This is a genomic window from Snodgrassella sp. W8132 (assembly GCF_016100865.1).
Lineage (GTDB): Bacteria > Pseudomonadota > Gammaproteobacteria > Burkholderiales > Neisseriaceae > Snodgrassella > Snodgrassella alvi.
This window is the reverse complement of record NZ_JACFRQ010000001.1, coordinates 831,086-888,756: the sequence shown is the minus strand read 5'-3', so window position 1 is coordinate 888,756 and position 57,671 is coordinate 831,086. Positions and strand designations below refer to the sequence as shown.

The window sequence follows — 57,671 nt, the reverse complement described above, 5'->3', positions numbered from 1 at the left end:
ATTTGGATTATCTCAGTTTGCTGTTAGGCTGAGAGGTAAATGATATGGATAAAGTTAGCACTGGTTTAAGTATTATTTTGCCGGTATATAATGATGCAGCAGCTATAAATCGCTTTTTGCCTGAACTGTTTGTTTTTACCAGTCAGCAACAACAGAACTGTGAAATTATTTTAGTAGATGATGGTAGTAAAGATCATCTGACCACACTATTTGAAACATTTCGACAGCAATTACCAAGTAATACAGCATTGAGGCTGATACAATTTTCGCGTAATTTTGGTAAGGAAGCTGCACTTACAGCCGGATTAGCGCAATCTCAGGGTGAACTGGTTACCATGATGGATGCTGACGGACAGCATCCGGTTTCAGTGCTGGAACAAATGCTTGAATTAATTCAGACCAATAATGTGGATGTGGTGGCTGCCGTACAAGCTTCACGTGAACATGAAGGCTTATTAACCCGGATATTGAAAAATGGCTTTTACCATTTTATGCAGGATACTCACCGGTATGAGCTGACACCTAATGCCGGTGATTTCAGACTGATGAAACGTTGTGTTGTTGAAGCTTTACTCAAGTTACCTGAGCGGCAGCGTTTTATGAAAGGGTTGTACGCATGGGTAGGATTTTCTACCATCTATATACCTTTTCAAGCCTCTGAACGGCAGGCAGGCAAGAGTAAATTTAATTATTTCAGCCTGTTTGAGCTGGCTTTAATAGGTATTACTTCGTTTTCTCAGCGTCCATTACGCTGGATTTCCAGAATGGGAATGATTATTTCATTTCTGTCGATTGTCTATGGATTATATATCGTTGCTGATACGCTGTTTTTTGGCAAAGACCTTGCTGGCTGGCCGACACTGGCAGCCGGAATTATGTTTTCGGCCGGGATTCAGCTCGTTTGTCTTGGTGTAATTGGCGAATATATCGGTCGTATTTATGAAGAAGTAAAACAGCGACCGCTTTATCTGGTAGACAAAGTGTGGGACAGTCGCGAAAAATAATGAAATCTGTATCTGCACAGGGCATATGGTTTACTCTGGTAGGAGGAGCAGCTGCTGCTATGCATTTTTTATGTTTGGTGGTGTTAGTTCAATATGCTCACTTTTTACCGGTTTGGGCCAATCCTCTGGCTTTTCTTTGTGCTTTTGTTATCAGTTTTACCGGTCATTATTACCTTACATTCAGTCTGACGCGACATACATGGTTTCAGGCTCTCTGGCGATGGTTATTCAGCTCTATAGCCGGTTTTATGATAAACCAGATTTTATTTATGGCAGGTATACACTACTTTGGAAATCAAGCCTATTGGTGGTTATGGTTTATTGTTACGCTGATAGTGACAGTTTTATCTTTTATACTGGGTAAATTCTGGGCATTTAATGAAAAGGCACACAATGAAACCAGTAATGATTAATGTAGATGATCTGGGTTTATCTGCAGCTGTAAATGAAGCTGTACTTCGTCTATCTGAGACGGGACGCATACAGGCAAGTAGCTTTATGAGTCTGGGCACCATTGCTTCAGATGAAGTTGCAGAATTGAAAAAGCACCATACTGATATTGGTTTGCATCTGGATTTCACCGGATTTGCCGGGTTGGGAACCCTGGAACAGGTACTAATTAAATCTTACTTGCATGCATGGCCGGAAAAAATTTTGCAGGATATTATTAATCGCCAGCTGGATGCTTTTGAAGATAAAATTGGTGATATACCTGTTTTTATCGATGGCCATCAGCATGTACATCAGCTCCCTCAGATACGTTCTGTACTACTAAATATAATATTGCAGCGTTATGGAAATACAATAGCAGTACGTAGTACAAAAACTTCTCAGAAAGATATCAAGGCAAAATTAATTCATACTCTTGGCGGTCATGCTCTCGACAGCGCTTTAGATGCGGCTAATATTACGCACAATCATTTATTTGCAGGTATCTATAACTTTAATGCCGATTTAAAAATTTTACAGCATAAATGGAATAACTGGCTTAGCATGCCTGCTGAACATTCATTGTTAATAATGTGCCATCCGGCAGTATCTTCAGAGCACTGGAATGATGAAATTAAAAATGCGCGCGAATACGAATGGCAATGGTTACAAAGTGAAGCATTTGCGCAATGCTGGCAGCAACATCATTGTTATGGCGTTAACTGGCATAATTTTGAACAATAGCTTTATTTTATACCCTAAAAAAGAGTAATACATAATAATGAACTTAATCACCAAGATTTACAGTATACTTGCATTTTTTAGCCGTAGTCATTAGAAAATCAGTCAGCACGTTTACGATTTATCAAGTACACTATCTGTATTGCATTACATCTGGATCATTGGAAATCAGATCGCAGCGAGTATTTAAGGATCGTTATGATCATATTTGAAAATATAAAAAAAACTTATATCAAAAATAAACAACAGGTTCATGCCTTGAATGATATTAACCTTACAGTTGATACAGGTGATATCTATGGGCTGATTGGGTGGAGTGGCGCAGGTAAAAGCAGTTTAATTCGTCTGGTTAACCAGCTGGAAAAACCTACATCTGGTACGGTTACTGTTGACGGTGTAGATTTAAACAAACTGGATACCAAGGCTCAGCGTGAGCATAAGAAAAAAATCGGCATGATTTTTCAGCATTTTAATTTACTGGAATCTAAAACGGTTGCTCAGAATATTGCAATTCCATTAGTTTTACAGGGATTAAAACGTGATGAAATAGACCGCAGAGTCGATGCTATGTTGTCGTATGTTGATCTGGCAGGTAAAAAGCAAAGTTATCCCAGCCAGTTATCCGGTGGTCAAAAACAGCGTGTCGGGATTGCCCGTGCTCTGATTACAGAACCAACAATATTATTATGTGATGAGGCTACTTCCGCATTAGACCCTCAGACTACTTTATCTATTCTGAAACTATTAAAACAAATTAACAGCGAACGCAATATCACTATTTTACTGGTCACTCATGAAATGGAAGTGATTAGCTCCATTTGTAATAAAGTAGCGGTGATGGAAAAGGGGCAGGTAATTGAGAAAGGAACTGTACTTGATATTTTTTCCGCCCCTCAGCAAGAGACAACGAAAAAATTTGTCAGCACAGTAATCAATGCAAAAATACCCGAAGCAGTGTTGGATAGTCTGGTTGAACAGGAAAATATATTCAGGTTGGAATTTTTAGGTAATTCAGCCAGAGAACCAGTGGTTAATGAGCTTATTTTAAAACAACTAGTGGAAATTAACATACTTTTTGCCAATATGCGTGAAATAGGTGGAGTAGTGCTGGGAAGTATGTTTATCCAGATGAATGGTATTGAGACAGATGTAGAAAAAGCGTTGGCATTTTTGCAGGACAGAGGCGTTCGAGTGGAAAGAGGTGGTGTATGAATCAGTGGTTTGATACCTCATTAACTGCTGACCAGTTTGGTACGGCAATATTGCAAACTTTCAATATGGTCAGTATCTCATTTGTTCTGGGATCGATACTGGGAACAGCCTTAGGTGTACTGTTATTGCTTACCCGTCAGGAAGGAGTATGGCCAAAGCCAATACTATATAATTTACTAAATATAATTATTAATATTATTCGCTCATTACCTTTTATCATTTTGCTGATTTGTGTGTTACCGATAGCCAGTCTTGCTATCCATACATCTATTGGTACCAAGGCGATGATCATTCCGTTGATTATTTTTGTTTCGCCTTATATTGCCCGGTTAATTGAAAATTCCTTATTAAGCGTACCGGCAGGTATTATCGAAGCAGCTCAGTCAATGGGAGCGACTAATTTTCAGATTATTCGCTATTTTATTTTACCTGAAGCCATGCCCTCTATTTTGCTGGCCTTAACCACAGCTCTTATCGGATTAATTGATGCTACAGCTATGTCTGGTACAGTTGGTGGCGGAGGCATCGGTGATTTAGCTGTTAATTACGGATATCAGCGATTTGATTATGTAATTATGATTGTTACAGTTGTCGTTCTGGTATTAATTGTTCAAATTATTCAGACCTTGGGTAACTGGCTCGCAGCTAAGGCCAAAAAAAATTAACTTTCTATTTATTAAAAACGGCTTATTTTAAGCCGTTTTTAATGTCTGCATGTATATAAATTTCTTATCTTTGGTTATAAGCAGTCAGTCTTTTAATATTCATATGCAATGATTAGACTACTCGGCTATATTATATTTTTTCCATAAGCCAATTAATTTTTAATTCACATAAATAAAACGTACTTGCTGTTATGTGAATTAAAAATATGAAATTGACTATCATCGGAGCCAATAGCATGAAGTTTTTTAAGCAAATTATTATTTTAATTACTGCCTGTCTGGTACTGGGAGCCTGTCAGCAGGATAAAACCAGTAATAAACAGATTATTGTCGGCACTTCACCCGGCCCCTATAGCCAGCTTTTTCTTGATGCAGTAAAACCTATTCTGGAAAAACAGGGATATCAAATTAAACAAATTGATTTTTCTGATTTAATGCAAGCTGATATCGCTTTACAACAAGGTAATATTGATGTAAATGTTGATCAGCATACTGCCTATATGGATGCATTTAATCAGAATAAAAAAGCCAATCTGATTGCTTTAACTCATATTCCTACTGTACCGACAGCAATTTATTCTAAACGTCATACAAACTTGCAGGCAATGAAAAAGGGAAGTGCTATTGCAGTACCAAACGATCCGGCAAATGCTGCACGAGCCTATCGTCTGCTGGCAAAAGCTGGCTGGATTACCCTTAAGCCTTCAACCAATCCGGGAATGATCTCTAAAAATGATATCAAGACAAATCCTTATGAATTGAATATCACAGAGCTGGATCCGGGTAATATTCCGCGTACTTTATCAGATTTTGATTATTCAGTTATACCGGGAAGCAGGGCATACGCAGCCAAAATTAACCCTGATCTCGCCCTGTTACAGGAAGATATTATTCCTTCATTTGAGTTAGTTGTAGCGGTAAGAGCCGATAATGCACCAAAAGCATGGGCACAGGCTGTGAAATCAGCTTATAGCTCAGCTGAATTCAAACAGTATATGCAAACACACAATACTAAAAATTACTGGTATGTGCCGAAAGAAAATAACTGAAACAGATGTACAGTTATAAAAAAACTGCCTTTAAACAAAAGGCAGTTTTAATTATGTGCCGTGAATTATAGCTTATGCTGCAAAGCGTTTTTCTACTTCATTCCAGTTAACGATTTCCCAGAAATTACTTAAGTAATTCGGACGGCTGTTGCGATAGTCAATATAATATGCATGTTCCCAGACATCGCATGTCAGTAAAGGAGTGTTGTCAGTGGTCAGTGGTGTGGCTGCATTACTTGTAGAAACCAGATCAAGATTACCGTCTGGTGTTTTTACCAGCCAGGCCCAGCCTGAACCGAAAGTACCAGCAGCAACTTTATCGAATGCTTCTTTGAATGCATTAAAATTACCCCATTTCGCATTGATAGCGTTTGCCAGAGCACCATTTTCAGTTAATGCCGCACCTTTAGGTGTAAAGCCAAACCAGTAAAATGTATGATTCCAGGTTTGAGCTGCATTATTAAATAACCCGCCCGAAGATTTTTTGACAATTTCTTCCAAAGGCATATTCTCAAACTCTGTTCCCTTAATTTGGTTATTCATATTGGTGATATAGGTCTGATGATGTTTGCCATAATGATATTCCATTGTTTCTTTTGAAATATGTGGTGCCAGAGCATCAAGGGAGTATGGTAGTACTGGTAATTTATGTTCCATGATTGCGATTCCTTCTGATAGAGTGAGTATTGCGTTTTTTGCAGTGAGCTCGATGTAGAGTTATATAAGATATATTTGCAAATATATAGAACATTTAACTCACTTTAAACCATTATATGGTTCGTTAATATTGTAATACACAGCCCTTATTACCCGCAAATAAGCAGTCACTTAATGGTAAAATTAAAAAAGTTGTTAAAAAAGTCAGAAGACATGGAAGAAAACGATATCAGTGCAGAAGAAACAAATCAGTTAGCTATGCCGCCGCATTCAATGGAAGCAGAACAGTCGGTTTTAGGCGGGCTGATGCTCGAAAACAGTGCATGGGACAGAATTGCAGATTTAATTGATGAAGACGACTTCTATCGTCATGAGCATCGCCTTATATTCAGAGCAATTAAAGCATTAGTAGAGCTCTCACGTCCGGCGGATGTGATAACAGTACAGGAAGAGCTGCAAAAGAGAGAAGAGCTTGAAACGGCCGGTGGTCTGGAATATTTAATAACACTGGCACAAAACACCCCTTCAGCAGCAAATATACGGCGTTATGGAGAAATCGTTCGTGAACGTTCCATAATGCGCCAGCTGGCTCAAGTAGGAACGCAAATTGCCCGTTCGGCTTATAGTCCTCAGGGAAAAGATGCAGCACAAATGCTGGATGAAGCTGAAAACAGCGTTTTTCAGATTGCTGAATCAACTGCACGATCAAAACAGGGTTTCCTGACAATGCCGGTACTGCTAAAAGAAGTTGTGGCACGAATTGACTACTTGTACTCGCGTGATAACAAAAACGATGTAACTGGTGTTTCAACCGGTTTTATTGATCTTGATAAAAAGACATCAGGTCTGCAACAGGGAGATCTGATTATTGTTGCAGGCCGCCCGTCTATGGGTAAAACGGCTTTTTCACTAAATATTGCAGAGCATGTCGCTATTGCAGAAAAATTACCGGTAGCTGTTTTTTCAATGGAAATGGGTGGTGCTCAACTGGTATTGCGAATGCTTGGTTCAGTAGGCCGTGTCGATCAAAGTGTTCTGAAAACCGGACAATTGCAGGATGAGCATTGGGGTAAACTCAATGATGCAGTAGTCAAGCTCACAGAAGCCCCAATGTTTATTGATGAAACTCCCGGATTAACAGCATTGGAAGTTCGTGCCCGCGCTCGCAGACTGGCACGTCAGCAAGGCGGTAAACTGGGATTAATTGTACTGGATTATCTGCAATTAATGTCTGGTTCTGGCCGCTCAGATAATCGGGCTTCAGAGCTGGGTGAGATTTCACGATCTTTAAAATCATTGGCTAAAGAACTTCAGGTTCCTATAATTGCTTTGTCACAACTATCCCGTACGGTGGAGCAACGTACCGATAAACGACCTATGATGTCAGATTTACGTGAATCCGGAGCTATCGAACAGGATGCTGATCTTATTATGTTTATGTATCGTGATGAATACTATCATCCAGACAGTCAGTTTAAAGGATTGGCAGAATGTATTATTGGTAAACACCGTAATGGTCCAACCGGAAAAGTTCATCTGACCTTTCAGGGGCAGTTTACTAAATTTGATAATGCAGCCATGCCTGATGGTTATTTTGATGAATAAAAGTCACTTATTTATTATATTAGTAGTCTAAATCATATGTTTTGATGTAAAATTAATTTAAAATAAGTGTATATTTAACTTGTGTCCGGCTTATTAGAATTAAGGTTAGAAAATGGCTTCACCTAAACCAACAAATGCTGGTTTTACTTTAATTGAACTGTTAATTGTCATTGCTATTACTGCCATATTGGCTGCAATAGCATTACCGGCTATGAACAGATTGGTTGCATCACACAGGACAAATAACCGTGCAGATCAGATGCTTGCAATGTTTCAATTTGCAAGAGCTGAAGCTATTCGTACCAATAAACCTGTATTAATTTGTCCTACTGTAATCAAAAAAGGTACAGGTACAAATAATATTTGCAAAATATTTAAAGAATATTCCGGTGGGAAGGGATGGGAAGGCTTTCTTGCATTTAATGATAACGATTTAGATGGAACATTTACAAGCACTGATACACCTGTGCGAACTGTTGCGATAAATCAGAACACGGATAGAATCAAAGTAAAACTTAACTGGGGAGTATGTAAAAATAATACAAATAATTGTACAGATAAAATTACAGATCCAAGCATGCTGGCATTTATGCCGAATGGGCAATTCGGTCTAGGTTATAGTACTGATTCTACTAAATGGACAATAGGGACTTCCAATGTAGCTATAGAAATATTTGATGCCGATTATGAAGATATTAAACGTCGCATTGTTATATTACCTAGCGGCAGACCTGTATCATGTTATGGTAATTCTAAAAATGGTTCTGTTTCTGCTTCTACACTTTGTAGTGCAAGCCTAAATTAGAGTATATCAAGGAATTATATGGATAAGTATATGTACCGGTATATTTCAGTCAGGATATTATATTCACCAAATAGATTTCAGCGTCAGAATGGATCTACAATCATTGAGGCTATTGTGGCCATGTTTGTTTTATCATTTGGTGTACTTGCATTAATGCTGGCTCAGATCACTGCAGTTCATACATCAGTAAATGCAGCGAATCAGGGAGAGGTAACCAGAGCGGTACAAAATTACATTGAACTGATGAATTCTCAACCAAAAATTTCTTTAGAAGTAACAGAAGATAAACAAAAAAATAAGATATATACTTTAAAAAAGGATTTTTCAGATTTTAACAATAAAAATTGTTCAGCTCGTCTTAATATCAATTTAACAAATGCTAAAGTAAAAAGCTGTGTAATTAAAGATGGTCAGATTACTGTAACCTGGTGGGGGCAGATTCTTAATAAGAATGATGATAACAATGATGATAATAATTTAAAAGATAAAAATCTATTTTCGTATTCCCTGACAGCAGGACAGTGATGAACACAACAGACAAAAATACACAGATTGATCCAATAATGAAAATAGTTAAAATCACTAATTTAAAACAAATTCCACGCCGGCAGCAAGGATTCAGTCTGGTCGAACTGATGGTGGCATCTGCAATCAGCATAATTGTTTTAATGGCTGCCAGCTCTACATTTTTAACAACGTATAAATTAAAAGAACAGGTTAAAACACGTATCAGCTATGAACAAGATGTGCGAAATGCAGCAAATGTAATTCGTAGCGATATGCGGCAGTTGGCTGATTTTAGTTGTATGAATCCCCCTTCGACATCCCAATTAAACTCTATATTCGAAAATGCTTTTAGTGTGAAAAATAAACAGTTTTTATCAACTGAGTTACCAACCGCATCTTCTAGTATTGCTGTAAAACCGGTAACAGGCAGTAAGCCTTTAGTGTTAACTTATGTAAGTGATAAATTAGTCAATAGTATTTTGTCTTCGAAATGTCAAACTAATATAGATGATGAAGACATAAGTGCTGCGGTTTATGTAGTTGGAACTACAAATTTGGATCCAGATCCGGGATTTTATCGAGTAAATTATTCTAATAAAACATTTAGCTCCCCACAACTGATAGTAAGAAATGTCACTGCTGTAAATTATCATTTTGATTATGATAATCATACTGCAAATGATTGCCCCAGTGCTGCCAGTGCTGCCAGCAGCAAACCCCCTCCGCCTTTGAAAGCCAATGTAACACGTACAACTGATCTTAATTTCAAGTATGAAAAGCCACCTGTTTTAATTGGAGTAACCCTGACAGTAAGACCTAATGGAACAAATGATAATACAACTATCAATTATGAAATTAATGCCTCTGTACGACAAGGTGAAGTTTGTGTAAGTAGCAAAATTTAATTTTATAGACCAATTACTCTGGAAATCGTTGCAGACATGAAAATTAAAAATAAAACCTTACAATCCAGTCAGTCTGGTTTTGCATTATTTTTAGTGCTGATTATGATGATAGTTATTGCTTTTCTTGTAGTAGTAACTATGCAAAGTACATCGATGGATACGCGAACCAGTGCTAATGATAGCGATCATCAGCTTGCATTTCAAAACGCACAGCTTGGTTTGGCTGATGCTGAAAAGAAAATTAGTGAGTGGCCTGGTTTAAAGACAGCACAGCAATTTAACTGTGATTGTAAAGCAGGATTATGTGCAGCAAAAGGAATAGATCCGGCAAAAGTAAACAGCAAAATAGCTAAAGTTGAACCCTGTACTGATTTAAAGGAAGTTTGGAAACGGTCTGGAGTATTTACAGATATAAAAGATAGTGATCCATCATTCAAATATCCAGATAAGCAAGATGAGAAGGCCGAGTACCGTTATGTAATTGAATATTTAGGGCCTGATACTAAAGCGGGAGTAGGGTATTATATATTCCGAATTACTGCAAAAGGCTGGGGACAAAATGCTTCAACTTCAAGTATTATTGAAGAAACTATTCAAGCCGCTTTATATGATTATTAATATAAAGATTTACATCTGGAAAAATGCATGAAAAAATATCAAAATGGTTTCTCTTTGATTGAGCTAATGGTGGTAGTTGCAATTATGGGGATTTTGACTGCCTTAGCTATACCGGTTTATAGTAGCTATATTGAGAAAGCAGATTTAACAGATGCTACTACTACACTAGCCAATATCAATCAGGATATAGCACAAACAAAACTAAAACTATTTAATAGAAATTTACTAAAAAATGATCTCGATTTATCAATTAAGAATCAACTGACCAAAAATGGTAATGTAGACAAAAAATATGAAATTGGAGGTACATGTAGTACAACTGATGATTGCACAAAATTTCGTTTATATGCAGAACCCAAAAATGGTGTCCATTTAAAAAAATCAGTTTGGATGAGTAATGACTCTAGTACTTACATTTGTAATACAAAATCTGTAAAAAGTATTACAGATCCATCTCAAAATTCTTTGTGTAGCAGGCAATAAGCATTTATATATCGTATTAATATACTTTATTTTATGAAACACTATTAAGTTAAATCTGAATTCATATAATTGATTTATTTAAAATAATATTTAATTCAAATAGTTTTTCTATTCAGTACAAATTGATAGTTTTAACGTAAACAATTATTAATCCAGTTCTGTCTTTGCTGCTGATTTAAAACTTGCAAAAACTCATATTGTACTTTTAATTCATCTATATCTTGTTGTATACGAGGCATATAATAGTTCAACACATAGCGTTTTGCTTCAGTTTCATCAAATTTTGGTTTCATCAGAATCTGTGTTAATTGCTCACTTTTACGTTTATTGTTTGCGGTATGCTGCAAATTAGTGTCCTGATTTCGTTTGTACTGCATTCTGATAAGCCTAAGCCTTGTTTTTTGCATTTGAGTTAATTCAAGCTTGCGTAAGTCACAATTAATCTGACCCGAGGCAAAAGTAGAAAAAGTAAATGTTAATAAAACAAAACCGGCACAATAGCGGGCTATTTTTTGCCAGTATGAAAATATCATTTTGTTCTCCCTTTGATTTCTTTCAGTTATTATGAGTATACTTCAATAGCAGTCAAACACATATAATGGTAGTAAACTTGCGTAAATAATATAATTTATTATAGATAATATTTTAATATGAATAAGTTAACGAAACCGGATTTTTATATTGCTCCTAGTATTTTATCAGCAGATCTTGCCTGTTTGGGCAATGAAATTGCTTCCGTAATTAACAGTGGAGCAGACTGGATTCACTTTGATGTTATGGATAATCATTATGTGCCAAATCTTACGTTTGGTCCTATGGTTTGTCAGGCAATAAAACCATATGCTTCTGTTCCCATCGATGTACATTTAATGGTAGAACCAGTTGATGAGATGATTAATGCTTTTGCAAAAGCCGGTGCGGATATTATTACTTTTCATCCCGAAGCAAGTAAGCATGTAGATAGAAGTTTAAATCTAATAAAAACAGCCGGGTGTCAAGCAGGGGTAGTATTAAATCCGGCTACGCCAATAAGCGTATTGGAAGAAATATTAAATAAAGTAGATATCATATTACTGATGTCGGTTAATCCTGGTTTTGGCGGGCAAAGTTTTATTCCTTCCATATTAAAAAAAATACGTAAGGTTAGGGCTGTAATTGATGAATATACTCGTGAAAGTAAAAGATCTATCCGATTAGAAGTAGATGGCGGAATAAAAATTGATAATATTGCTCAGATAGCAGCAGCAGGAGCAGACACATTTGTTGCAGGCTCTGCAATTTTTGGCCATAGCGATTATTCCAGGCAGATTTCTGCTATGCGTGCACAATTAGCTGAAATAAAATAAGTTAGTTATTTAGCATTTAATTAATATGTTAATATTTTGATATATTCTGCCATAAAAATATAGTTTTTATTGTTAATTTTTAAAAAGGTAGCCTGATAAATTTCAGACTACCTTTTATTATTAATCCTGGTATTTCAAATAGAGTATTCCATTAATGAGCCTCATCCCAATTATGCCCATATCCGACATCAGCAATTAATGGAACTTTTAATTTAGCCACATTTGCCATTAATTGAGGCAAATGTGTTTGTACAGATGGCAACTCATATTCAGGTACCTGTAATACTAGCTCATCATGTACCTGCATAATCAGTTTGGTTTGCATTTTTTCCTGATTAAGCCATTTATATACAGCAATCATGGCTCGTTTAATTAAATCAGATGCCGTCCCTTGCATCGGAGCATTTATCGCAGCTCTGAATGCTCCAGCGCGTTCGTTAGCATTTGTGCTTTTTAAACCAGGCAGATAAAGACGACGTCCGAATAAGGTTTCTACATACCCATGCTGTAATGCTTGTTCTTTAGTTTTTTCCATATATTCGTGTACACCCGGATATCGGTTAAAGTAACGTGATATAAAGTGTTGCGCAGCCTGCAATTCAATTCCTAATGATTTGGCCAGGCCATATTCACTCATACCATAGATTAAACCAAAGTTAATGGTTTTAGCATAACGACGTTGTTCTGCGGTTATTTGTTCCTGATTTGTCGCAAAAATTTCTGCTGCTGTACGCTTATGAATGTCCTCATCATGCTGAAAGGCATCAATTAAGGTAAAATCATTAGAAAGATGAGCCATAATCCTTAGCTCAATCTGAGAGTAATCCGCAGAAACAATAAACTGGTCGGGTGGGGCGATAAAACTTTTACGAATACGCCGTCCTTCTTCAGTACGTACCGGAATATTCTGTAAATTTGGATTATTACTGGCCAGACGACCTGTAATAGCGACAGCCTGAGCATAGGTAGTATGTACACGACCGGTATTCGGATTAATTAGTTGCGGTAATTTATCTGTATAAGTGGATTTTAATTTAGCCAGACTACGTGTTTGTAAAATAAGCTTGGGTAGGGGATAATCTGCTGCAAGCTTTTCCAGCACGGTTTCATTGGTAGAAATACCTCCGGATGAAGTTTTTTTCAGGCCGGAAGTAGGGATTCCCATTTTTTCAAACAGAATAGACTGAAGCTGTTTGGGTGAGTTTAAATTAAAAGGCTGTCCTGCCAGTTGATATGCCTGTTCTTCGAGTCGAACCAATTCAGTACCAAGCTCATGGCTTTGCTGAGCCAGTTCCTGACGATCTATTAGCACTCCGGTGCGCTCCATGTTATAAAGTATGTTCTCTACAGGGATTTCGAGATTACGATATAACTCAAGTTGCGCTGTATCCATCTGTTTTCTTAGTAAAATTTCAAGGCGAAAACAAACATCCGCATCTTCTGCTGCGTAATTAACGGCATCTTCAAGCGCGACATCAGCAAAACTGATTTGTTTTGCTCCTTTGCCACATAAATCTTCATAATGAATAGTTTGCCAGTTCAGATGACGAAGTGCCAATTCATCAAGACCATGGCCTAAATGGCTTTCAATTATATAAGAAGCCAGCATTGAGTCACCGGTAATTCCCTGTAAATTAATCTTATAGTTAGCCAGAACATGTTGATCATATTTAATATTTTGACCAATTTTTTCGGGTATATCTGCTTCCAGATAAGGTTTCAGGGTAGCAAGCACAGTTTCAATAGGTAAATGCTCACTAATTACTGCCGGGCTGTGTCCGACAGGTATATAAAATGCTGTTCCTGGCTCTAGAGCGATACTGATACCGACAAGATGCGCATTCATCGCATCCAGGCTATCTGTTTCTGTATCCAGAGCAATAACTTTAGCGTTGTCTAATTGTTGTTGTAATTTATTTAATTGTTCAATTGTGGTAATAGCTGAATAGTTTTTGGGTATATTTCTGATTTGTTCAGTTTCTGCTGTATTTTCTATAATTTTAGTATCAGTACTATTATCATCGGTTTCAAAATCACTAAACAGATCATTAGCAGGCTGAGAAGTTTCGTTCGTATTCTCGTGACAATGATTTTGTGCTTCTTTTAACCAGCTTTTGAAACCAAGTTGCTTGAATTGTGAAATTAATTCTGTCCAATTCGGAGTTTTTCGCTGTAAATCTTCAATTCCGTGCGGTAACTCATGACGTAAATCTACATCAGTTTTAATAGTAATTAATTGATAGGACAGAGGCAATTTTGATGATGCAATTCTGAGATTTTCACCAACTTTACCTTTAATTTCATTAGTATGTTCAATTATATTTTGTAATGAACCATATTCCTGCAGCCATTTAACCGCTGTTTTAGGACCGCATTTTTCTACACCGGGTACATTATCAACTTTATCACCAATCAGACTAAGATAGTCTATTATCTGGTGCGGTTTTACGCCAAATTTATTAATTACACCTTCTATATCAAGCTTTTCATTGTTCATGGTATTGACAAGCGTAATTTGGCTGTTAACCAGCTGAGCCATGTCTTTATCACCAGTAGAAATAATAACCTGATAACCGGCTTGTTCTGCAGAATGAGCTAAGGTACCAATTACATCATCTGCCTCAACACCTTTGACAGATAAGACCGGCCAGCCCATTAATTTCACTAATTCTGGTAACGCTTCAGCTTGTGGTCTAAGTTCTTCTGGCATCGGCGGACGATTAGCTTTATATTCAGGATAAAGCTGATGGCGAAAATTTTCGCCTTTAGCATCAAATATACAACAAGCATAATCATGTGGTGTATCTAAGCGCAAACGCCGTAACATATTTAGTACGCCATATAAAGCGCCTGTTGGCATACCTGTTGGACTGGTTAATGGCGCAAGAGCATGAAATGCCCGATATAAATAAGATGAACCATCTACCAGTAATAGTTTTTTTTGCATAATTATTCCAGAAATATCAATTCTTACTTACACATTCATTATTAGAAGCAAGAAACAGATGTTAGATATAAAGCCTCAATTAATATGTATTTTACGATAAAAATATCATCAGTAATTTAAAACTGTGATTGAATTAGCCAAGTATTATCGAACGAAGCTTTAAACAGATTTAATTTCGCATAATATATATTATGTTAAATTTTAGTATTATATTTAGCTAGTAATAAATATCAATAACAACCTGACTGCCCTAATATATTAAACTTAATATCGTTGACTTGTTTTAGCATTCTGTTTGCAATGAGCACTGCTTCCTGCATCTATCCTTGCATTTCTATCATCTTTATAAGCCTTTGCTATACAAATACTGGACGCATGCCCTATTGCGATCTGTTTACATTTTATTGTCTGTTAACTTGTAGCATTTATCCACTAGTAATCTTCTTTAAAGAAATTAAGTTATTGTATTTAAAATTTTGCTGCGATATCTGAATATACCAAACTTCAAATTTCGCAGCACTCTAATATATTATGGTTACATAAATTGTATGTTTAAATTATTTTTGTTTCCAGCGTTGCTGAGATTCACGAATAACACTTTTTGCCTCTTCTATATCGCCCCAATGTGTTACTTGAGTTGTACCGGCCTTTTTTAAATCTTTATAATGGTTAAAATGAAATTCAATTTGTTTTATTAATTGTGCTGGTAAGTCGGCCAGTGTTTGAATTGCATTACCATTATTGCGATCGTCGGCCGGTACAACAACAATTTTGTCATCAACTTCGCCATCATCAACAAATTTCATAACGCCAATAATTCTGGCTTCCAGATAAATACCAGTAGTCAATGGCTGATCGGTAATGATTAATGCATCCAGTTCATCACCATCTTCATCCAGTGTTTGCGGTATGAACCCATAGTTGGTTGGTTTAGCAAAAATCACAGGTTCAACGCGATCCAGTTTCATGGTAGCCAGTTTTCTGTCCCATTCTATTTTATGGTTTGATCCGGCCGGAATTTCAACTACTACATTAATAATACCGCCGTCTACATTACCAGCATCCAGAATCTGATTAAAATCTGCCATAATTAAATGTCCTGCTTTAAAGTTTAAGTAGGCGTATTGTAAACAATGGTTTTTTGTTTGCCCATATTTTATTTAAATTTTTACCGGGTAAAAACAATTCATAGCTATTCGTATTCGAAAGTTTTTACTAAAAGGCAAACTATGATTAAGTTTGCCTTTTGGATTAAAACTAGATTTTATAGCCGTTCAGCTCTTTGATTTTGCTTTCAGATTTTTTAATGACACAATTATCATAATTTATTTGAGTTTCAGTTAGATTCTGGGCTGTTGGTCTGGAAAGGCAATATTGATTTACCTCATCAGACCACTGTTCAAATGTCTGATTCAGGTTCTGTTGTATATCTTCCGGAATTGTTGACCAGGTTAAATTCACTCTTTTTAATGCGTCAGTTGCCATTTTATCCATTTGAGCAGTTTTTTCCTGTTTAATATCAGCCAGAGAGGATGTCTGTTCATCCAGTAAACTTTGTGCCCGGCTATTTAGCATCATGGTTTCGCAATACTGATTAGCTACCTGTTGTGCTAATGGTGTGCTGTAACCTGATAAAGAACAGTTAGCTGCTAATGCAGTGCTATCCCAATCTTTCTGTTCTTGCTGTACTGTAGCTTTGAAATCAGGATCAAGACCAGCCCATACAGAGCGTAAATTAGCTACCGCATTAGCACGCTCTTGCTGAAATTTAATCAATAGTTTATTGAGTTCTTCTGGCGTTTTTTTATTAAGATTCAAACCTGTTTCATCTGTGTCTGCTTCCGAGGTTGTATCACTGGGTTGCTGGGCATTCACTGTGATAACACTACTGGCCATACTGGCTGAAAGAGTACTCCGGTCATTAACAGAGGGGGTATTTGCTCTATTGCTGAAGAAAATAAAAAACATTGCTACAAGTATAATTATTCCAATCATGATAATTAAAATAATCTTGACACTGTTACTGTGAGATTGCTGATTTTGAATTTGAGCAGGCTGTTCTATAAATACTGGGATTGATTCATCCTGAGATTCTACAGATTCTGGGAAGGATGTATTTGTATTTATAGGCTGTTGTTCTTGATTTGATAAGAGTAAAGCTTTTTGAGCTTCATACTCTTCTTTAGTAATCGCTCCTTTTTCAAGCAAATCGAATAATGCTTCCAATTCTTCAGTTACAGAAGATTTATCCATACCCTAACCCTTTAATGTAGACTGTTAATATATAAAGGTTATAACATAAATTAAAGATTTATTTATAGCAAATTTTTATTTGTTTCTGGTATCCGGGTTTTAGTTTTACGATGATTTCTATCAAAAATAATATTATAACCAAACTATTTAAAGGTATTTAAATACTAATTTAATCAGTACAATAGTGCCTTTATTTTAAGGTAATAATATGAATGGCTTAAATGAACGCTTAAAAAAAGCGCGGTTAGAAAAAGGAATAAGTCAAAAGGAATTAGCAACCAGAATTGGCAGATCCCAGTCGGCAATTGCAGCCCTTGAATCAGGACGCAATAAAGAAAGTACAAATATTGCAACAATTGCACAGGTACTTGGTGTCGACCCTGTATGGTTGGAAACTGGTAATGGACAAATGAAAAATGCTTATAAATCAGATGAAATGATTTATGAGAATCAAGCACGAAACGGATTTATTCAATTCAAGAAGATTGACTTATTCGCAGACTCTGAAAACGAAATAAGATTGGTTGAAATTTCAGAAGAATGGGTCAGGAAAAACATAGGTAATGATTTTAAAAATACTTTTATAATTACTGCTCCAGATGATTCTATGTATCCAACTTTTTCTAATGGGGATTTGTTATTTGTAAATATTGCAATTAAATGTCATCGTGGCGATGGTGTATATCTGATTGCTACACCGAAGAGTCTGCTTGTTAAGCGTATACAAGCAACGATTTGCGGTGATTTAAAAATAATAAGTGATAACAAAAATTATGCCCAAGAAATCATTTCACCTGCAAAGCTGAAATCTATACATATTTATGGAAAGATTGAAGCTGCTTTTGCATTCAAAACTTTGTAATAGAACTTTATTAACACAAAAGCCTTGATTTAAGGCATAAATAGGCAAGCTAGCTGATGCAGAATAGAGTCTCGATGTATGAGCTAAAAGCAATGGTAGGATTGCAATTACTGGAAATGTTGCAGAAGTACGCTCATCTGGACAATGATCATTTACACGCACACGCAGCTAAGATTGACAGCCTCATGCAAATTGCATGTCAAAAAAATGGCAAAAACAGAAATTCAATGGACTATTCATTAACACTTAAACAGTCCTGTAACCTATTGAATATAATGGGTTAGTTTGTGGTGGGTCGTCAGGGGATCGAACCCTGGACAAATGGATTAAGAGTCCACTGCTCTACCAACTGAGCTAACGACCCAATAGGATTGCTGATTATACGCGTCTTTACACTGAAGGGCAATATTTAATACGGTGGTGTATAAATATTGCCCTTAGTAAAATTTTGATAAATTAAGATTCAATAAATCGTTGATATTTATGCGCGTAATACGCTCAATCCACCGAGATAAGGCTGTAAAGCCTCTGGAATATTAATGCTTCCATCCTCATTCTGATGATTTTCCAGTAATGCTACCAAAGCTCTGCCAACTGCCAGGCCTGAACCATTTAATGTATGTACCAGCTGATTTTTGCCGTCATTATCTTTAAATCTTGCTTGCATACGCCGTGCCTGGAAATCTTCGCAGTTTGAGCAGCTGGAAATTTCCCGATAAGTGTTTTGTGCAGGTACCCATACCTCCAGATCATAGGTTTTAGCGGCGCTAAATCCCATATCACCTGTACAGAGAACAATTACCCGATATGGTAATTCCAAAAGCTGAAGAATTTTTTCGGCGTGACCAACCATTTCTTCCAGAGCAGCATAAGAATTTTCCGGTCGCTGAATCTGCACCATTTCTACTTTGTCAAACTGATGCTGCCGAATCAGTCCGCGTGTATCTTTACCGTAGGAACCGGCCTCAGAACGGAAACATGGTGAGTGTGCTGTGAGTTTTTTAGGTAATTCATCTTTGCTCAGAATACGTTCACGCACGGTATTAGTCAGGGTAATTTCTGCGGTTGATATCAGATATTGCTCCTGTGTATTTTCTTCGCCTCCGCAGCTTACTTTATACATATCTTCAGCAAACTTAGGTAATTGTCCGGTACCTAACAGAATTTCAGGATTAACAATATAAGGGGTGTAATGTTCTGTATAACCATGCTGCTGAGTATGGGTATCAAGCATAAATTGTGCCAGTGCACGATGCAGGCGAGCTATCGGACCTCGCATTAATGAGAATCTTGCTCCGGATAGCTCTGAGCCGGTTTTGAAATCTAAGCCTAACGGTTCACCTAAATCAACATGATCCTTAATTTCAAAATTAAATTGTCTTGGCGTACCGAATCGGCGGATTTCGATGTTGTCATTCTCATCTTTGCCCACAGGAACGTCACTATGCGGTAGATTCGGAATTGTCAGGATCAAATTATTAATTTGATTTTGTATGGTTTGGTAGTCCTGATCAACCTTTTCCAGTTCGGTCTTGATTTGGGCAACTTCAACCATTGTCTGGTTAGCTTCATCATGTTTGCCCTGACCTTTTAGTGCACCAATCTGCTTGGAAAGATTATTGCGTTTAGATTGCAACTCTTCTGTGCGTATTTGTAATTGTTTACGCTGTTGTTCCAGTCGGGTGAAAGTTTCGGTATCCAGATTAAAACCACGAGTCTGTAATTTTTCCGCAATACTGTTGATATCCTGACGGAGTAATTGAATGTCTAGCATAATAATATAGTGTGTTTAGTGACAGATTATAGCCATTATTGTAAACGATTCATTGCTAAAATGAATGCATACAAATTTTATTTAGCTTATAAGCTGGGTTTATTTAATGTTAGCTATTTGACAGGTTAGCCAATTGTTGTGTTTTTTGGATAAATTCTGTTTGTTTCGCTTTTGCCTTACCAGAATCTATGGCGGTAATGGCTAAATCAACACCCTCTTCTAATGAAGAAGTTATGTCTGCCGCATAGATTGCAGCAGCTGCATTGAGCACGACTATATCACGGCAAGGTCCTTTTTCTCCGTTTAATACGCTATTCATGATATGCAGCGATTCTTCACTATTGGCCACTTTTAAAGGTTTTAAGTCTTCAATTACCGGCATGTCAAACTGAGCCGGATGGATATCGTATTCCATGATAGTGCCATTTTTTAATTCAGCTATGCGGGTTGTGCCGGTAAGTGTAATTTCATCCAGTCCGTCACTTCCATGAACAACTAAAACATGTTTGCTGCCAAGCTGTTTCAGCACACGAGATAAAATCCCGACCAGATCAATATGGAATACCCCTAAAACCTGCTTGGATGCTGTTGCCGGATTGGTTAATGGTCCTAGTATATTAAAGACTGTACGTACGCCTAATGCCCGACGTACGGGAGCTACATAACGCATGCTGTTATGATGATTTGGCGCATACATAAATCCGACACCAAGCTGATCGATACACTCTCCTACTTGTTCAGGAGCTAATTCCAGTGCAGCACCCATGGCTTCAATGATGTCAGCAGAGCCACTTGAAGAAGATACGGAACGTCCTCCATGTTTGGCTACTTTTGCTCCTGCTGCTGCAACTACAAACATGCTGGTTGTAGATATGTTGAATGTATGTGCGTTGTCTCCACCCGTCCCAACGATATCGACTAGATGTTCACGCTGCTGTACAGGTACCTTAGTTGAGAATTCGCGCATAACGGTTGCCGCAGCCGCGATTTCCGATACGCTTTCTACTTTAATACGTAATCCGATTAAAATAGCAGCTATGACTTCAGGCGCCACTTCTCCGTTCATTATCTGGCGCATTAAATCTGTCATTTCATCATAGAATAATTCATTGTTGTCCAGTAAACGATTAAGTGCCTGTTGCGGCGTTATCATGATAATTCTTTCTAAAATATAACTATTTTTAAAAATTTTACTTTATTAGTTATGCTGTTGCAGAAAATTGTGCAACATTGCATAACCATTTTCGGTAAGCAACCCTTCAGGATGAAACTGAACACCTTCGACAGGCAGAGTTTTATGTCTGATACCCATAATTTCGTTGTCATCAGTCCAAGCAGTTATTTCGAGACAATCGGGTAAAGTTTCCTTTTCTATAACCAGACTATGGTATCGGGTACAATTCACCGGATTAGGCAGGTTATTGAAGAGGGAGTTATTGTAATGGTAGACGGGTGAAATTTTACCATGCATAATTTTTTTGGCACGTACTATATTTCCGCCAAAAGCATAAGCTATACTCTGATGTCCCAGACAAATACCCAGTATCGGTATTGTGTGTGCAAAATGTTTAATGGTATCAACAGAAATACCAGCTTCTCTGGGTGTGCATGGACCCGGACCGATGACAATTTTATCCGGAGCCAGTCTGCTAATATCTTGCAGTGTAATTTCATCATTATGCTTAACAATTACGTTTTCGCCCAGTTCGCCAAGGTATTGCACTATGTTAAAGGTAAAACTATCGTAATTATCTATAAACAAAAGCATTGGCAATACCTTTTAAAAGAAATATCAAGTTGTGAACAAATGAGAGATGGCTAAAACTGGTTAAAGTAAACTTTCCAGTGGGAGTAAGGAGAGCATTTTTACCCAGACACGCTGCCAAAAAGTAGTATCCGGTTCATGATGATAAACCTTTGTTTGATTTTTGTCGTTGGTTTCTGTCCATTCCAGCTTGCCTTGTGGTGTTAGTTTTACCTGATAAGTAACATATGGCAATGCTTCATTAATCGCTTGATTCATAAATTGTGCCATTTCCGGAGACTGTATTACGACACCCATTTCTGTATTGAGTCGTGCCGAACGTGGATCAAAGTTTAATGAACCGATATATAGCTGTTGTCCATCGATGGTAAAAGTTTTAGCATGCAAGCTTGATTCGGAATTACCTGTAAAAGCACGGTCACGTGGTCCTTTTAAAAAGCCCTGATTTTTGAGTTCATAAATTTCTACACCTTCTTTTAACAGAGGTGTTCTATAGTGAGAATAACCAGAATGTACTGCTGCCACATCGGTTGCTGCTAAGGAGTTTGTGAGAATACGTATCTTCACACCCTCTTCTCGTAATTTTTGCAGATACTCAAGACCTGTTTGTGTGGGTACAAAATACGGAGTGATAACCAGTAAATCTTTTTGAGGTTCAACAACAGATGCGGCAAGTGCGTTCAGAGTCAGACTGGCTTTCTGGTATTTAATTACCGGTGGTTGTTCTGTATCCGGCTCAATTAAAAGATTATTGTCAGACTGGGTGGCATTTACTTTTCGCTTGTTTTTAGGCAGAGCTTTATCAGGATTATCACTTACCAGTATCAGGTGTGCCCATTGATAATCCAGTGATCCGTCTAATAACCGGTTGGCAAAATTGTCACGATTATAGGCATTATCATAACTATTGGCACGTAGATGATTGAAACTGCGATGTTTGAATATAGGCATGCTTGCCTGTAATTTAATATGGCGGGGATGAACTATACCGTTTAAAGGATATGACGAAGCACTGTTCCAGTAGCGGTCAAAATTGTTTGAAACCTGATTAACAATAGGGCCTATGGCGAGAATATCTAAATCTACAAAAAGTGTGCCTTTACCCATATCAAAATATTCATCACCAATATTCCGTCCGCCCAGAATAGTGGCCTGATTATCAGCCGTGATAGATTTATTATGCATACGCCGGTTCAGGCGGGCAAAATCTGTCATGTAGCTTAAAGCGCGCCAGTGCCGGTGCATAAAAGGGTTAAATAATCTGATTTCTATGTTGGGTTCTTGATTAACTGCTTTTAATATATTATCAAGGCCGACAGTATTATTGTCATCAAGCAGTAAGCGAACGTGTACACCACGCTGTGCAGCTAAAACTAATTCATGAAAAAGTAGCTGACCAGACGTATCGTTACGCCAGATATAGTACTGCACATCCAGACTGTGTTCTGCGGCGCGAACCAGAGCTATCCGCGCGGCGAATGCTTCATGTCCGTCATCAAGCGGATAAAGACCGGATAAACCTTTATGTTCGGATACAAGTGAAGCATTAGCATAGGCAAGAGAGGACGGAGTGTCGGCAGTAATATGTGTTTCAATACTACGCCCCTGTTGAGAAGGCAAGTTTTGGCAGGCCGCCAGAATAGAGACAAGACCCAGTTTCAGGCACCATGTACAGATACGATTTATATATTTACTTCCCATGTTTATGCCGTATATGCTGTTAAACTTAAACTTGTAAATTTATAGTGACTGAAAATTGTTATAAACCTAAATCTTGCCATATGGCATCAACTTTAGCTATGGTTGCCGGATTCTTGTGTATTACTTTACCCCATTCACGGTTTGTTTCTCCGGGCCATTTATTGGTTGCATCCAGACCCATTTTCCCGCCAAGTCCGCTAATCGGGCTAGCAAAATCCAGATAATCAATCGGTGTATGATCGATTAGTGTTGTATCCCGCACCGGATCCATACGTGTGGTAATTGCCCAGATTACTTCTTTCCAGTCTCTTATATTAATGTCATTATCTACTATAATAATATATTTTGTATACATAAACTGACGCAGGTAGCTCCAGCACCCCATCATTATTCTTTTGGCATGACCTGCATATTGTTTCTTTATGCTGACAACGGCCATGCGATATGAACAACCTTCCGGAGGCAGATAGAAATCAATAATTTCCGGAAATTGTTTTTGTAATAACGGGATAAACACTTCATTCAGAGCAACCCCCAGAATTGCCGGTTCATCGGGCGGCTTACCAGTATAAGTACTGTGATAAATGGCATTTTCGCGCATAGTAATGCGTTCTACGGTAAACACCGGGAAGTTATCCTGTTCATTATAATAACCGGTATGGTCTCCGTAAGGACCTTCCAGTGCTGTCTCATCCGGGTAAATAACTCCCTCAAGAATGATTTCTGCCCGGGCCGGAACATGCAAATCATTCCCGATGCATTTAACTAGCTCAGTACGCGATCCTCTTAATAAGCCGGCAAACTGATATTCACTGAGACTGTCTGGTACCGGGGTGACTGCTCCGAGGATGGTAGCAGGATCACAACCCAGTATGACTGATACAGGGTAAGGTTTGTTTGGATATTTTTGTTTAAAAGCCTGAAAATCCAGAGCACCGCCACGATGAGCAAGCCAGCGCATAATTAGTTTGTTTTTTTTCAGTAGTTGCTGTCGGTAAATGCCTAGATTCTGGCGTTTTTTTTCTGGGCCGCGTGTAACTGTTAAGCCCCAGGTAATTAGCGGAGCTGCATCTTCCGGCCAGCATTTTTGAATTGGCAATTGTGTTAAATCTACTTTATCACCTTCTAGAATAATTTCTTGACAAGGTGCTTTTTTGACGATATGCGGAGCCATGCTCCATAAATCTTTGAGTAAAGGTAATTTAGAAAAAGCATCTTTGAATCCTTTAGGAGGATCCGGCTCTTTCAGGTAAGCCAGTGTTTTACCTATTTCACGTAATTGACTGGTATCATCTGCCCCCATTCCCATGGCAACACGTTCTGGAGTACCAAAAAGATTAGCCAGAACAGGAAACTGGTATGTTGTTCCTGTCTGATTTATAGTATTTTCAAATAATAATGCCGGTCCCTGCTTTTGTAATACCCGGTCAGCAATTTCTGTTATTTCCAGATGAGGGGAAACTGATGTTTGAATTCGCTTTAATAATTGCTGCTGCTCAAGAACAGCAATGAATTCCCGCAAGTCACGATATTTCATAACACGATCTTTCAAATTTTACTTGCTGTGTAATTGTTGCTGCGCCCTGCCGAATTCTCCTTTTAGCAGCAGAGGTATAGCATTCAGAGATTTATGCAAAGCTTCGTCTATCAAAACTTTTTCTTCAGCCAATGGTTTATGCAATACATAATGAACAACAAGATTACGATCACCCGGATGACCAATACCTAGTCGTAGCCGGTAAAAATCTGCGGTGCCCAGCCAGGCCTGTATATCTTTTAGTCCGTTATGACCACCACTTCCTCCCCCTTTTTTAAACCTGATCTGGCCGCAGGGAATATCCAACTCATCATGAATTACCAGTATTTCCTCAGGTGATATTTTGAAGAATTTGGCTATAGATTGCACGGATGTGCCTGATTTGTTCATGTATGTGGAAGGCTTAAGCAGCCAGATTTCGTTTTCGGGTAAGTTAACTTTTGCTACTTGTCCAAAAAATTTTTTTTCTTCTTTTAAGCTGATTTTCCATAACCTGGCAAGTTCATCAACAAAATCAAAACCTATATTATGCCGTGTATGTTCATATTCTGTGCCCGGATTGCCCAAGCCAACTATTAGCCTGATATGAGACATGTATATTCCTCGGGAATTACAAACTGTTTAAAAGTTAACTAGAAAACGATTCTTTTTGCTTTGCACGCCGTCGCCGGTTTTCTTTCGGATCAATCAGTAACGGTCGGTAAACTTCAATTCGATCCCAATTGGATAATATATAATCATCATTAACTTTTTTACCGAATATACCAATGGGTGCTACATAGAAATCAGTTTGTGGAAATTTTTCTGGTAAATCTGACTGTAATAATGCCTGACGTGCACTGGTTCCTGCCGGAACTTTTCCCTGCCAGAGATGCTGATAATCAGTGGTGGCATATACTGCTTCAACAACAATTTCAGTCATCATAGCGTCTGTCTGCTTCCTTAATAAAAGCATCAACCAATGTTGTAGCGATAATGTTAAAGACCGGACCTATTAGTGCTGAAAGTACTGCATTGGAGAATTCATATTCCAGACGAAAATCGATTTTACAGCCCAGATCATCGATAGGAGTAAATTGCCAGATACCTTCCAGTTTACGAAAAGGACCATTAAGTAAACTCATCTGGATTTTATTTGGTCTTTGATTGATATTTCTGGTAGCAAATGACTGACGTATTTTCATATAATCCATGTACAATACTGCTTCCAGAGATTGTTCATCCCGTTTCAGAATATCCGTACGATTACACCAGGGTAAAAATTTAGGATAATCTTCAACTGTGTTGACCAGGTCAAATATGTGTTCAGCACTGTGTAGTACTAAAACGCTTTTTTCAACTGTTTTCATCATTATTGGATCAATAGTTTAACGGTGAGTTACCAGAATAATGTTCAGATGGTCATAGACAGAAAAAGGTGTTTGATTTCTGCCCATGCATTACCTTCTTCTGCACCTTTAATTTGTCGGTCGATATACGCACATATCTGTAAAGCTTCAAGAAGACGTCTGATGCCGATACGTCTGGCAGCCTGTGGTGCTAAAGTCTGTTTTTCACCCCATAAACGCAGACTCTGACGCATTTCACTGATTGATTTGCCTTGCTTTAATGCTGCAAGTAAGCGTATGAGAGTACGAATATCCTCACTGATAACCCATAATAATAGTACCGGTTCATTTCCCTCCGATGCAAGACCTTCCAGTAAACGTAATACGCGCTCTGAGTTTCCGCTCATCCATGCTGCTGACAATTGAAAGATATCAAAACGTGCTACGTTGGCTACTGCTGTCTGTGCTTCCTCCAGAGTGACAGTATGTCCGGCCGGATTAATTAGAGCCAGTTTATCGATTTCCTGCTTTGCGGCTAAAAGATTGCCTTCCACTTTCTCTGCAAACAGGGCAAGTGCATCATTATCGATATTCAGATTCTGAGCCGCCAGCCGATTTTTTATCCACTGGGGTAATGCATTTTGATTAATTGCTTTTGCCTCAAATATCTGAGCATTTTTTGCCCAGCTTGAAAACCATTTACTCTGTGTTTGTAATCGTTCCAGTTTAGGAAGTATTAAAAGCAGGCAGGTACTTTCCGGCAATTGTTCAGCCAATTGTTGTAATACTGCAGTTCCTTCTTTGCTGGGTTTACCAGAGGGAATATGAATTTCCAGTAATTTTTTATCAGCAAATAATCCAACGGAATGGACTGAGGACAGAAGTGATGTCCAGTCGAAACCGGTTTCTATGGTGATAACTTCGCGTTCATTATATTGCTGAATGCGTGCAGCTGAACGGATAGTGTCTAGAGCCTCTATTCGCAATAATTCTTCTTCACCGTGAATCAGATATGCTGCAGACAGAGGCTGGACTGATAAATTACTCATTCCTTACTGATTACAGGCAGAAAAGCCAGGCGGCGTACAATCTGTTCAGCAGCATCTGTGCGCATATCATGCCAAATCATACGTTGTTCGTCTTCTTTTGCCAGTACCTCGTGATCAGAATAATTCATATAACGGTGTACGATAACCTGAATCGGATCCCCTAAAGGCTGATTGTTACGATAGGCTTGTACATTCACATTCAGTGTGAGCAGGTATTCGCTGGTTCCACCGGATAAATCTACGGCTGAAGTAGCTGAATTTTGTGTTGCTGAAATGACTTTTACCACTACATCCGGATATTCATTATCTACGATAACATCAGGCTGACGCCGTAGTACACCCTCCAGAGCCCGCTGCATATTACCGCCTTCAATCTTCCAGCTATGATATGGCATGGGCGTATCGAATCCAGAAGTTCCTTTCAGATGGAATCCGCAGCCTGTTAATACGAACAGAGTAGTCAATAGCAGCCATTTTTTCATATTTGAACCTTATCTTGCTTATGCCAGTTTGCTATGAAGTAAAGACTGAACTTGCTGAGGGTTGGCTTTACCTCGAGAAGCCTTCATTACCTGCCCTACTAGAGCATTAAAAGCTTTTTCCTTGCCGGATTTGAATTCTTCTACAGATTTTTGATTATTGACGAGTACTTCATCAATAATTTTTTCAAGGGCACCTGTATCCGTCATCTGTTTCAAACCATCACGTTCGATAATGGCATCAGCAGTAAGATCACTGTTCCACATGGTTTCAAATACCTGTTTAGCCAGTTTATTGCTTAAGGTATTATCCGCAATTCTATTTGTTAAACCGGCAAGACGTTCTGCACTAATCGGGCTTTCAGAAATATCTATTCCGGCCTTATTCAGAGCAGCTGCAAGTTCTCCAAGCATCCAGTTAGCAACCAGTTTGCCGTGACCATGAAGTTTTGCGGCCTGTTCAAACCAGTTTGCCTGTATATGATTGCTAGTTAATAATCGTGCATCATAATCAGAAATACCATATTGATCGATAAAACGGTCGGCCATCTCTTTAGGTAGTTCAGGCATGCCTGCCTTAGCTGCATCAAGCATGGCATCGGTAATGATCACTGGTAATAAATCAGGGTCAGGAAAATAACGGTAATCATGAGCATCTTCTTTACTGCGCATGGCGCGAGTTTCACCCTTGTTCGGATCAAACAAACGTGTTTGCTGAATGACTTTACCGCCGTCTTCAATTAATTCAATTTGTCGTTCCACTTCATAATTAATGGCTTGTTCCAGAAAGCGGAATGAGTTCAGATTTTTAATTTCACAACGGGTGCCAAATTCAGTCTGTCCTTTCGGACGTACTGAAACATTGGCATCAATACGGAAAGAACCTTCTGCCATATTACCGTCACATATGCCTAACCAGGTTACCAGGCTATGCATTGTTTTAGCATAAGCAACAGCATCTGCTGCTGAGCGCATTTCCGGTTCTGACACGACTTCCAGTAACGGAGTACCAGCCCGGTTTAAATCTATTCCGGTATAGTGTTCAAATTCATCATGGATGGATTTACCGGCATCTTCTTCCATATGAGCTCTGGTAACATTAATGGTTTTAACTTCATTGCCAACCACGATTTCAAGTTTTCCGTGCTCAACTATCGGCAAATCAAGCTGACTAATCTGATAACCTTTAGGTAAGTCCGGATAAAAGTAGTTTTTCCGGTCAAAAACATTTTTCCGGTTAATATTCGCACCTAAAGCCAATCCAAGTTTAATGGCCTTGTTTACTACATCACGATTCATTACTGGTAAGGCACCAGGCAGCGCGCAATCCACAACATTGGCCTGAGCATTGGGTGCTGCGCCAAATGCAGTAGATGATCCACTAAAAATTTTGGAACGCGTGTTTAACTGAACGTGGATTTCCAGACCGATTACTGTTTCCCAATTCATTCTATCTTCTTTCAATTCGTATACTGGCAATTATTGTACAAATGGAGTTCTGGTATGCCAGTCACTATGTTGCTGAATCTGGTGTGCAATACCTAGCAGACGGCTTTCTGCGAAATAATTACCGATAAGCTGAGCGCCTACGGGTAATCCGTTTGTGGTAAATCCTGCAGGCAGAGAAATACCCGGCAAACCGGCAAGGTTTAAAGAAACGGTGTAAATATCTGAAAGATACATTTCAACAGGATCACTATTATGGCTTTCTAATAATGGTGCTGCAGTAGGCGCAACCGGAGCCAGAATAATATCGCACTGTTTTAATGCTGCCTGGAAATCGTTTGCAACCATTCTGCGTAATTTTTGTGCTTTCAGGTAGTAAGCATCATAGTAACCGTGAGATAAAACATAAGTGCCTATCATAATGCGGCGTTTTACTTCAGACCCGAAACCTTCGGCACGGGTATTACTGTACATTTCGTCCAGATTACCGAATTCAGCAGCGCGATGTCCATAACGAACACCGTCGTAGCGTGATAGGTTTGTACTGGCTTCAGCTGAAGCCAGTACATAATAGGCAGGAATGGATAGTTCTGTATGTGGTAAAGTAATATCTACAATTTCCGCACCCAGTTTTTTGAGTACTTCTACAACACTATCAATTGATGAATGTACTTGTGCGTCCAGACCTTTGCCAAAAAATTCGCGCGGCAGACCTACTTTTAAACCTTGTAACGATTGATTTAAATCGCGGGTATAGTCCTCTTTGTTACGCTCAATACTGGTAGAGTCCCGCTCATCAAAACTCGCCATACTATTCATTAACAAGGCGCAATCTTCTGCTGTCTGAGCCATTGGTCCGGCCTGATCAAAACTGGAAGCATATGCAACCATACCGAAACGGCTAACTACACCATAGGTAGGTTTCAGACCAGTAATACCACAGTGTGAGGCAGGCTGACGAATGGAGCCGCCAGTATCTGAACCTAGCGCAACCGGTGCAAGCCGCGCAGCCACGGCTGCTGCTGAACCACCTGAGGAACCACCCGGAACATGATTAAGCTGCCAGGGATTGTGAGTTATACCATAGTAGGAAGACTCAGTTGTTGAACCCATGGCAAATTCATCCATATTGGTTCTGCCTAGGGTTACCATACCTGCATCAAGCAAATTCTGAACTACTGTTGCTGTATAAGGTGCAGTAAAAGTATCCAGCATTTTGCTTGAACAGGCACTGCGCCATCCCTGCTGGCAGAATATATCTTTATAGGCTATGGGTACACCAGTTAATACATTTGCGGAACCCTGCGCCAAACATGCATCAGCAGCCTTAGCTTCAGCAATAGTGCGTTCTTTATCCAGTGTGATATAGGCATTAAGACTGGCATTTTCACTTTCAATTGCAGCCAGATACTCCTGCGCCAATTCGACAGCTGAAGCCTGTTTTGATTGCAGTAAATCACTGCACTGTTTTAATGTATAATTTTTTGGCATAGTGGTTATATAACTTTCAGGCAACAATGTCTGTAGTTACCTGCAATAAATTTAAATATGAATGAACAAGTCATTGTGGTAAGGGTTGAGTTATTCAATAACCTTAGGTACAAGATATAAATCCCTGTCTACTAGCGGTGCGCATGATTGGATTGCATGATGCTCGTCTTTTTCAGTAACTGCATCGTCGCGTAAACGCAAGGCCAGTTCATGCGGGTGTGCCATCGGTTCAATCCCGTCAGTATTGACTTCTTGCATTTTTTCGACCAGATCGAATACATGGTTTAGCTCTGTCAGCATGTTATTTCGCTCTGCTTCTGAAAGACTCAAGCGAGAGAGGCGTGCGAGCTTATCTACATCACTTAATGTTAAAGCCATCAAAAATCCTTAAATTTGATTTAGCAAAACGGGCAAACTGCGGTATCATTGCGCGTTCTGATTCGGTTGTTACATAATATAGAATTATAACCGAAAACCCTATTCTTTGGCGTACTGATTTGCTGAGTACAGTGCGCCGCAAAACTGCTTTTGCCATACTTATAATTTAAAAGTTCATTAGGACATCCTCATGTTTCGCTTTTTTTCCAAATATTTATCCAATGATCTGGCTATTGATCTTGGTACCGCCAACACTTTGATTTTTATTAAAAATAAGGGTATTGTTTTAAACGAGCCGTCTGTAGTGGCCGTGCAAAATGACACCATAAATGCTAAAAACGGCATGCTGGCTGTGGGAACAGCAGCAAAGAAAATGCTGGGGCGTACGCCGGGAAGCATTCAGGCAATACGACCTATGAAAGATGGTGTGATTGCTGACTTTAATGTCACTGAAAAAATGCTCAAGCAATTTATCAAAAAGGTAAACAACAGCCGGTTTACAGCTCCCCGAATCGTTATTTGTGTTCCATGCGGTTCAACTCAGGTAGAACGTAAAGCTATTCGTGATTCAGCTCTGGCAGCCGGCGCATCGATTGTAAATCTGATTGAAGAGCCTATGGCAGCAGCAATTGGTGCTGGTTTGCCTATTGAAGAACCAACAGGCTCAATGGTTGTGGATATTGGTGGCGGAACAACTGAAGTTGGTGTGATTTCTTTATCTGGTGTGGTTTATTCTCACTCAATCCGCGTAGGTGGTGATGCATTTGATGATGCCATTATTAACTATGTGCGCCGCAATTATGGCATGCTAATTGGTGAATCTACTGCTGAAGAAATTAAGAAAAATATCGGTTCTGCTTTTCCCGGTATGGAAGTAAAAGAAATTGAAGTAAAAGGCCGCAATCTGGCAGAAGGTATTCCTCGTGCTTTTACAATCAGTTCGAATGAAGTTTTGGAAGCGCTGACTGAACCACTTAATCAGATTGTACAGGCAGTTAAAAATGCTTTGGAGCAGACTCCCCCAGAGCTGGGTGCGGATATTGCCGACCGTGGTTTGGTGTTAACCGGAGGCGGCGCTTTGCTTAAAGGTTTGGATCGTTTGCTTTCTGAGGAAACCGGCTTGCCTGTTATGATTGCAGAAGACCCGCTGACATGTGTTGCACGGGGTTCTGGTCATGCATTGGATATGATTGGTAAAATGAACTCTGTATTTGTATCCAATCCGTAAATGCAGCACTGTTTATCAGACATAAGATAATAATGGCAGAGCCTTCACTCAATTTTGTACACAATGGTCTGCGCAGTACCAGTAAACTGGTTGTACTGTCACTGTTAGCAGTTGTATTGCTGTTGCTTGATAACCGGTATGATGTGGTTAAAATTAGCCGCAATTATATCGGTACCGCATTATATCCGTTACAGTGGCTGGCTATGCAGCCGGTTAATGCTGTATCTAATGGTATGGTGTTTCTTGAAAAGCAGCAGAATCTGAGCGATGAAAACAAATTGTTGAAGGCTCAAAATGCGCAGCTTAAATTACAAATTAGTCAGCGTGACGTACAGTTAAAATCAGTAATCAGTCTTGATCATCTGACTCAGCTTCAGAAAGCAGCATTACCTCAGGCACAGATTGCACAGATTGTATCAAGTGATACTAATCCGCTGACTGACCGCTTCATTATAGATAAAGGCAGTCATCATCAAATTCGACAGGGTGATGCTGTAAGTGATGAACATGGTCTGATTGGTCAGATTACAGCTGTTCAGCCATTGAGTTCTGAAGTGACACTAATTACCAATAGTAATGCAGTTATTCCGGCGATGGTAATGCGTACTGGAGTACGCACACTGGTTTATGGCCGTTCAGGTAGTTTGGATCTGCGTTACTTTCCGGCTAATGCCAGCCTGTTACGTAATGATTTACTGGTTACTTCAGGCATGGACAGTATTTATCCTGCCGGAATACCTATTGCCACTGTCATACAAGCGCAGAGTGGTAATGGTTCACCCTATTACCGGACACAGATTGAACCTGTAGCGCAACTGCGCAATAGTAATTTTGTGCTGGTTATCCCGCAAAAGCATACGCAGATAGTTGATCATTATGCTGATGCAACAGCCACTAATACTTTATCCATCAATCATGACTGAAGTTGACAGCTTGCACCGCCATACCAGAAAAAGGCTTATTGTACTAAGCTTAGTAATTGCATTATTTCTGGATCTGATTCCGTTTCCTCAGCCTCTGGCTGGCTGCCTGCCTGCATTTACAGTCATGATGACATTGTATTGGAGCTTGCACCGACCACAAAATATCGGTATCGGTATGGCTTTTGTATTAGGACTGCTCTTGGATGTGGGAATTGGTACTCCGTTCGGGCAACATGCATTAGGCTTGATGGCAGCTGTCTATCTGATTGAACAAAACAGGCATCAGATGCTTGGTTATTCTTATGCTTACCAGGCTCTGACTATTTTCGGGAGTCTGATGTTAATGACTCTGATTTTAGTGGTTGTACACTTCTTTTCGACCCATCAGTTTAGTGGCTGGAATCTGTTTGTTTCACCATTTATCAGTGCTCTGCTCTGGCCTCTTTTATCTAAATTCATGCTTTATCTCGCCTATTCAAGACGTCTATGAAAGCACTGCAATTCCGAACTAAAAAAAAGCGTGTATCTAAACCTGCGCAAAATGGCGATCTGGGTTTACGGATTGCAGTAGCCTTTGCTTTGATTATTATTTGTTTTTCTATGCTGATTGCCAGGTTTGTATACTTACAGGTAATCAAATATGATGAATATGTCATTGCCGCTACTAATAATCGTATCTCATTAATTCCTACGCCACCCATTCGTGGAGAAATAGTTGATGTTAATGGCGTGGTACTGGCACATAATTATCCCGCTTATTCTCTTGAGATAACCCCTAATCAGATACCGGGTAAACTCGAAGATACAATTAATGCCTTGCGCAACTATGTGGACATTACCCCCAGCGATATGAAGCGGTTTAATAAATTCCGTGCAGAATACCGTTCTTATGAAAAAGTACCTTTAAAACTTAAGTTAACAATGGAAGAAGCCAGCCGTCTGGCTGCTGAGCTTTATCGTTTTCCGGGTGTTGAGATTAATGCGCGAACATTTCGCGATTATCCTTATGGCGAATTACTTGCTCATATCGTAGGCTATATCGGCCGGATCAGCGACCGTGATATGGCAGCTCTTGACAAAGCAGAACTGACGACACTGTATCGTGGTAGTACTCATATAGGAAAAATGGGGCTGGAAGAATACTATGAACGGCAATTACATGGTATTCCGGGTTATCGTGAAGTTGAAAAGGATGCGCAGGGACATATTGTTCGTACTATTAAAACAGTGCCGGCAGTACCCGGACAAACGCTTCGCCTGGGACTCGATATCCGTGTACAGCAAGAAGCAGACCGGTTGATGGGTGATAAACGTGGTGCTTTAGTTGCAATTAATCCGCAAACGGGTGCAATTCTGGCCATGGTATCCAAACCCAGCTATAACCCGAATCTGTTTATTGACGGAATCGATACTGATACGTGGAAAAGTCTGAATGAAGACTGGCGTCACCCGCTATTAAATCGTGCGACTCAGGGTATGTATCCTCCCGGATCTACATTTAAGCCTTTTCTGGCAATGGCTGCTTTGGAAAGTGGCAAACTGACTCAGAGTACAGTTTTACCTGCTCCGGGGTTTTGGAGTATTCCCGGATCAACCCATCAGTTCAGGGATGCTGCGCGAGGGGGTCATGGGTCAGCCAATCTGAATAAAGCTATTCAGGTTTCGTCAGATACATTTTTTTACCGTCTGGGCTATGAAATGGGGGTGGATCGTATGTCACCTTATTTAGCTGAGTTTAATCTTGGTAAGCAGACGGGTATTGATATAAATCATGAATATGCTGGTGTATTGCCAACACGCGCTTGGAAAGAAAAAAGATTTGCCCGTTCTAAACCTCAAGCACGCGTATGGCAGCCGGCTGATAGTGTGAGCATGGCCATCGGTCAGGGCTATAATGCGTATACTCCTCTGCAGATGGCTTTTGCTACAGCAATTCTCAGTAATGATGGTGTTGTTTACCGCCCTCATTTAGTTCAGGCATTACTTGACCATAATTCGAAAAAAATGACTTTAATCGATCCGCAACCGGTTAGAACTGTCCCTTTCAAACGTGGCAATTTTGAATATGTTAAAGATGCTATGCAAAAAGTATTAAAACCGGGCGGTACGGCCGCGGCAGTGGGTTCGGGTCTAGCTTATACTATGGGCGGCAAAACCGGTACTGCCCAGGTCGTGCAGATTAAACAAGGTGCACGTTATAATGCGGCAGCATTAAAAGTACAGCTGAGAGACCATGCATGGTTTATTGCATTTGCGCCTGCAGATAAGCCACAGATAGCGATTGCAGTTATTCTTGAAAACAATGGTTGGGGTGCTACAGCGGCTCCTCTGGCTCGTCAATTAGCTGATTTTTATCTTTTGAAATTAAAAAATCTCCCTAGTGCAAAAGAAGCGACTAATTCTGCTGATTTACCGGTGAATGATTTATCCAATAATGCCATGATGGATGCAAAACAACATAATGAGCATAGTCAGACTGACTTACCTCCGTTATTGCGTGCTTATCGTCCTCAGCCAGGCCTGTGAGATAAACTATGATCAATGAACAAAAATGGTTTAAACGTCTCTGGATCAAGCTCTGGGCACCGATGGATGTATGGCTTTTTTATGCCATGTTGATTATTTATGTAATGAGTTTGTTTTTGCTTTATTCTGCCGATGGTCAGGATTTTGGTCAGCTTGAAAATAAGACTCTGCATACTATTCTAAGTTTTATTTTACTATGGGTTATTGCGCGTACTCCTCCTCAGATATTAAGTAATTTTGCTTTACCTGCATATTGTTTGGGGATTTTGCTATTAATTGGGGTACATTTTGCCGGAATTACGGTAAATGGTTCAACACGATGGCTGAATGTTGGTGTAGCCCGTATTCAGCCTTCAGAAATTATGAAAATTGCTGTCCCGATGCTGATTGCATGGTACTTTCAGAAAAATGAAAGTAATATTCGCTGGTATCATTATATTATTGCTTTTGTACTGATATTTATTCCGGTAGCACTGATTTTAAAACAGCCGGACTTGGGGACTGCTACTCTGATTATGGCTTCAGGTCTGTTCGTGATATTTTTTGCCGGTTTACCGTGGAAAGTTATCATTTCAGCAATTATTGGTTTCGTTGCCATGCTGCCATTGATCTGGAATTACGGTATGCATGATTATCAGCGTATGCGTGTATTGACTTTACTGGATCCAACTAAAGACCGGCTGGGTGCCGGATATCATATTCTCCAATCCATGACAGCAATTGGTTCTGGCGGAATATGGGGCAAAGGATGGTTAGAAGGTTCGCAAACTCATTTAGATTATATTCCTGAATCAACTACAGACTTTATTTTTGCGGTGTTTGGAGAAGAGTTTGGCCTGATAGGAAATATTTTACTGGTAACCGTATATACGTTTATTCTTGTGCGTGGCCTTTATATTACCTTTAAAGCGCCAACTCTATATTGCCGAACACTGGCCGGTGCATTAACCATGACCCTTTTTTGCTATGCATTTGTAAATATGGGTATGGTTAGCGGGATATTACCTGTGGTAGGAGTGCCTTTGCCATTGGTAAGCTATGGTGGTACAGCTACTTTATCGGTAATGGTAATCTTAGCTATGCTGATGGGTATAAGCAATCAGCGTAAACAATAATATTCTATTTATTTATTCAAGATAAAAATAATGTTAGCTTACATGTTATAAATACTACAATAAAAAACGAAACCTTGTTCGAAGGTTTCGTTTTCTAATGTATTAGATATACTATCTAATTGACTGCTTTTGAAAATTTTATTTAGGTCTGTGAACTAGTACTTCATCTATCAAACCATATTTTTTTGCTTCTTCAGCTGACATAAAATTATCACGGTCGGTATCTTTTTCAATCTGTTCAAGCTTTTGTCCGGTATGACGGGCAAGGTGCTCGTTTAATTGTTTTTTCAGTTTAAGTAACTCACGTGCGTGGATTTCAATGTCTGAGGCCTGACCACCTAATCCGCCACTGATAAGCGGCTGGTGAATCATAACGCGACTATTAGGCAGGGCAAAGCGTTTACCTTTAGCCCCTGCAGAAAGTAAAAAAGCACCCATACTGGCGGCCTGTCCCAGGCACAAAGTTGCTACATCGGGCTTAATAAAATTCATCGTATCAAAAATTGACATGCCTGCTGTAACTGAGCCACCCGGAGAATTAATGTAAAGAGAAATATCCTTGTCAGGATTTTCACTTTCCAGAAATAATAACTGGGCAACCACAAGATTGGCAGTTTCATCGGTAACCGGTCCCACCATAAAAATAATGCGCTCTTTAAGCAGGCGTGAATAAATGTCGTATGCACGTTCGCCGCGGCCGCTCTGTTCTACTACCATAGGTACCAGACCCAGATTTTCAATATGTGACATATTTTTTCCTCAGTTGAAATAAAAGCACCTAAGCAGCTTTGCAACTACTTCGGTGCTTGGTCATATCAGATTATGTATTTTAGATTCAGGCTTGGACCTGCTGACCCATCACTTCATCAAAAGTCAGTACTTTATCAGTCACTTTTGCTTTGCCTAATACATAATCAACTACATTCTGCTCAATGGCTAATGAAGTAGGTGCCTGAAGATTTTTTCTGTCGCTGTAGTACCAGTCGATAACTTCCTGCGGATCTTCATAGCTATCAGCAAATTCATTAATAACGTTACGCACCTGCTCTTCTGTTGGCTCAAGCTTTTCTTCACGAACCAATTCACCCATAATCAGGCTGATGGCAACACGACGATTAGCCTGTTCGTTAAACATGTCCAGAGGTAATTCCAGATCTTTCTGATCCATACCTTGAGCAGCAAAATTTTCTTTCATTCTTGCTGCCATGCTTTTAGCTTCTTCTGTAATCAGTGAGGAAGGTACTTCAATCGGTGTTGCAGCCAGTAATGCATTAATTGCACTGTCTTTAGTCATTTCGCTAACGCGACGGTTTACTTCACGGCTGACATTTTTTTTGATTTCAGCACGCATTTTTTCGACATCACCATCTTCAATACCAAGTGACTTGGCAAATTCTTCATTTACTTCGGGCAGAACTGCTTCAGAAACGTTTTTCAGAGTAATAGTGAAATTTGCAGTTTTTCCTGCCAGCTCTTTGCTTTGGTAATCTTCCGGAAAAGTAACGGCAACTTCTTTTACATCATCTTCTTTCATGCCAGCAATACCTGCTTCAAAATCCGGCAGCATCTGGCCTTTGCCCAGCATAAACGGATAATTTTCAGCAGTACCGCCAGCAAAGGCTTCACCGTCAATTTTACCGGCAAAATCAATAATAACCCGATCGCCTTCACGTGCCTCACGTTCAACATGATTAAAACGGGTACGCTGCTGGCGCAGAATATCAACAGTTTTATCTATTTCTGCATCACCGATTTCAGTGCTGAACTTCGTTACTTCCTGATTGCTTAAATCACCGACTTTGATTTCTGGAAATTCTTCAAATACTACGGCAATTTTATAAACTTTTTCATCATCCTGATCGGCATCTTCCAAAGCAGTCAGGCTTTTCAGACCAGCAACTTTTAGTTTTTCAGCTACAATGGTATCTTCAAATGCTTTATGGGTCATTTCGTTCAATACTTCATCACGAATACCATAGCCGTACATAGAGTCGATTATTCTCAGCGGTGCTTTACCGGGACGAAAGCCATCAACACGGGCACGTTTCTGTGCTACTTTCATGCGTGCGTTGACTTTTGCTCTGATGTCTTCCCAGTTCAGAGCCAAAATGATTTTACGCTCTAAATTATCTAATTTTTCTACTGTTACGCTCATCGTAAACCCTTAGATGTCAGTTGATCTGGTTTTGGTTTCATTTGTCTTAAGCTACTGCTTTTGGGCTGTACGCACACGGGCATTTACTCATGCAGACAAAAATTAAATGGCAAGTGTACCATAAGCCCTTACAAAAACCTATGTACTGATAAAAACACTTGCCGCTGTTCAGGTTTAGTTGTTTTTACAATTTGTTTTCATTATACGCTGCACTTCATGCCAGCAGCCGTCTGCACGCTCTTCAACCACTGCAACCATACCCTGGCGGATTTGCTTAATCTGATTGAAGGTAACTATAGCATTACTACTGATGCGTGCAGGAGACAGAAAAGATAAATGGTCAAGTACATAAAAACGACTATTTTCTGAGCATTTAAATTCATCCCAGTTTTCTACATAATACCCTTGCCAGCTCAAAGAATTTAATGGTGCTGGCAATTGTTGCTGTGGTTCAGGCATAAACAGCATACCGCGAATAATGCTGGCATGTTGCAATTGCTCATGCTCCAAAGATAAATCTTTCAGGATATTTTCAGCAGCAGGCTCCGTGCTTAACCTGAGCTGCTGCTGGATTTTATGCATTTTATTAATAAGCTGGTCTGTCGGATTCAGACCGGTAAAGTTTTCAAGTTGATTTGACCGGCTGCCATAATATTTAGTTGCTAACTCCAGATGGTAAATACTTTCGTTTAACTGTACGATAAAATCGAAAGCCCCCAATGTTTGCTGATTATGCTGAACCTGCACATTATGTGCAATCAGTCTGCTGTGCGGAGCATGTAAAAACCAATACCTGAGTAAACGTTCTGCATAAATGCCCAGGCGGCTCTGATATCCGCCATGTTTTTTCAGAAATAAATACAGGCTTTCAGGCTGCTCATCCAGAGAAAGTAAAAATCGGAATCCTTCATCTCCCAATAGTACTGAAACTGGTATCTCGGCAGATGATATCCATGGAGGTGGTGCCGTTAACAGACTGGCCAGATCGCGTACGATCGTTTTTTTTAAACGCCACCAAATCGGATCTGAAGAATAATTCATACTGGCACCCTTTTCTTTTGCAGACAAATATTTACAATATAATACTAATTTTGATTTTTTTGTAATTGCTGACTAACAGTATTGTAGAATCCGCGCAAGACATCGATATCTTCTGTGCTTAACTGTGCACGGTCGAACATTGCAGCCATGCGTCGCATCAGCCTTTTTTCATTGCGCCGGTTAAAGAAGCCGGCCAAATTCATTACCTGTTGTAAATGTTCTACCATACCGCTTGTTTGCTGATGAGTAGCCAGATTCTGTTCTTGTTTTAGATGTGTCATGCTGATATCAACATGGCTGAACAATTCATAACATATAATTTGCACCGCCTGGGCCAGATTAAGAGAAAAATAATCCGGATTACCATTAATAGTAATCAGACGATTGCAACTTTGAACTTCATCTATACTTAATCCAAAAGTTTCATTTCCAAATACCAGTGCTATTTGCTGACCTGTACCGGCTGCCGAAATTAATGAGGGCATGATTTCCCGCGGGGTATGTAGCGGAGCGGACAACTCACGCCGCCGGCTGGTTAAGGCGCAAGATAAAGTAGTATCTGCAAGAGCATCATCCAGTGTAGCGACAATCCGTGCATTTTCCAGTACATCACGAGCACCTGAGGCCAGGATAAAGCTTTCTTCAGGTAATACAAATGCAGCTGGATTGGCATAATCGAACTTAGCAGGTTCAGATGTCATCGGTGTTTGCATCAAATTCGGTGCAACAAGAGTAAGTCTGGTTAAACCCATTGTTTTCATGGCTCTTGCTGCAGATCCGATATTGGCAGGATGACTGGTTCGGCTAAGTACAATAGTAATGTTGTTGAGAAAATCCGGTAGAACAGGTTTATTCATATCAGTGATTAATACAGACATCTGCTGAATGCAGAAATTCTGCATATTATAGCAAAATCATGTCTCTCAATCTGCTATGAGAGCATAATTTTGGCAAAAACGCTTTTTGTCGTATAATTGGCAATATTCTGTTTATATTGCCGCAGTGTTTCTATGCGGCATTTGTTCTTTAAAATACCCATTGTATATCTGTTTTAGCTTTTAAGCCCTATCTCGAGAATTAGCATGAATCCTATATTAACTACTGCGTGGAAAGCAGCACGCAAAGCCGGCCAAATGATGCATCGCGCCAGCAGCAATTTAAACAACATTAAAATTGATAACAAAGCTGCTAATGATTTTGTTTCAGATGTAGACCGTGAGGCTGAGCATATTATTGTTAACACTATTCAGGAAGTCTATCCTCATCATGCTGTTTTGAGTGAAGAGGTTGGTCATTTAGGTAATACTAATGCGGAATATCAATGGATTATTGATCCGCTGGACGGTACAACCAATTATTTACACGGACATAAACAGTACGCTATTTCTATGGCTTTGCTGCATAAAGGTACTTTAGCCGAAGCACTGGTTTATGCACCGGAACAGAATGATTTATATGTTGCCAGCCGGGGTCAGGGCGCTTTGCTTAATGATAAACGTATTCGGGTTAGCAATCGAAGTGACTTATTGCGCAGCCTGATAGCCACAGGTTTTCCAGTTGTTGACCAAAGCATGATGGATACCTATCTGGCAATTTTAAAAGACGTACTGGCTAAAACAGCCGGTGGTCGCAGAGAAGGTTCTGCTGCTCTAGATTTATGTAATGTTGCCTGTGGCCGAGTTGACGGATATTTTGAGTTTAACCTGAAACCCTGGGATATTGCTGGTGGTGCTCTGATTGTGCAGGAAGCTGGTGGTATTGTTACTGATATGCATGGTGAACAAACTTGGTTGGATAGTGGGGATATTGTTGCTGCAAATCCCAAAATTCTTGCCCAGCTTTTACAAATTATTGCTCCGCATTTAGCTGTATAATGTTTTTTATGGCAACTTGCTCCGGTTAAGGTCATACGGGTACAACAAATTTTATATCTGCTTTTATAAAGATGATAATTATGAAAAAAATTTTGTTTTCGACTTTATTGGCTTCATATGCAGGTTTGGTATTGGCACAAGGTATTGCTGCTAATCATGCATGGGCACGGTTCAGTGTGCCGGGAATGTCTTCCAGTGGTGTATTTATGGATTTGGATAATCATTCAGGTAAAGATGATGTTTTACTGAGTGTATCCAGCCCGGTGGCTATGTCTGGTGAAGTGCATGAAACAACCGAAGTAGATGGCGTTATGAAAATGCGCCCTTTACCGCAAGGTTTGCCCTTACCTGCCGGTAAGGTGACCCAGCTTCAACCGGGGAAAATGCATATTATGTTAATGGGTTTAAAAAAGCCCTTAGTAAAAGGAACAACAATTCCGGTTCGTTTAACTTTTCGTTATGCCAAACCGTTAATGCTTAATGTTCCTGTCAGTGTCGGTTCTTCTGCTTCAGATAATCATCATATGCATCATTAGTTTTGCAGCCAGTCTGTTAAACAGGCTGGCATTTATCTTTATCTTACAATCTCTGGTCTTTCAATAGATTCGTTTACTTAATTGACTAAGCTGATTGTTGGCTTCTAATTTAATCAGTAGGATATTTTTATTTTATTGATTGAATTTGTTTTATATAAAAATATATTTTGTTTCTTTGTTCTGATGATAAATCAGAACAAAGTTTTTGAGAATAATCCAATTTTAATTCAATATGATTTCCTTATTGCATTCAGGCAAATTTTGGTTGAAGCTGATCGTATTCAGCTGCCTGAGCATTATCCTTTTGCTGGCCATTGATATAGCCGTTTTGCATTATTTATTTAATGCAGAAGAAATTAATAAACGGGCAAATGCCATGATGGCAAATAGTGGCCATCAGGTTGTTTTTGACCAGGATATAAACCGTGCTATGTTTCCACGCCCGACAGTTACTTTGCACAATGTACGTATTAAAAATAAATTCAGCAAAGCAGACGATATTCATATTGATGATATGAAAATTGGTTTAGGGTGGCAAAGCTTGTTCGGTCGCATGACAATTGAAAAATTACAGCTTACAAATGCACACGTTAATCTTGTTAGAGATAGTCAGGGGCAATGGAATCTGAGCGATTTATGGGAACAACAACATAAAAATAATCAATTGAAAATTAATCGCTTTATTTTGGAAAATGCCAGCTTCCGTATCAATGACGGACAAAATATTCAGAAAATTAATCAGCTAAATTTACAATGGCATAATCTTGGTAATAACAGTTTGCTTAAACTGGATGGGACGCTCAGCGGCCAATACATGCAGACTATGCAATGTCAACTAAGTGCTGTTTACCGTCCTGATGCGGTTATGCAATGGCAGGATGTCAATCTTGAAGTAAAAACTAAACTACCTTCTTTGGGCGATAGTAATGGCCAATGGCATTTTGATGCGCGCTGGCTGCCTCAGCAGCAGCTTTTTCAGACAACTGCTGTCCAATGGCAATGGCACAGTCAGCATAATCAGTTGCATATTTCAGGTAATGGCCAGAACTGGCAACTTGGTTGGGCTAAACTCTTATTACCTCAATTGAACGGTGTGGCTACCGCACAAATTGGTGATAATGAGATTAATGCAACTTTATCAGCCAGTAATACTAGCTGGATACAGAATCAGTGGTCTTTATCACAATTTCAGATTGATAGCGGCTGGCAAAGTCATTTATATCAAACTGCTTTAACCGTGAGTGGTCAGTTAAACTGGCTGGATATGCGACATTGGAAAATTAGTAATTTATCGGTTAACAGCCATCAGGATACTGTTAATGCTCTGCCCAATTCGCGGTTTATCAGTGATCTAACTGGCAGCCTTCATGGAGATGACAACGGAAATGCACAGTTAGTATTACAAGGTCTGTTCGATAATCAGCCTGTGGATATTAATTTAAATTACCAAAGTGATAAAAATTCAGCAAAAGTGAATGGAAATATTCATCTTGTTCAGCTAAATCTGCGCCCGTATACAGATAATACTACCGGTATACTTCCGTCTGACTGGCAAAAGTTGTGGCAAAACTGGTTTAAAAACCGTTCTGTTAATATCCTGCTTAATATCGATTCTTTGCAGACGCATAAAGTGCAGCTGAATCAACTGAAAACCAATCTTTCAATTGATGTGCATAATTTTACACTGCAACCATTCAGTATTCAGATGTATGGCGGAAACACTCAGGGAATGTTACAGATTAGTAATGCCAATCCTTTGAGCTGGAAAATTCAGCAACATGTAAATAACGTGCAGATTAAATCTTTTCTTCAAGATATATTTGGCTGGCATAACCTTGATGGCACTGCAGATGCCGATTTTGAGTTACATGGTAATGGAATTAACCGTAATCAATGGCTGTCGACTCTGACTGGTAATGCTAAATTACAAATCCATCAGGGTTTCTGGAATGGGATTGATATCAATAATATTCTGCAAAACGGTGAAAATCAGACTACCGTTGCTTACAATGAAACCAGCCAAACACCATTCAGAATTATTAAGCTGTTTATTCCGGTAGAGAACGGTAATAGTAAAAACGGACGAATAGAATTGCATGCTGATAACTTTGATATTAAAGGTGTGGGTAGTGTTAAATGGTTACAGCAGCAAATGGATTATAATGTGCTGATTGCTACTCGGCGTGCCCAGCAGCAAAATTTACTACCATTACGCATTAATGGCACTTTTAGCCGCCCTTCCTTTACTATTGATTATCAGAAACTGACTGCCGGTTTACACACTTCACAACAAAAACAGGACAGTTTGCGGCAAACATTACAGCAGCAATGGTTATGGCTTAATCAGGGAGCCAGTTCTTCTTCTGAAACTCATACCTCTGCTCGTCAGCCATGAGCGTTTATATTTTCCACGTGTGGCCGAAGCCTGATGAACTGGCTGAGAAGATTGGTAGTGATGAGCAGGCAGAAATTATAATAATTGCACAAAACTGGCCTGAATCTTTAACTGCACAATCACATGCCGGCAAGATTATTGTACAGCTCTGGATTGAAGCCAGGATATTCTGGCAGCGCCAGCCGGTATTTAGTTATCCATTTCGTCATGCAGGGAAATTTACTTTTATTCAGCCGCATGTATATGAACAATGGGTTCAGTTTAATCCCGGTATAGCCTGTACAAGTACGACGCCCGTTTATTCTGAATTCAGATATAAACCATGGCTTACCTTGCCGGACTTATTACCGGTTAAATCCGTGGTGGTGATTGGCGCAGGTATTGCCGGAGCTGCCACTGCTTTTGCTCTGGCAAAGCGTGGTATAGCAGTAACAGTTATAGAACAGCATACAATTGCCAGCGCAGCCTCAGGCAATCATCTTGGTCTGTTATACGCAAAAATTTCTGCTCATGCTACGGTTCAGACTGAGCTACTACTAGCTGGCTATGGCTATAGCCGGGCACTGCTCAGCAACTGTTTGCCTGCCGGTCAGGGTTGGCTGGATTGTGGTGTTATCCATCTGAATTACAATTCAAAAGAACAGCAACGTAATATGCTGTTGGCTAATCAAAATCCGCAAAGTAAATTATTTCATGCTGTTACACAGGAAGAAGCCAGTCAGATTGCCGGTATAGATTTGCCGCATAGTGGTTTATGGTGGCCTTATGGCGCAGCAATTAATCCTCTCAGCTGGATTCAGAATATGCTCAGGCACCCGCTGATTCAGGTATTAACAACAACGAAAGTAAATGCCATTTGCCGGCAAAAGGATTTATGGCAGATAGATTGTCAGAATCAGCTTGAGGCATTTTCACTTAATGCATCACATATTGTCATTTGTGCCGGAGCCGAAAGTAATTTTTTGTATCCGGTAGCCGGATGGCCATTTCATAAAATACGCGGTCAGACGACTACAGCCAGTATAAAACAGGAGGCTGTGCAGCCACACTGCGCATTGAGTGCAAATAGTTATATTACCCCGCAATGGCGTGATAAATTGTGTTTTGGCGCTACCTTTCATCCCAATCAAACCAATGATGATTTAACCAGTGAAGACGAAAAAGAAAACTGGCAGCAATTACGCCAATGGATACCCCATCTTGCAGCTAACTTAGATTCTGATAGCCCTTTGCAGGGACATGCAGCCATACGTTGTGATGCTTATGATCATTTACCGGTTGTCGGACCAATCGGCGATACATCTGCTATGTTCAAATATTACGCGCAGTTACATATGGATAAAAACTACCCGCTTACTCAGCCCTGTCCATGGCTGCCGGGAGCATTTATCAATACCGCTCATGGCAGCCGTGGATTGATTACTGCTCCGCTATGCGCTGAAGCTATAGCTGCATCTATTCTTGGTTTGCCCTCTCCTTTATCGGTACGCTTACAACAGGCTTTACATCCTAATCGTTTACCCATCAGGATGCTAACTCATCACCAATCATTCACATTTGCTGAACAGACTAAGTAACATTTTGCATATATATAATGTTATAGGGTATCATTTATGTAATGTTATATAGTAACATTCTTGATTAATATTGGTTATTAAAGGCTCAGTATGTTTTCACTCTTGCTTTGCGGAGCAATAAAACGTCTGTCATGGGTAAGCCTGATTCTGGTTTTTCTCTGGTTAATGTATGCATGGGCGGTGTGCGGATCATGAGTATTCAGCTTGAAAATGTTACTGTGAGCTACAGACATCGCCCTGCTATTCATCATATCAATATTGATTTTAATATGAATGAGATGTGGGCTATATTTGGTCCGAACGGAGCGGGTAAATCAACTTTGCTTAAAGCCATTATGCATCTTGTTCGCCCTGATAGCGGGCAAATTAGCTGGGGAAAATTGCAGCGTTCCGATATTGCTTATCTGCCTCAGCAGTCGGATATTGATCGTAGCCAGCCGATGAGTGTATTTGAACTGGTAGCAATGGGTTTATGGTATGAAACCGGTTTTTTTGCCAGTATATCTAAAACCATGTATCAGCGAATTTTTAATGTACTTAATCAGGTAGGGATGTTGCAATATAAAGACCGCAGTATTGCCCAGCTTTCCAACGGCCAGTTTCAACGTGTATTGCTGGCGCGTATGCTGATTCAGAATGCAAGTGTATTATTACTCGATGAACCATTTAATGCTGTCGATGCGTCAACCACATTTGCTTTACTGGATATACTCAAGACATATCAGCAGCAAAAAAAATGTACTGTTATTACCGTTTTGCACGATTATGAACAAGTACAGGCCTATTTCCCCAATACGCTATTAATTGCCCGTGAAAAAATTGCAGCAGGTAAAACAGATAAAGTAATAACAGAAAATAATCTGCAAAAGGCAGCGGCAGCTATGCAGCAATATGAACAAAACCAGTGGTGTGACAGGTAAAACTGATGAATATTGTCCATTTACTTACAGAACCTTTTGCTGATTACGATTTTATGCGTTATGCACTCTGCTCTATTGTATTTCTTGCTTTAGGGGCGGCACCGGTAGGGGTTTTTCTGATGATGCGCCGCATGAGTCTGGTTGGTGATGCTTTAGGTCATGCAATTTTACCGGGTGCTGCCGCTGGCTATATGATTGCCGGTCTCAGTCTGCCCGCAATGAGTTTAGGCGGCTTTATTGCCGGTTTACTGATGGCTTTACTGGCCGGTCTAGCCAGCCGCTTTGCCGATGTACGTGAAGATGCCAGCTTTGCAGCTTTTTTTCTTACCTGTCTGGCTTTAGGCGTGGTGTTGGTCAGTCGTGGCGGTAATAGCGTCGATTTACTGAATTTATTATTCGGCTCAATTTTATCGGTTGATCGTGCGGCCTTAACTTTGGTTGCGGTAGTCAGCAGTATAACCATGCTGTTACTGGCTGTTATTTACCGGCCGCTGATGCTGGAAAGTATCGATCCGCTGTTTCTGCGTGCCGTAAACGGAAAAGGGACACTCTGGCATATTATCTTTTTAATACTTGTCGTTTTGAATCTGGTAGCTGGTTTTCAGGCCTTAGGTACCTTGATGTCTGTAGGCTTGATGATGTTACCGGCTATCAGCGCAAGGCTATGGCATAAAACAATGGGCGGTATGATGACCATTGCTGCCGGTATTGCCATAGTTTGCGGATTTATCGGATTACTGCTTTCTTACTATATAGATCTGCCTTCAGGTCCGGCAATTATTTTGTGTTGTGGTTTTGTTTATATTCTGTCTTTATTTATTGGTTGTGAAAACGGTATTTTATGGCGGTTATATAAACGTCACCGTCATCATATTGCCTGAAAAATTTTCAGTAAACTCATTTTAGGATATTAGTTGATGAAACGTGGTCTGTTTATCTGTCTGTTAACTTTATTTCTGACTAGTTTTGCCTGCATAATTCATGCAGCACCATTACCGGTAATCACAAGCTTTAGTATTCTGGGAGATGTTACACGGCAAATCGGCGGTGAACGAGTACACGTACGAAACCTGATTGGTACCGATCAGGATGCACATATGTATCAGTTAGTAAGTAAAGATTTACGTGACATGCGTACTGCTAAACTGATTTTGCTTAATGGACTGGGGCTTGAACCTCTTGCTTTGCAACGTGCTGCTCAGCAAAGCCGGGTACCGTTGTTTACTGTTACTCAGAACATTAAGCCGTTAATGCTGGCTGATGATGGTCACGGACATCATCAGCATACCGATCCGCATGTCTGGAATGACCCTATTCTCATGCAAATATATGCACGCAACATTGCTAATGCTCTGATTAGTGTGGATCCGCAAGGTAAAGCCTATTATCAGCAGCGTCTGACTGCATATCAGCAACAACTTGCTGAATTGAATAACTGGGCAAGCAAAATGTTTAATGCAGTGCCTGCAGAAAAACGAAAAGTGTTAACCGGACATGATGCTTTCGGTTATATGGCAAAACGTTACCGGATTGAATTTATTGCGCCACAAGGTATGAGCACCGAAGCAGAGCCTTCTGCCCGTCAGGTTGCCGCTATTATCAGCCAGATCCGGCGCGATCATATTAAAGCTATATTTATGGAAAACATAAAAAATCCGAAGATGGTTCAGCGTATTGCCAGCGAGACTCAAACCAAAATATCTGGTCGTCTTTATTCTGATGCACTGAGCAAAGGTGCTCCGGCAGCTACATACATTGATATGTTCCGTTATAATGTAAATGCTTTATGCAGTGCGATGAAATAAATTTACAGATAAACATATAGTCAGAGCTGGCTATATGCTGTTTTTAATTTTGTAAAGCCTGCCGCCAGTTGTGTATATCTGTCTGGCGGTTTTGCTCAAAATTTTCCAGCATTTCCAGTTCAAAACTGGAAAAACCGGCTTGTTCCCGTGCTTCCAGATTAACATAGCCGCGAAAAATAAATAAATCATAACGACTGAGTAAGCGACGAAATAATGTCAGTGGCTCAAGTCCGCGCTGTTTACATAAATACTGATACCAGTAATTTCCCGCACGTACATGCCCTACTTCTTCCCGATAGATAATATCCAATACAGCACAAGTTTCATCATCCCCTTTTTGAGCAATTTTCTTACGCATTCCCGGTGTTACATCCAACCCTCGTGCTTCCAGTACTCTGGGTACTAAAGCCATACGCAGTAATGGATCAAATGCAGTCTTATAAGCCATATCCCATAAATGATTATGAGCAGAAAAATCACCATAATCATATCCGGTTGCTTGCAAACGCTGACGCATAAGCTGAAAGTGTTTTGCTTCTTCAGCAGCAATCCGTACCCAGTCACGTGTGAACTCTTCCGGTAATAATCTGAATCGGTAGGCTGCGTCTAAAGCCAGATTGATTGCATTAAATTCAATATGACAAACTGCATGCAACAAAGCTGCATAACCTTCTATAGTAGTTAAATTTCTGTTTGTAACTCTGGAGGGAGGCACTAACTCAGGTTTCGGTGGATGTCCGGCCAGACGAAAATCTTTTATTTCACCTGTTTCATCCCTTCTCAGACTATTCGCAGGTGTATCTAAGCACAGTTGCTGTGCAGTTAAACTTAGCGTACATTTTTCCTCAGGCTGGCAACTTAACAAAGCAGATTCGAGTAATAAGACAATAGACATATATAGAAGTTACGTTATGGCAAAATTATGATTGAGTATACATGTCCTGTCGCTGTTAAATAAACCGCGATTTAATATGATTTAACAATTTAATGGTTTTAATCAGCTATTATGAATTACAATATCAATTTATTAATATATAAAAGGATTAAAATGTATTATTCACGCACAACAAAAGCTGTTCTTTTAACTTTGACTTTAGCAGTTTCCATTCCTGCACTAGCTGATCATAATTGGCAAACCTGTAAAGAAAAACAGCAACAGATTGAAAAACAATTGCAATATGCACAGGCTAACCATAATCAAAAGCAAATTAACCGGCTGAATGCACAAAAAGCAGACATCATTCAAAATTGCTCAAATGATGATTTACGACAAAAATACACTCAGAAAATTAATAAATTAGACAGCAAAATCAGTGAAACACAGCGTAAACTAGCCAAGGCTCAGGCTAAAGGAGATACAGAAAAAACTGCTGAATTACAAAATAAATTAAACGAAAATACATCAAAGCTTCAACAGGCTAAACAGAATTTAGCCCGTTTTGAGCAGGCTGCTAAACATTAAATGCACCAATATTGCTGATGAAAGAGCTTTTCACTTAAGGCTTTTTCATTAGCAAATTTATTTTCTGAAAATTCTTAGAAATTTTATGTAAACTAATAAGAAATCCCTATACCATCATTGATTGATATATTCGCCAGATATTTTCAAATTCCTTATTTGTTAAGACTATTGTCATTATTCATTTATTTTGTAATTATACAAACAGAGATTAATAGCTTAATTTAGTTTCATCTTTGTTCAGGAGCAGCTAAAATATCCTTTAGTAGTTTATCAGAGGAGTAATTAATGCGAATTTTGAGTAAAGCAATACTAACCGGCTTTATGACTGTCAATTTAACTCTGGCCTATGCCGGAGGTCTTGATACTCTGCAAAAATTCAATTCCGATACAGATGGTATTTCCGGTCAGTTTAGTCAGACTGTTCACAGTAAAAAGCGTACTCAAACTACTTCAGGAACATTTTCCATTCAGCGCCCGGGACTTTTCCGCTGGGAATATACACAGCCATATAAGCAAACTATTGTTGGTGATGGTAAAACTGTCTGGTTATATGATCAGGACTTAGCTCAGGTAACCAAGCGCTCTCAGAATCAGACCATTGGCGATTCTCCGGCAGCTATTCTTTCGAATAAATTAGCGTTGAATGCCAATTATACCTTGTCAGATGATGGCAGCAGTAATGGTATTGATTATGTTCGGGCCATTCCAAAACGAAGCGATACAGGCTATCAGAATATTCGTATTGGTTTTCGTGGTGACAATCTGGCCAATATGCAGCTGAAAGACAGTTTTGGTAATCTGACCAATATTACTTTCAGTCAGCTTAATACTCATCCGCAGTTTAATCGCAATCAGTTCAAATTTACACCGCCCAAAGGTGTAGATGTATTAAGCCAGTAAAATAGATTAATAGCACAACAGGCAGCCTGTACCTGCCTGTTTTATATTACTTATTAATTAGATGTCAGCAACGATAAACGTATGAGCGTCCGTTATGAACACCCCGGCACCAGCGCGGGCGGAACATCATCCAGTCCATATCATCATCCCATCTGCGCTGCATTGCCCAGTTCTGCGCCTGCTGCAATTTAATTTTGTTAATATAATTATTCCATGCCAGCTTGTAACAACTCTGAAAAATAGGCAAATTAACTCTTTGCCGGTATTCTTCTGCTAATTTGGCATTGGCAGGATCAGATAAAAATGTCGGGTTTTGCATTTGTTCCCGCATTAATTCAGCAGTACGGGTATCACACTGTGCAGCCAGATCCAGCTGCAGTTTTTGCTGTGCAGCCTTTTCTGCTGCTGCACGCTCGGCCTGACGGGCAGCTTTTTGCTCAGGTGTAGCACAAGCAGCCAATGCTAAAACGACTATGCCTAAATAGCAAATTTTCCGCCAATACATACAGATTCCTTTTATCCGATTACTTTCAGATCCTTATAATTATACACCAGGACATTATGGCATTTAATTGTTATAGCCTTGATGTTTGGTTTATCGGTTTTCGTTGCCAGTATGGTTTATAAGCCTGTAATGGCTGCCAGCTCAAATTTCGTTCGGATAAAATTGACTGTATTCCTCCCATCCGGTCTGTTCGTAAAAGACTAATATTTTCCTGTGCCAGCAATGCTTGCACCTGAATATGCGGATGACCGTAAGGATTTGCAAAGCCTGCACTGGCCACGGCATATTGAGGGGCAACTGTCCGGATAAAAGCAGCATCACTTGAATAACGGCTCCCATGATGACCTAAAACTAAAATCTGGCTGAACAATTTATCTCCGTAAGCTTTTAGCAAGGCCTGCTCGCCTTTTTTACCTAAATCGCCGGTTATCAACACGGCTTTATCGGCACTGACTACTCTTAAAACACAGCTATAATCATTTTTTCCTTTTTTATTAGTCGCTACTGGCTGATTAAGAAATTCAAACCAGATATTGTCCCACTGCCAGTTAGCTCCGGCTGTACATGGGTGGACAGGAAACTGATATGCGCTGATTTGTCCGGCGATGATTTTTTTAGGTTGCAGCTGCTTTTTAATCAGTACAGCACCGCCGTCATGATCAGCATCATTATGTGAGAGTACTAGCGTATCAAGCTGCCTGATACCGGCTGCGCGTAAGTTAGGTAATAACACCGATTGCGCAGCGTATGCTGTACCCGTATCAAATAATAATTCATGCCCGGCCGTACTAATGCTCACAGCCAGACCTTGCCCGACGTCCCATACTCTAACTAATGCTTCACCATGAGCAGGACGTGGCGGCCGGTAACTGAGCATTAACAATAAGATAAGCAGGCATAGCGGACGCAGATGCCAGCCCCGTGGCAGCAACATAATTAAAACAGACAGCATCGCCAGCAACCACAAAGCTAATGGCGCATGTGCGGGATAATATTCCGGCGCATATTCGGCTATTGTGTTCAGTATCTGCATAGTTTTTTCGGTAAGATATGCAGCAAAAGTACGCAAGAAATCTAACGGAACAATCATTGATAATAATGCTATTGGTACCAGAACCAGTGTGAACCACGGAATGGCCAGAGCATTTACCAATGGCGATATGACAGGTATTGAACCAAAACAGAAAGCTACCAGTACGACTGAAGCAAGCCCGGCAGCCCATTGTGCCTGCACTAACTGAAACAATTTAATTTTATGATTTACACCTTCTCCTGCCCACATCAGAACTGCAACTAACAAAAAAGAAAGCCAGAAACCAACACTAAGAACGGACAGAGGATCAAACAGCAATACAAGTGCTATCGTCAGCCACCAAATTTGAAATGCTCGCAAATACCCCCGCCGCCACGTCAGCGCCAGAATGATAATCATCAGCATACTTCGCTGAGTCGGCACGGCAAATCCGGCCAGAGCACTGTATACAATCGCAGTAATTACCGCTGCACCGCGTGTCAGTATCCATGGTTGTGAAATCTGAAAAGGGAGATATTGTAAGCATTTGCTGCACAGCCATGCGGCCAGCATGGCTAACATCCCTACATGTAAGCCGGAAATGCTGACCAGATGATTTAAACCCAAAGGACGGAATACCTGCCATGCTTCAGCCGGTAATGCAGACTGTTCGCCAACCGTAAGTGCCTTTATTAATGCTACGCCCTGCGGATATATCTGAGATTGTGTTTCCCATCGGCCACCGCACCAGACGCGCCAGCTTGTGAGCTTTTCCTTCCAGCCGGACGCAGCCGGAAGTGCTTTGCGCTGACCTTTTACCACAGTAGCCTGAGCGCTGATATGATTAGCCAGTGCCCATGCTTCACGATTGAAACCAACCTTATTAGCTTCACCGATTATGGCTCGCACTTTTGCTTTTATTTGCCATCGGCTGCCAGCCGGCCATTGTTGTTTTGAATAATCAGTCAGTAGCCATTGCTGCTGCCGTCCATCTGGTAATTTAACTTGCGCCACAAAACGACTGCGTTGCTGTTCATATTGCGGGATATCGCTTACAGTAAGCGTAATATTTTGCACACTTGCTTTATCAGTAAGTGGCCATTGATTTTGTAATAAATTATCCGTGTGCCATAATGCAAATATTATTCCGGCACATAAAGCACAACCAAACAAAAAAAACTGCCAGCGCGTAAAAACTGTGAAGACTAACAAAATAAAAAAAGCATATATCCACGGTAAAATCGCTGGTGATGGCAGCAGATAAGAACTGCAAACACCCAATACCCACCACGGTAACCATCCACTGACTACGAGAGTTTTTGACATACAAGCTGCTGTTAATTTTAGATAAATATTTATTTGTAATTACCATAACCACATTATACTGAATTAATTTAAAAATGTTATTGTAATTTTTTAGCCGTTAAAGCTTTTTTAATACTAGATTTATAGAAATCTGAAATAATAACAGGACAGATAATCATGCATAAAATTAAATCAGGCAAATGAAAAAATAAATACTCGATTAACGGGTTTTATTCAGTTCTATTAAAATTGTTTAATCCGGATTAAGATGAAATTCCAATATGTTGTTTTGAAAATATACAGTTATTTTGCTAATCTGAATTTTCAGTATCTGTACTGTTGAATTAAATTTAATTAATCTCAGTAATGCCGCTGTGAAAACAAACAAATATGGGTATAATATAAAGTTTGATAATTTTAAGCCGGCTTTAATTAAAAGGACTTAATCACACTATGGCACAACAGCCTGCCGAGGGCGGAAAACTGAAAAAATCATTAAAGAAATACATGCTCACTGGCGTGCTGGTATGGTTACCTATTATTGTAACAATCTGGGTAATCAGCTATATCATTGGCATGGCAGATCAGCTTGTCAACATTCTGCCTGCTCACTGGCAGCCTCAGGCAATATTGGGATTCAAGATTCATGGTTTAGGCTTACTGTTTGCTATTATTGTCGTATTTTTCACTGGTTTACTGGCAGCAAATATGCTCGGACGCAGAATATTCGCTGCCTGGGATGCGTTGTGGGGACGTATTCCTGTCGTAAAAAGTATTTATTCCGGAGTCAAAAAAGTTTCTGAATCTCTATTGTCAGATTCCCGGCAGTCGTTTAAAACACCCGTACTGGTACCCTTTCCTCAGCCGGATATCTGGACTATCGGATTCGTATCAGGTCACATACCGGATAAACTGGCATCCGCCTTACCGCACCACCCTGAAGAAACTTCGTCAGATAATTATATTTCAGTATATGTGCCCACTACACCTAATCCGACAGGTGGTTACTATATTATGGTTAACAGTAAAGATGTCCGCGAAATTGATATGAGCGTGGATGATGCACTGAAATATGTTATTTCACTAGGTATGGTGCAGCCGGATGAACCACCGCACAACCAGTCATTACAGGCTATTTTCTCTTTACACAAACCAGCCAAACCGCATTAATGCATGATTGGCCGGAAATAATATTCCTGAATGACACAATTAACCGTAATCATAGTAACAAAGGCATCAAAATGCGAACCAACTATTGTGGCTTAATTAATGAGCAATATCTCGACCAGACTGTTACCGTAAAAGGCTGGGTACATCGTCGCCGCGATCACGGCGGTGTAATATTCATTGACCTGCGCGACCGGGAAGGTATCGTACAGGTAGTGATTGACCCGGATACACCTGAAGCTTTTACTCTGGCTGACTCTGCCCGTAACGAATATGTACTGAGTATTACCGGTCGTGTACGTGCACGTCCTGAAGGTACCAAAAACGATAAAATGATTTCCGGCGGTATTGAACTATTAGCAAAAGAAATTGACATACTCAATACTGCTGCCACCCCGCCATTTTTAATTGATGACGAAAGCATCAGTGAAAATGTACGTCTGACTAACCGCGTAATCGATTTGCGCCGCCCGGTAATGCAAAATAATCTGCGACTGCGTTATCGTGTTGCAATGGCTGTTCGCCGATATCTGGACAGTCAGGGATTTATAGACATCGAAACACCAATGTTAACCCGCTCTACTCCGGAAGGTGCACGAGACTATCTGGTACCTAGCCGTGTATTTCCGGGTGAATTTTTTGCTTTACCGCAGTCTCCGCAGCTATTCAAACAGCTACTGATGGTGGCAGGATTTGACCGCTATTACCAGATTGTAAAATGTTTCCGTGATGAAGACCTGCGTGCTGACCGTCAGCCGGAATTTACTCAGATAGACCTTGAAACTTCGTTTTTAAGTGAAAACGAAATCATGGATATCACTGAAAACATGGTTAAGCTGGTTTTTCAGGAAGCTCTGGCTGTAGACCTACCTGTTTTCCCGCGCATGAGCTGGCATGAAGCTATGTTCCTGTATGGTTCGGATAAACCGGATTTGCGTGTAAATCTGCAATTTACCGAATTAACCGATTTGATGAAAACGGAAGAGTTTAAAGTATTTCGTGCGGCTGCCGATATGAAAAACGGCCGTGTTGTTGCCTTACGTGTCCCTAATGGTGCCAGCCTGAGCCGTAAGGAAATAGATACCTATACAGAATTTGTTGGTATCTATGGCGCAAAAGGTCTGGCGTATATCAAAGTAAATGACATTAGCAAAGTAAACAATACAGAAGATAGCGGTTTGCAATCTCCGATTGTGAAATTCCTTTCTGATCGTGCTTTGCAGTCTATTATTGAGAAAACCGGTGCACAAAATGGCGATATCATTTTCTTCGGTGCTGATAAAGCCAAAGTGGTTAATGAAGCTATTGGCGCGCTGCGCGTTAAAATTGGTCACGAGCATGGTGCTGCTAACGGCTATTTTGCTGACGAATGGCGTCCATTATGGGTAGTTGATTTCCCGATGTTCGAATATGATGAAGAAGAACATCGCTGGTCTGCTATGCATCATCCTTTTACTGCACCTAAGGCCGGTCATGAGGATTTACTGGTATCTGCACCGGATCAATGTATTGCCCGTGCTTATGATATGGTGCTAAATGGCTGGGAAATCGGTGGAGGCTCTATTCGTATTCATCGTGCAGATATTCAAGAGAAAGTATTTGCTGCACTGAAAATCACTCCGGAAGAGCAACAGAATAAATTCGGTTTTCTGCTGAACAACCTGAAATTCGGTGCTCCTCCGCATGGAGGTCTGGCGTTTGGTCTGGACCGACTGGTAACCCTGATAGCTGGTGCTGACTCCATTCGTGATGTTATCGCATTCCCGAAAACTCAGCGTTCGCAGGATTTACTGGTAGATGCACCAAATCATGTTGACGAAAAACAATTGCGTGAGCTTGGCCTGCGTTTACGTCAAAAAGTTCAGACTGAAGAGAAAAATTAATTTATTCTTTTGATAAAAAACTGCCTGATAAAATTTATCAGGCAGTTTTTTATCTTTTAGGCAAAGTACTATTTATAAATTAAATTTAATCAGCGTCTCTTTAGCCAGACACCAGATTCGATATGCGGTGTGAAAGGAAACTGATCAAACATGGCGACCTGTTTAACGCTATGAGTAGCTAATAATGTTTGCAGATTTTCGTGCAAAGTGACCGGATTACAGGATACATAAATAATGTTATCAAATTTCTGTAACAACTTAAGAGTGTCATGATCAATACCGGCTCTCGGAGGGTCCACAAAAACC

At 39.8% G+C, this 57,671-nt stretch carries 56 protein-coding genes and 1 tRNA gene (1 of these 57 cut by a window edge); 30 read left to right on the top strand and 27 right to left on the bottom strand.

Annotated features, from left to right (window positions below):
* Positions 1-44 precede the first annotated feature (44 nt).
* The 6 genes from H3U82_RS03975 to H3U82_RS03950 all read left to right on the top strand — a co-directional run bounded on the left by H3U82_RS03975 (position 45) and on the right by H3U82_RS03950 (position 5,100).
* Complete coding sequence (locus tag H3U82_RS03975) at positions 45-1,004, top strand: glycosyltransferase family 2 protein (RefSeq protein WP_198209325.1); 960 nt, start codon at positions 45-47, stop codon at positions 1,002-1,004.
* Entirely contained in the window at positions 1,004-1,417 is a 414-nt protein-coding gene (locus H3U82_RS03970; protein WP_100125572.1) for a GtrA family protein, read from the top strand. The genes H3U82_RS03975 and H3U82_RS03970 overlap by 1 nt, the downstream gene beginning before the upstream one ends.
* Positions 1,398-2,177, top strand: coding sequence for a ChbG/HpnK family deacetylase (locus H3U82_RS03965; protein WP_198209324.1), 780 nt, complete (start codon positions 1,398-1,400; stop codon positions 2,175-2,177). Before H3U82_RS03970 ends, H3U82_RS03965 begins: the two co-directional genes overlap by 20 nt.
* 195 nt (positions 2,178-2,372) lie before the next feature.
* Positions 2,373-3,386: a methionine ABC transporter ATP-binding protein gene (locus H3U82_RS03960; RefSeq protein WP_025330667.1), complete on the top strand. Its 1,014-nt coding sequence runs from the start codon at positions 2,373-2,375 to the stop codon at positions 3,384-3,386.
* Positions 3,383-4,051, top strand: a complete 669-nt coding sequence (locus tag H3U82_RS03955; protein WP_198209323.1) for a methionine ABC transporter permease — start codon at positions 3,383-3,385, stop codon at positions 4,049-4,051. Before H3U82_RS03960 ends, H3U82_RS03955 begins: the two co-directional genes overlap by 4 nt.
* A 236-nt stretch (positions 4,052-4,287) precedes the next feature.
* The gene (locus tag H3U82_RS03950; RefSeq protein WP_096765798.1) at positions 4,288-5,100 is read left to right on the top strand and encodes a MetQ/NlpA family ABC transporter substrate-binding protein; all 813 of its coding nucleotides are present in this window, start codon (positions 4,288-4,290) and stop codon (positions 5,098-5,100) included.
* Positions 5,101-5,172: 72 nt separating this feature from the next.
* On the opposite strand, the gene H3U82_RS03945 is transcribed toward H3U82_RS03950, so the two are convergent.
* Complete coding sequence (locus H3U82_RS03945) at positions 5,173-5,757, bottom strand: superoxide dismutase (RefSeq protein ID WP_078475568.1); 585 nt, start codon at positions 5,755-5,757, stop codon at positions 5,173-5,175.
* A 213-nt stretch (positions 5,758-5,970) separates the two neighbouring features.
* Here H3U82_RS03945 and dnaB point away from each other — a divergent pair, with 213 nt between their 5' ends.
* From dnaB to H3U82_RS03915, 6 genes are all read left to right on the top strand, one after another.
* Positions 5,971-7,362, top strand: coding sequence for a replicative DNA helicase (gene dnaB / locus H3U82_RS03940; RefSeq protein WP_078475642.1), 1,392 nt, complete (start codon positions 5,971-5,973; stop codon positions 7,360-7,362).
* Between the two features lie 112 nt (positions 7,363-7,474).
* Complete coding sequence (locus H3U82_RS10835) at positions 7,475-8,167, top strand: GspH/FimT family pseudopilin (protein WP_304944957.1); 693 nt, start codon at positions 7,475-7,477, stop codon at positions 8,165-8,167.
* 18 nt (positions 8,168-8,185) lie between these two features.
* Positions 8,186-8,692: a hypothetical protein gene (locus tag H3U82_RS03930; RefSeq protein ID WP_078475569.1), complete on the top strand. Its 507-nt coding sequence runs from the start codon at positions 8,186-8,188 to the stop codon at positions 8,690-8,692.
* Complete coding sequence (locus tag H3U82_RS03925; RefSeq protein ID WP_198209321.1) at positions 8,692-9,579, top strand: PilW family protein; 888 nt, start codon at positions 8,692-8,694, stop codon at positions 9,577-9,579. The genes H3U82_RS03930 and H3U82_RS03925 overlap by 1 nt, the downstream gene beginning before the upstream one ends.
* Positions 9,580-9,615: 36 nt before the next feature.
* Entirely contained in the window at positions 9,616-10,197 is a 582-nt protein-coding gene (locus tag H3U82_RS03920) for a PilX N-terminal domain-containing pilus assembly protein (protein ID WP_078475571.1), read from the top strand.
* A 27-nt stretch (positions 10,198-10,224) separates the two neighbouring features.
* Entirely contained in the window at positions 10,225-10,680 is a 456-nt protein-coding gene (locus tag H3U82_RS03915; protein WP_078475572.1) for a type IV pilin protein, read from the top strand.
* Between the two features lie 131 nt (positions 10,681-10,811).
* Here the strand turns inward: H3U82_RS03915 and H3U82_RS03910 are convergent, their stop codons facing one another.
* On the bottom strand, positions 10,812-11,213 hold the full coding sequence (locus H3U82_RS03910; RefSeq protein ID WP_037393265.1) for a Spy/CpxP family protein refolding chaperone: 402 nt from the start codon (positions 11,211-11,213) through the stop codon (positions 10,812-10,814).
* Positions 11,214-11,330: 117 nt separating this feature from the next.
* Between H3U82_RS03910 and rpe the strand changes: the two genes are divergently transcribed.
* Positions 11,331-12,026 carry a ribulose-phosphate 3-epimerase gene (rpe, locus tag H3U82_RS03905; protein WP_078475573.1) on the top strand — a complete coding sequence of 232 codons (696 nt, stop codon included), beginning with the start codon at positions 11,331-11,333 and terminating at the stop codon, positions 12,024-12,026.
* Positions 12,027-12,177: 151 nt separating this feature from the next.
* On the opposite strand, the gene polA is transcribed toward rpe, so the two are convergent.
* The 3 genes from polA to H3U82_RS03890 all read right to left on the bottom strand — a co-directional run bounded on the left by polA (position 12,178) and on the right by H3U82_RS03890 (position 17,226).
* Positions 12,178-14,973: a DNA polymerase I gene (gene polA / locus H3U82_RS03900; RefSeq protein ID WP_198209313.1), complete on the bottom strand. Its 2,796-nt coding sequence runs from the start codon at positions 14,971-14,973 to the stop codon at positions 12,178-12,180.
* Between the two features lie 557 nt (positions 14,974-15,530).
* Positions 15,531-16,061, bottom strand: a complete 531-nt coding sequence (locus H3U82_RS03895; protein ID WP_084587364.1) for an inorganic diphosphatase — start codon at positions 16,059-16,061, stop codon at positions 15,531-15,533.
* Between the two features lie 169 nt (positions 16,062-16,230).
* Positions 16,231-17,226, bottom strand: a complete 996-nt coding sequence (locus H3U82_RS03890; RefSeq protein ID WP_198209311.1) for an SHOCT domain-containing protein — start codon at positions 17,224-17,226, stop codon at positions 16,231-16,233.
* A 208-nt stretch (positions 17,227-17,434) separates the two neighbouring features.
* Between H3U82_RS03890 and H3U82_RS03885 the strand changes: the two genes are divergently transcribed.
* Positions 17,435-18,088, top strand: a complete 654-nt coding sequence (locus H3U82_RS03885; protein WP_198209309.1) for a LexA family transcriptional regulator — start codon at positions 17,435-17,437, stop codon at positions 18,086-18,088.
* 288 nt (positions 18,089-18,376) lie between these two features.
* On the opposite strand, the gene H3U82_RS03880 is transcribed toward H3U82_RS03885, so the two are convergent.
* The 14 genes from H3U82_RS03880 to gatC form a co-directional block, all read right to left on the bottom strand.
* A tRNA-Lys gene (locus H3U82_RS03880) sits at positions 18,377-18,452 on the bottom strand.
* A gap of 117 nt (positions 18,453-18,569) precedes the next feature.
* Positions 18,570-19,862 carry a serine--tRNA ligase gene (gene serS, locus H3U82_RS03875; protein WP_198209307.1) on the bottom strand — a complete coding sequence of 431 codons (1,293 nt, stop codon included), beginning with the start codon at positions 19,860-19,862 and terminating at the stop codon, positions 18,570-18,572.
* Between the two features lie 109 nt (positions 19,863-19,971).
* A complete protein-coding gene (gene trpD / locus H3U82_RS03870; RefSeq protein ID WP_198209305.1) occupies positions 19,972-21,015 on the bottom strand; it encodes an anthranilate phosphoribosyltransferase in 1,044 nt (347 codons plus the stop codon).
* A gap of 45 nt (positions 21,016-21,060) precedes the next feature.
* The gene (locus H3U82_RS03865) at positions 21,061-21,630 is read right to left on the bottom strand and encodes an aminodeoxychorismate/anthranilate synthase component II (RefSeq protein WP_198209303.1); all 570 of its coding nucleotides are present in this window, start codon (positions 21,628-21,630) and stop codon (positions 21,061-21,063) included.
* Between the two features lie 60 nt (positions 21,631-21,690).
* Complete coding sequence (locus H3U82_RS03860; RefSeq protein WP_198209301.1) at positions 21,691-23,328, bottom strand: phospholipase D family protein; 1,638 nt, start codon at positions 23,326-23,328, stop codon at positions 21,691-21,693.
* 58 nt (positions 23,329-23,386) lie between these two features.
* Positions 23,387-24,865: a 4-hydroxy-3-polyprenylbenzoate decarboxylase gene (ubiD, locus tag H3U82_RS03855; protein ID WP_174833388.1), complete on the bottom strand. Its 1,479-nt coding sequence runs from the start codon at positions 24,863-24,865 to the stop codon at positions 23,387-23,389.
* 18 nt (positions 24,866-24,883) lie between these two features.
* On the bottom strand, positions 24,884-25,459 hold the full coding sequence (gene pth, locus H3U82_RS03850) for an aminoacyl-tRNA hydrolase (RefSeq protein WP_174833389.1): 576 nt from the start codon (positions 25,457-25,459) through the stop codon (positions 24,884-24,886).
* 34 nt (positions 25,460-25,493) lie between these two features.
* Positions 25,494-25,790 (bottom strand): RnfH family protein, encoded by a 297-nt coding sequence (locus H3U82_RS03845; RefSeq protein ID WP_232335892.1) that lies wholly within the window; start codon positions 25,788-25,790, stop codon positions 25,494-25,496.
* Positions 25,780-26,214, bottom strand: coding sequence for a type II toxin-antitoxin system RatA family toxin (locus H3U82_RS03840; RefSeq protein ID WP_025330693.1), 435 nt, complete (start codon positions 26,212-26,214; stop codon positions 25,780-25,782). The genes H3U82_RS03845 and H3U82_RS03840 overlap by 11 nt, the downstream gene beginning before the upstream one ends.
* A gap of 44 nt (positions 26,215-26,258) precedes the next feature.
* Complete coding sequence (holA, locus tag H3U82_RS03835) at positions 26,259-27,242, bottom strand: DNA polymerase III subunit delta (protein WP_198209298.1); 984 nt, start codon at positions 27,240-27,242, stop codon at positions 26,259-26,261.
* Positions 27,239-27,724 (bottom strand): LPS assembly lipoprotein LptE, encoded by a 486-nt coding sequence (gene lptE / locus H3U82_RS03830; RefSeq protein ID WP_198209296.1) that lies wholly within the window; start codon positions 27,722-27,724, stop codon positions 27,239-27,241. Before lptE ends, holA begins: the two co-directional genes overlap by 4 nt.
* 18 nt (positions 27,725-27,742) lie before the next feature.
* Entirely contained in the window at positions 27,743-29,185 is a 1,443-nt protein-coding gene (gene gatB, locus H3U82_RS03825; RefSeq protein WP_255518448.1) for an Asp-tRNA(Asn)/Glu-tRNA(Gln) amidotransferase subunit GatB, read from the bottom strand.
* A gap of 15 nt (positions 29,186-29,200) precedes the next feature.
* Positions 29,201-30,658 carry an Asp-tRNA(Asn)/Glu-tRNA(Gln) amidotransferase subunit GatA gene (gene gatA / locus H3U82_RS03820; protein ID WP_198209292.1) on the bottom strand — a complete coding sequence of 486 codons (1,458 nt, stop codon included), beginning with the start codon at positions 30,656-30,658 and terminating at the stop codon, positions 29,201-29,203.
* A gap of 90 nt (positions 30,659-30,748) precedes the next feature.
* Positions 30,749-31,036: an Asp-tRNA(Asn)/Glu-tRNA(Gln) amidotransferase subunit GatC gene (gatC, locus tag H3U82_RS03815; RefSeq protein WP_025330698.1), complete on the bottom strand. Its 288-nt coding sequence runs from the start codon at positions 31,034-31,036 to the stop codon at positions 30,749-30,751.
* 190 nt (positions 31,037-31,226) lie between these two features.
* Here gatC and H3U82_RS03810 point away from each other — a divergent pair, with 190 nt between their 5' ends.
* The 5 genes from H3U82_RS03810 to rodA are packed head-to-tail and all read left to right on the top strand — an operon-like array spanning position 31,227 to position 36,828.
* Complete coding sequence (locus tag H3U82_RS03810; protein WP_025330699.1) at positions 31,227-32,264, top strand: rod shape-determining protein; 1,038 nt, start codon at positions 31,227-31,229, stop codon at positions 32,262-32,264.
* A 32-nt stretch (positions 32,265-32,296) separates the two neighbouring features.
* Positions 32,297-33,187 (top strand): rod shape-determining protein MreC, encoded by an 891-nt coding sequence (mreC, locus tag H3U82_RS03805; RefSeq protein ID WP_198209290.1) that lies wholly within the window; start codon positions 32,297-32,299, stop codon positions 33,185-33,187.
* A complete protein-coding gene (mreD, locus tag H3U82_RS03800; protein WP_198209287.1) occupies positions 33,180-33,677 on the top strand; it encodes a rod shape-determining protein MreD in 498 nt (165 codons plus the stop codon). Before mreC ends, mreD begins: the two co-directional genes overlap by 8 nt.
* The gene (mrdA, locus tag H3U82_RS03795) at positions 33,674-35,713 is read left to right on the top strand and encodes a penicillin-binding protein 2 (RefSeq protein WP_078475591.1); all 2,040 of its coding nucleotides are present in this window, start codon (positions 33,674-33,676) and stop codon (positions 35,711-35,713) included. The genes mreD and mrdA overlap by 4 nt, the downstream gene beginning before the upstream one ends.
* An 8-nt stretch (positions 35,714-35,721) precedes the next feature.
* Positions 35,722-36,828, top strand: a complete 1,107-nt coding sequence (gene rodA, locus H3U82_RS03790) for a rod shape-determining protein RodA (protein WP_041880167.1) — start codon at positions 35,722-35,724, stop codon at positions 36,826-36,828.
* Between the two features lie 138 nt (positions 36,829-36,966).
* On the opposite strand, the gene clpP is transcribed toward rodA, so the two are convergent.
* The 4 genes from clpP to H3U82_RS03770 form a co-directional block, all read right to left on the bottom strand.
* Positions 36,967-37,578: an ATP-dependent Clp endopeptidase proteolytic subunit ClpP gene (clpP, locus tag H3U82_RS03785; RefSeq protein ID WP_025330704.1), complete on the bottom strand. Its 612-nt coding sequence runs from the start codon at positions 37,576-37,578 to the stop codon at positions 36,967-36,969.
* Positions 37,579-37,663: 85 nt separating this feature from the next.
* On the bottom strand, positions 37,664-38,983 hold the full coding sequence (gene tig, locus H3U82_RS03780) for a trigger factor (RefSeq protein WP_198209284.1): 1,320 nt from the start codon (positions 38,981-38,983) through the stop codon (positions 37,664-37,666).
* A 174-nt stretch (positions 38,984-39,157) separates the two neighbouring features.
* Positions 39,158-40,024 carry a DUF1853 family protein gene (locus H3U82_RS03775; protein WP_025330706.1) on the bottom strand — a complete coding sequence of 289 codons (867 nt, stop codon included), beginning with the start codon at positions 40,022-40,024 and terminating at the stop codon, positions 39,158-39,160.
* A gap of 44 nt (positions 40,025-40,068) precedes the next feature.
* Positions 40,069-40,902, bottom strand: a complete 834-nt coding sequence (locus tag H3U82_RS03770; RefSeq protein WP_232336099.1) for an RNA methyltransferase — start codon at positions 40,900-40,902, stop codon at positions 40,069-40,071.
* Between the two features lie 204 nt (positions 40,903-41,106).
* Between H3U82_RS03770 and H3U82_RS03765 the strand changes: the two genes are divergently transcribed.
* The 7 genes from H3U82_RS03765 (at position 41,107) to H3U82_RS03735 (ending at position 49,131) form a co-directional block, all read left to right on the top strand.
* A complete protein-coding gene (locus tag H3U82_RS03765) occupies positions 41,107-41,898 on the top strand; it encodes an inositol monophosphatase family protein (RefSeq protein ID WP_198206504.1) in 792 nt (263 codons plus the stop codon).
* An 80-nt stretch (positions 41,899-41,978) separates the two neighbouring features.
* Entirely contained in the window at positions 41,979-42,434 is a 456-nt protein-coding gene (locus tag H3U82_RS03760; RefSeq protein ID WP_157784901.1) for a copper chaperone PCu(A)C, read from the top strand.
* Between the two features lie 265 nt (positions 42,435-42,699).
* Entirely contained in the window at positions 42,700-44,829 is a 2,130-nt protein-coding gene (locus H3U82_RS03755) for an AsmA family protein (protein WP_198209282.1), read from the top strand.
* Positions 44,826-46,406, top strand: a complete 1,581-nt coding sequence (mnmC, locus tag H3U82_RS03750) for an FAD-dependent 5-carboxymethylaminomethyl-2-thiouridine(34) oxidoreductase MnmC (protein WP_198209280.1) — start codon at positions 44,826-44,828, stop codon at positions 46,404-46,406. Before H3U82_RS03755 ends, mnmC begins: the two co-directional genes overlap by 4 nt.
* A 191-nt stretch (positions 46,407-46,597) precedes the next feature.
* Positions 46,598-47,326, top strand: coding sequence for a metal ABC transporter ATP-binding protein (locus H3U82_RS03745; RefSeq protein ID WP_198209975.1), 729 nt, complete (start codon positions 46,598-46,600; stop codon positions 47,324-47,326).
* Positions 47,327-47,331: 5 nt separating this feature from the next.
* The gene (locus H3U82_RS03740) at positions 47,332-48,207 is read left to right on the top strand and encodes a metal ABC transporter permease (RefSeq protein WP_198209279.1); all 876 of its coding nucleotides are present in this window, start codon (positions 47,332-47,334) and stop codon (positions 48,205-48,207) included.
* A gap of 36 nt (positions 48,208-48,243) precedes the next feature.
* Positions 48,244-49,131: a metal ABC transporter substrate-binding protein gene (locus H3U82_RS03735; RefSeq protein WP_198209973.1), complete on the top strand. Its 888-nt coding sequence runs from the start codon at positions 48,244-48,246 to the stop codon at positions 49,129-49,131.
* 43 nt (positions 49,132-49,174) lie between these two features.
* On the opposite strand, the gene H3U82_RS03730 is transcribed toward H3U82_RS03735, so the two are convergent.
* Positions 49,175-50,026 (bottom strand): ferritin-like domain-containing protein, encoded by an 852-nt coding sequence (locus H3U82_RS03730; RefSeq protein ID WP_198209278.1) that lies wholly within the window; start codon positions 50,024-50,026, stop codon positions 49,175-49,177.
* Between the two features lie 153 nt (positions 50,027-50,179).
* Here H3U82_RS03730 and H3U82_RS03725 point away from each other — a divergent pair, with 153 nt between their 5' ends.
* Positions 50,180-50,593 carry a DUF1090 domain-containing protein gene (locus tag H3U82_RS03725; RefSeq protein ID WP_078475601.1) on the top strand — a complete coding sequence of 138 codons (414 nt, stop codon included), beginning with the start codon at positions 50,180-50,182 and terminating at the stop codon, positions 50,591-50,593.
* Positions 50,594-50,878: 285 nt separating this feature from the next.
* Positions 50,879-51,493: an outer membrane lipoprotein chaperone LolA gene (gene lolA, locus H3U82_RS03720; RefSeq protein ID WP_025330717.1), complete on the top strand. Its 615-nt coding sequence runs from the start codon at positions 50,879-50,881 to the stop codon at positions 51,491-51,493.
* A gap of 64 nt (positions 51,494-51,557) precedes the next feature.
* Here lolA and H3U82_RS03715 read toward each other — a convergent pair whose 3' ends face one another.
* Positions 51,558-51,998, bottom strand: coding sequence for a hypothetical protein (locus H3U82_RS03715; RefSeq protein ID WP_180296353.1), 441 nt, complete (start codon positions 51,996-51,998; stop codon positions 51,558-51,560).
* Positions 51,999-52,068: 70 nt separating this feature from the next.
* Positions 52,069-54,336 carry a DNA internalization-related competence protein ComEC/Rec2 gene (locus tag H3U82_RS03710; protein WP_198209277.1) on the bottom strand — a complete coding sequence of 756 codons (2,268 nt, stop codon included), beginning with the start codon at positions 54,334-54,336 and terminating at the stop codon, positions 52,069-52,071.
* Between the two features lie 432 nt (positions 54,337-54,768).
* Between H3U82_RS03710 and H3U82_RS03705 the strand changes: the two genes are divergently transcribed.
* The gene (locus H3U82_RS03705) at positions 54,769-55,485 is read left to right on the top strand and encodes a DUF502 domain-containing protein (protein WP_078475603.1); all 717 of its coding nucleotides are present in this window, start codon (positions 54,769-54,771) and stop codon (positions 55,483-55,485) included.
* A 71-nt stretch (positions 55,486-55,556) separates the two neighbouring features.
* Positions 55,557-57,365, top strand: a complete 1,809-nt coding sequence (aspS, locus tag H3U82_RS03700; protein ID WP_198209276.1) for an aspartate--tRNA ligase — start codon at positions 55,557-55,559, stop codon at positions 57,363-57,365.
* 89 nt (positions 57,366-57,454) lie between these two features.
* Here aspS and trmA read toward each other — a convergent pair whose 3' ends face one another.
* Positions 57,455-57,671: the final stretch of a tRNA (uridine(54)-C5)-methyltransferase TrmA gene (trmA, locus tag H3U82_RS03695; protein ID WP_198209275.1), read on the bottom strand. Its footprint extends 875 nt past the window's final position; only the last 217 of its 1,092 coding nucleotides appear in the window; the start codon falls outside the window, past its right edge; it ends in the stop codon at positions 57,455-57,457.

What these genes read in the sequence shown, in the direction of transcription:
- H3U82_RS03975 (WP_198209325.1), top strand. Translation starts at nt 45, where the DNA reads ATGGATAAAGTTAGCACTGGTTTAAGTATTATTTTGCCGGTATATAAT.
- H3U82_RS03970 (WP_100125572.1), top strand. Translation starts at nt 1,004, where the DNA reads ATGAAATCTGTATCTGCACAGGGCATATGGTTTACTCTGGTAGGAGGA.
- H3U82_RS03965 (WP_198209324.1), top strand. Translation starts at nt 1,398, where the DNA reads ATGAAACCAGTAATGATTAATGTAGATGATCTGGGTTTATCTGCAGCT.
- H3U82_RS03960 (WP_025330667.1), top strand. Translation starts at nt 2,373, where the DNA reads ATGATCATATTTGAAAATATAAAAAAAACTTATATCAAAAATAAACAA.
- H3U82_RS03955 (WP_198209323.1), top strand. Translation starts at nt 3,383, where the DNA reads ATGAATCAGTGGTTTGATACCTCATTAACTGCTGACCAGTTTGGTACG.
- H3U82_RS03950 (WP_096765798.1), top strand. Translation starts at nt 4,288, where the DNA reads ATGAAGTTTTTTAAGCAAATTATTATTTTAATTACTGCCTGTCTGGTA.
- H3U82_RS03945 (WP_078475568.1), bottom strand. Translation starts at nt 5,757, where the DNA reads ATGGAACATAAATTACCAGTACTACCATACTCCCTTGATGCTCTGGCA.
- dnaB (WP_078475642.1), top strand. Translation starts at nt 5,971, where the DNA reads ATGGAAGAAAACGATATCAGTGCAGAAGAAACAAATCAGTTAGCTATG.
- H3U82_RS10835 (WP_304944957.1), top strand. Translation starts at nt 7,475, where the DNA reads ATGGCTTCACCTAAACCAACAAATGCTGGTTTTACTTTAATTGAACTG.
- H3U82_RS03930 (WP_078475569.1), top strand. Translation starts at nt 8,186, where the DNA reads ATGGATAAGTATATGTACCGGTATATTTCAGTCAGGATATTATATTCA.
- H3U82_RS03925 (WP_198209321.1), top strand. Translation starts at nt 8,692, where the DNA reads ATGAACACAACAGACAAAAATACACAGATTGATCCAATAATGAAAATA.
- H3U82_RS03920 (WP_078475571.1), top strand. Translation starts at nt 9,616, where the DNA reads ATGAAAATTAAAAATAAAACCTTACAATCCAGTCAGTCTGGTTTTGCA.
- H3U82_RS03915 (WP_078475572.1), top strand. Translation starts at nt 10,225, where the DNA reads ATGAAAAAATATCAAAATGGTTTCTCTTTGATTGAGCTAATGGTGGTA.
- H3U82_RS03910 (WP_037393265.1), bottom strand. Translation starts at nt 11,213, where the DNA reads ATGATATTTTCATACTGGCAAAAAATAGCCCGCTATTGTGCCGGTTTT.
- rpe (WP_078475573.1), top strand. Translation starts at nt 11,331, where the DNA reads ATGAATAAGTTAACGAAACCGGATTTTTATATTGCTCCTAGTATTTTA.
- polA (WP_198209313.1), bottom strand. Translation starts at nt 14,973, where the DNA reads ATGCAAAAAAAACTATTACTGGTAGATGGTTCATCTTATTTATATCGG.
- H3U82_RS03895 (WP_084587364.1), bottom strand. Translation starts at nt 16,061, where the DNA reads ATGGCAGATTTTAATCAGATTCTGGATGCTGGTAATGTAGACGGCGGT.
- H3U82_RS03890 (WP_198209311.1), bottom strand. Translation starts at nt 17,226, where the DNA reads ATGGATAAATCTTCTGTAACTGAAGAATTGGAAGCATTATTCGATTTG.
- H3U82_RS03885 (WP_198209309.1), top strand. Translation starts at nt 17,435, where the DNA reads ATGAATGGCTTAAATGAACGCTTAAAAAAAGCGCGGTTAGAAAAAGGA.
- serS (WP_198209307.1), bottom strand. Translation starts at nt 19,862, where the DNA reads ATGCTAGACATTCAATTACTCCGTCAGGATATCAACAGTATTGCGGAA.
- trpD (WP_198209305.1), bottom strand. Translation starts at nt 21,015, where the DNA reads ATGATAACGCCGCAACAGGCACTTAATCGTTTACTGGACAACAATGAA.
- H3U82_RS03865 (WP_198209303.1), bottom strand. Translation starts at nt 21,630, where the DNA reads ATGCTTTTGTTTATAGATAATTACGATAGTTTTACCTTTAACATAGTG.
- H3U82_RS03860 (WP_198209301.1), bottom strand. Translation starts at nt 23,328, where the DNA reads ATGGGAAGTAAATATATAAATCGTATCTGTACATGGTGCCTGAAACTG.
- ubiD (WP_174833388.1), bottom strand. Translation starts at nt 24,865, where the DNA reads ATGAAATATCGTGACTTGCGGGAATTCATTGCTGTTCTTGAGCAGCAG.
- pth (WP_174833389.1), bottom strand. Translation starts at nt 25,459, where the DNA reads ATGTCTCATATCAGGCTAATAGTTGGCTTGGGCAATCCGGGCACAGAA.
- H3U82_RS03845 (WP_232335892.1), bottom strand. Translation starts at nt 25,790, where the DNA reads ATGATGACTGAAATTGTTGTTGAAGCAGTATATGCCACCACTGATTAT.
- H3U82_RS03840 (WP_025330693.1), bottom strand. Translation starts at nt 26,214, where the DNA reads ATGAAAACAGTTGAAAAAAGCGTTTTAGTACTACACAGTGCTGAACAC.
- holA (WP_198209298.1), bottom strand. Translation starts at nt 27,242, where the DNA reads ATGAGTAATTTATCAGTCCAGCCTCTGTCTGCAGCATATCTGATTCAC.
- lptE (WP_198209296.1), bottom strand. Translation starts at nt 27,724, where the DNA reads ATGAAAAAATGGCTGCTATTGACTACTCTGTTCGTATTAACAGGCTGC.
- gatA (WP_198209292.1), bottom strand. Translation starts at nt 30,658, where the DNA reads ATGCCAAAAAATTATACATTAAAACAGTGCAGTGATTTACTGCAATCA.
- gatC (WP_025330698.1), bottom strand. Translation starts at nt 31,036, where the DNA reads ATGGCTTTAACATTAAGTGATGTAGATAAGCTCGCACGCCTCTCTCGC.
- H3U82_RS03810 (WP_025330699.1), top strand. Translation starts at nt 31,227, where the DNA reads ATGTTTCGCTTTTTTTCCAAATATTTATCCAATGATCTGGCTATTGAT.
- mreC (WP_198209290.1), top strand. Translation starts at nt 32,297, where the DNA reads ATGGCAGAGCCTTCACTCAATTTTGTACACAATGGTCTGCGCAGTACC.
- mreD (WP_198209287.1), top strand. Translation starts at nt 33,180, where the DNA reads ATGACTGAAGTTGACAGCTTGCACCGCCATACCAGAAAAAGGCTTATT.
- mrdA (WP_078475591.1), top strand. Translation starts at nt 33,674, where the DNA reads ATGAAAGCACTGCAATTCCGAACTAAAAAAAAGCGTGTATCTAAACCT.
- rodA (WP_041880167.1), top strand. Translation starts at nt 35,722, where the DNA reads ATGATCAATGAACAAAAATGGTTTAAACGTCTCTGGATCAAGCTCTGG.
- clpP (WP_025330704.1), bottom strand. Translation starts at nt 37,578, where the DNA reads ATGTCACATATTGAAAATCTGGGTCTGGTACCTATGGTAGTAGAACAG.
- tig (WP_198209284.1), bottom strand. Translation starts at nt 38,983, where the DNA reads ATGAGCGTAACAGTAGAAAAATTAGATAATTTAGAGCGTAAAATCATT.
- H3U82_RS03775 (WP_025330706.1), bottom strand. Translation starts at nt 40,024, where the DNA reads ATGAATTATTCTTCAGATCCGATTTGGTGGCGTTTAAAAAAAACGATC.
- H3U82_RS03770 (WP_232336099.1), bottom strand. Translation starts at nt 40,902, where the DNA reads ATGTCTGTATTAATCACTGATATGAATAAACCTGTTCTACCGGATTTT.
- H3U82_RS03765 (WP_198206504.1), top strand. Translation starts at nt 41,107, where the DNA reads ATGAATCCTATATTAACTACTGCGTGGAAAGCAGCACGCAAAGCCGGC.
- H3U82_RS03760 (WP_157784901.1), top strand. Translation starts at nt 41,979, where the DNA reads ATGAAAAAAATTTTGTTTTCGACTTTATTGGCTTCATATGCAGGTTTG.
- mnmC (WP_198209280.1), top strand. Translation starts at nt 44,826, where the DNA reads ATGAGCGTTTATATTTTCCACGTGTGGCCGAAGCCTGATGAACTGGCT.
- H3U82_RS03745 (WP_198209975.1), top strand. Translation starts at nt 46,598, where the DNA reads ATGAGTATTCAGCTTGAAAATGTTACTGTGAGCTACAGACATCGCCCT.
- H3U82_RS03740 (WP_198209279.1), top strand. Translation starts at nt 47,332, where the DNA reads ATGAATATTGTCCATTTACTTACAGAACCTTTTGCTGATTACGATTTT.
- H3U82_RS03735 (WP_198209973.1), top strand. Translation starts at nt 48,244, where the DNA reads ATGAAACGTGGTCTGTTTATCTGTCTGTTAACTTTATTTCTGACTAGT.
- H3U82_RS03730 (WP_198209278.1), bottom strand. Translation starts at nt 50,026, where the DNA reads ATGTCTATTGTCTTATTACTCGAATCTGCTTTGTTAAGTTGCCAGCCT.
- H3U82_RS03725 (WP_078475601.1), top strand. Translation starts at nt 50,180, where the DNA reads ATGTATTATTCACGCACAACAAAAGCTGTTCTTTTAACTTTGACTTTA.
- lolA (WP_025330717.1), top strand. Translation starts at nt 50,879, where the DNA reads ATGCGAATTTTGAGTAAAGCAATACTAACCGGCTTTATGACTGTCAAT.
- H3U82_RS03715 (WP_180296353.1), bottom strand. Translation starts at nt 51,998, where the DNA reads ATGTATTGGCGGAAAATTTGCTATTTAGGCATAGTCGTTTTAGCATTG.
- H3U82_RS03710 (WP_198209277.1), bottom strand. Translation starts at nt 54,336, where the DNA reads ATGTCAAAAACTCTCGTAGTCAGTGGATGGTTACCGTGGTGGGTATTG.
- H3U82_RS03705 (WP_078475603.1), top strand. Translation starts at nt 54,769, where the DNA reads ATGGCACAACAGCCTGCCGAGGGCGGAAAACTGAAAAAATCATTAAAG.
- aspS (WP_198209276.1), top strand. Translation starts at nt 55,557, where the DNA reads ATGCGAACCAACTATTGTGGCTTAATTAATGAGCAATATCTCGACCAG.